The sequence below is a fragment of the Caballeronia telluris genome (assembly GCF_001544495.1).
Classification (GTDB): Bacteria; Pseudomonadota; Gammaproteobacteria; order Burkholderiales; family Burkholderiaceae; genus Caballeronia; species Caballeronia telluris.
Genome location: NZ_FCNZ02000011.1, coordinates 56,379 through 113,129, shown reverse-complemented (window position 1 = coordinate 113,129; position 56,751 = coordinate 56,379). Strand labels below are relative to the sequence as shown.

The 56,751-nt window shown below is 64.5% G+C and carries 51 protein-coding genes (2 of these 51 running past the window's edge); 17 read left to right on the top strand and 34 right to left on the bottom strand.

Annotation, left to right across the window (positions count from 1 at the left end; genetic code table 11):
- The 5 genes from AWB66_RS16070 to AWB66_RS16050 form a co-directional block, all read left to right on the top strand.
- Positions 1-1,573: the 3' portion of an FdhF/YdeP family oxidoreductase gene (locus tag AWB66_RS16070; protein WP_087631270.1), read on the top strand. It extends 740 nt beyond the left edge of the window; 1,573 of the gene's 2,313 nt are visible here — the last part of the coding sequence; its start codon lies beyond the left edge, outside the window; the stop codon is at positions 1,571-1,573.
- A 158-nt stretch (positions 1,574-1,731) separates the two neighbouring features.
- Entirely contained in the window at positions 1,732-2,100 is a 369-nt protein-coding gene (locus AWB66_RS16065; protein ID WP_235021133.1) for a hypothetical protein, read from the top strand.
- A gap of 190 nt (positions 2,101-2,290) precedes the next feature.
- On the top strand, positions 2,291-2,791 hold the full coding sequence (locus AWB66_RS16060) for a DUF421 domain-containing protein (RefSeq protein WP_087631269.1): 501 nt from the start codon (positions 2,291-2,293) through the stop codon (positions 2,789-2,791).
- 30 nt (positions 2,792-2,821) lie between these two features.
- Positions 2,822-3,424, top strand: coding sequence for a ParB-like protein (locus AWB66_RS16055; RefSeq protein WP_087631268.1), 603 nt, complete (start codon positions 2,822-2,824; stop codon positions 3,422-3,424).
- 49 nt (positions 3,425-3,473) lie between these two features.
- Complete coding sequence (locus tag AWB66_RS16050) at positions 3,474-3,677, top strand: hypothetical protein (RefSeq protein WP_087631267.1); 204 nt, start codon at positions 3,474-3,476, stop codon at positions 3,675-3,677.
- Here the strand turns inward: AWB66_RS16050 and AWB66_RS16045 are convergent.
- The 7 genes from AWB66_RS16045 to uvrA form a co-directional block, all read right to left on the bottom strand.
- Positions 3,674-3,928: a hypothetical protein gene (locus AWB66_RS16045; RefSeq protein ID WP_087631266.1), complete on the bottom strand. Its 255-nt coding sequence runs from the start codon at positions 3,926-3,928 to the stop codon at positions 3,674-3,676. The genes AWB66_RS16050 and AWB66_RS16045 overlap by 4 nt on opposite strands.
- A gap of 188 nt (positions 3,929-4,116) precedes the next feature.
- Positions 4,117-4,320: a cold-shock protein gene (locus AWB66_RS16040; protein WP_087631265.1), complete on the bottom strand. Its 204-nt coding sequence runs from the start codon at positions 4,318-4,320 to the stop codon at positions 4,117-4,119.
- A gap of 160 nt (positions 4,321-4,480) precedes the next feature.
- The gene (locus AWB66_RS16035) at positions 4,481-7,207 is read right to left on the bottom strand and encodes an MGH1-like glycoside hydrolase domain-containing protein (protein ID WP_087631264.1); all 2,727 of its coding nucleotides are present in this window, start codon (positions 7,205-7,207) and stop codon (positions 4,481-4,483) included.
- Positions 7,208-7,506: 299 nt separating this feature from the next.
- Positions 7,507-9,435 (bottom strand): amylo-alpha-1,6-glucosidase, encoded by a 1,929-nt coding sequence (locus tag AWB66_RS16030; RefSeq protein WP_087631263.1) that lies wholly within the window; start codon positions 9,433-9,435, stop codon positions 7,507-7,509.
- On the bottom strand, positions 9,432-9,908 hold the full coding sequence (locus AWB66_RS16025) for a nuclear transport factor 2 family protein (protein ID WP_087631262.1): 477 nt from the start codon (positions 9,906-9,908) through the stop codon (positions 9,432-9,434). Before AWB66_RS16025 ends, AWB66_RS16030 begins: the two co-directional genes overlap by 4 nt.
- Before the next feature lie 93 nt (positions 9,909-10,001).
- Entirely contained in the window at positions 10,002-11,246 is a 1,245-nt protein-coding gene (locus AWB66_RS16020) for a DUF445 domain-containing protein (protein WP_235021134.1), read from the bottom strand.
- Positions 11,247-11,345: 99 nt separating this feature from the next.
- The gene (gene uvrA, locus AWB66_RS16015; RefSeq protein WP_087631261.1) at positions 11,346-17,162 is read right to left on the bottom strand and encodes an excinuclease ABC subunit UvrA; all 5,817 of its coding nucleotides are present in this window, start codon (positions 17,160-17,162) and stop codon (positions 11,346-11,348) included.
- 236 nt (positions 17,163-17,398) lie between these two features.
- Between uvrA and AWB66_RS16010 the strand changes: the two genes are divergently transcribed.
- Together AWB66_RS16010 and AWB66_RS16005 are read left to right on the top strand one after the other, a co-directional pair.
- Positions 17,399-17,677 carry a type II toxin-antitoxin system RelE/ParE family toxin gene (locus AWB66_RS16010; RefSeq protein ID WP_200818996.1) on the top strand — a complete coding sequence of 93 codons (279 nt, stop codon included), beginning with the start codon at positions 17,399-17,401 and terminating at the stop codon, positions 17,675-17,677.
- A 12-nt stretch (positions 17,678-17,689) separates the two neighbouring features.
- On the top strand, positions 17,690-17,998 hold the full coding sequence (locus AWB66_RS16005; protein ID WP_087631259.1) for a HigA family addiction module antitoxin: 309 nt from the start codon (positions 17,690-17,692) through the stop codon (positions 17,996-17,998).
- Positions 17,999-18,040: 42 nt separating this feature from the next.
- On the opposite strand, the gene AWB66_RS16000 is transcribed toward AWB66_RS16005, so the two are convergent.
- The 5 genes from AWB66_RS16000 to AWB66_RS15980 all read right to left on the bottom strand — a co-directional run bounded on the left by AWB66_RS16000 (position 18,041) and on the right by AWB66_RS15980 (position 23,742).
- Positions 18,041-18,490, bottom strand: a complete 450-nt coding sequence (locus AWB66_RS16000; RefSeq protein WP_087631258.1) for a PaaI family thioesterase — start codon at positions 18,488-18,490, stop codon at positions 18,041-18,043.
- 14 nt (positions 18,491-18,504) lie between these two features.
- Complete coding sequence (locus AWB66_RS15995; RefSeq protein ID WP_087631257.1) at positions 18,505-19,974, bottom strand: efflux transporter outer membrane subunit; 1,470 nt, start codon at positions 19,972-19,974, stop codon at positions 18,505-18,507.
- Between the two features lie 23 nt (positions 19,975-19,997).
- Positions 19,998-21,572: a DHA2 family efflux MFS transporter permease subunit gene (locus AWB66_RS15990; protein ID WP_087631256.1), complete on the bottom strand. Its 1,575-nt coding sequence runs from the start codon at positions 21,570-21,572 to the stop codon at positions 19,998-20,000.
- 1 nt (position 21,573) lies between these two features.
- Complete coding sequence (locus AWB66_RS15985) at positions 21,574-22,659, bottom strand: HlyD family secretion protein (protein WP_087631255.1); 1,086 nt, start codon at positions 22,657-22,659, stop codon at positions 21,574-21,576.
- A gap of 177 nt (positions 22,660-22,836) precedes the next feature.
- On the bottom strand, positions 22,837-23,742 hold the full coding sequence (locus AWB66_RS15980) for a LysR family transcriptional regulator (protein WP_087631254.1): 906 nt from the start codon (positions 23,740-23,742) through the stop codon (positions 22,837-22,839).
- A 149-nt stretch (positions 23,743-23,891) separates the two neighbouring features.
- On the opposite strand from AWB66_RS15980, the gene AWB66_RS15975 reads away from it, so the two are divergent.
- The gene (locus AWB66_RS15975; RefSeq protein WP_087631253.1) at positions 23,892-24,428 is read left to right on the top strand and encodes a carboxymuconolactone decarboxylase family protein; all 537 of its coding nucleotides are present in this window, start codon (positions 23,892-23,894) and stop codon (positions 24,426-24,428) included.
- A gap of 1 nt (position 24,429) precedes the next feature.
- On the opposite strand, the gene AWB66_RS15970 is transcribed toward AWB66_RS15975, so the two are convergent.
- The 3 genes from AWB66_RS15970 to AWB66_RS15960 all read right to left on the bottom strand — a co-directional run bounded on the left by AWB66_RS15970 (position 24,430) and on the right by AWB66_RS15960 (position 27,357).
- Positions 24,430-25,194, bottom strand: coding sequence for a slipin family protein (locus tag AWB66_RS15970; RefSeq protein ID WP_087631252.1), 765 nt, complete (start codon positions 25,192-25,194; stop codon positions 24,430-24,432).
- Positions 25,195-25,340: 146 nt separating this feature from the next.
- Positions 25,341-26,759 carry an NfeD family protein gene (locus tag AWB66_RS15965; RefSeq protein WP_087631251.1) on the bottom strand — a complete coding sequence of 473 codons (1,419 nt, stop codon included), beginning with the start codon at positions 26,757-26,759 and terminating at the stop codon, positions 25,341-25,343.
- 127 nt (positions 26,760-26,886) lie between these two features.
- Positions 26,887-27,357: a hypothetical protein gene (locus AWB66_RS15960; protein ID WP_087631250.1), complete on the bottom strand. Its 471-nt coding sequence runs from the start codon at positions 27,355-27,357 to the stop codon at positions 26,887-26,889.
- Between the two features lie 126 nt (positions 27,358-27,483).
- Between AWB66_RS15960 and AWB66_RS15955 the strand changes: the two genes are divergently transcribed.
- Positions 27,484-27,903, top strand: a complete 420-nt coding sequence (locus AWB66_RS15955) for a secondary thiamine-phosphate synthase enzyme YjbQ (RefSeq protein ID WP_087631249.1) — start codon at positions 27,484-27,486, stop codon at positions 27,901-27,903.
- Positions 27,904-27,940: 37 nt separating this feature from the next.
- The gene (locus AWB66_RS15950) at positions 27,941-29,221 is read left to right on the top strand and encodes an aspartate carbamoyltransferase (protein WP_087631248.1); all 1,281 of its coding nucleotides are present in this window, start codon (positions 27,941-27,943) and stop codon (positions 29,219-29,221) included.
- Positions 29,222-29,291: 70 nt separating this feature from the next.
- Here AWB66_RS15950 and AWB66_RS15945 read toward each other — a convergent pair whose 3' ends face one another.
- The 4 genes from AWB66_RS15945 to AWB66_RS15930 form a co-directional block, all read right to left on the bottom strand.
- Positions 29,292-29,504, bottom strand: a complete 213-nt coding sequence (locus tag AWB66_RS15945; protein ID WP_327354658.1) for a BrnA antitoxin family protein — start codon at positions 29,502-29,504, stop codon at positions 29,292-29,294.
- The gene (locus AWB66_RS15940) at positions 29,425-29,826 is read right to left on the bottom strand and encodes a BrnT family toxin (protein WP_327354645.1); all 402 of its coding nucleotides are present in this window, start codon (positions 29,824-29,826) and stop codon (positions 29,425-29,427) included. The genes AWB66_RS15945 and AWB66_RS15940 overlap by 80 nt, the downstream gene beginning before the upstream one ends.
- Before the next feature lie 111 nt (positions 29,827-29,937).
- The gene (locus tag AWB66_RS15935; RefSeq protein ID WP_235021132.1) at positions 29,938-30,717 is read right to left on the bottom strand and encodes a CDP-diacylglycerol diphosphatase; all 780 of its coding nucleotides are present in this window, start codon (positions 30,715-30,717) and stop codon (positions 29,938-29,940) included.
- Positions 30,718-30,894: 177 nt separating this feature from the next.
- A complete protein-coding gene (locus tag AWB66_RS15930; protein ID WP_087631245.1) occupies positions 30,895-32,097 on the bottom strand; it encodes a Fic family protein in 1,203 nt (400 codons plus the stop codon).
- Positions 32,098-32,410: 313 nt separating this feature from the next.
- On the opposite strand from AWB66_RS15930, the gene AWB66_RS15920 reads away from it, so the two are divergent.
- The 4 genes from AWB66_RS15920 to AWB66_RS15905 all read left to right on the top strand — a co-directional run bounded on the left by AWB66_RS15920 (position 32,411) and on the right by AWB66_RS15905 (position 36,724).
- Entirely contained in the window at positions 32,411-33,247 is an 837-nt protein-coding gene (locus AWB66_RS15920; RefSeq protein ID WP_235021131.1) for a DUF3034 family protein, read from the top strand.
- Between the two features lie 2 nt (positions 33,248-33,249).
- A complete protein-coding gene (locus tag AWB66_RS15915) occupies positions 33,250-33,684 on the top strand; it encodes a group I truncated hemoglobin (RefSeq protein WP_087631242.1) in 435 nt (144 codons plus the stop codon).
- Between the two features lie 146 nt (positions 33,685-33,830).
- On the top strand, positions 33,831-34,397 hold the full coding sequence (locus tag AWB66_RS15910) for a methylamine utilization protein (protein ID WP_087631241.1): 567 nt from the start codon (positions 33,831-33,833) through the stop codon (positions 34,395-34,397).
- Between the two features lie 8 nt (positions 34,398-34,405).
- Positions 34,406-36,724, top strand: coding sequence for a putative bifunctional diguanylate cyclase/phosphodiesterase (locus AWB66_RS15905; protein WP_087631240.1), 2,319 nt, complete (start codon positions 34,406-34,408; stop codon positions 36,722-36,724).
- Between the two features lie 52 nt (positions 36,725-36,776).
- Here AWB66_RS15905 and hydA read toward each other — a convergent pair whose 3' ends face one another.
- From hydA to AWB66_RS15880, 5 genes are all read right to left on the bottom strand, one after another.
- Positions 36,777-38,252, bottom strand: coding sequence for a dihydropyrimidinase (hydA, locus tag AWB66_RS15900; RefSeq protein ID WP_087631239.1), 1,476 nt, complete (start codon positions 38,250-38,252; stop codon positions 36,777-36,779).
- 20 nt (positions 38,253-38,272) lie between these two features.
- Entirely contained in the window at positions 38,273-39,784 is a 1,512-nt protein-coding gene (locus AWB66_RS15895) for an NCS1 family nucleobase:cation symporter-1 (RefSeq protein ID WP_087631238.1), read from the bottom strand.
- A gap of 43 nt (positions 39,785-39,827) precedes the next feature.
- Complete coding sequence (preA, locus tag AWB66_RS15890; RefSeq protein WP_087631237.1) at positions 39,828-41,114, bottom strand: NAD-dependent dihydropyrimidine dehydrogenase subunit PreA; 1,287 nt, start codon at positions 41,112-41,114, stop codon at positions 39,828-39,830.
- 39 nt (positions 41,115-41,153) lie between these two features.
- Positions 41,154-42,488: an NAD(P)-dependent oxidoreductase gene (locus AWB66_RS15885; protein ID WP_087631236.1), complete on the bottom strand. Its 1,335-nt coding sequence runs from the start codon at positions 42,486-42,488 to the stop codon at positions 41,154-41,156.
- Positions 42,489-42,584: 96 nt separating this feature from the next.
- A complete protein-coding gene (locus AWB66_RS15880) occupies positions 42,585-43,877 on the bottom strand; it encodes a Zn-dependent hydrolase (protein ID WP_087631235.1) in 1,293 nt (430 codons plus the stop codon).
- A gap of 349 nt (positions 43,878-44,226) precedes the next feature.
- Between AWB66_RS15880 and AWB66_RS15875 the strand changes: the two genes are divergently transcribed.
- Positions 44,227-44,931 (top strand): TetR/AcrR family transcriptional regulator, encoded by a 705-nt coding sequence (locus tag AWB66_RS15875; RefSeq protein WP_087631280.1) that lies wholly within the window; start codon positions 44,227-44,229, stop codon positions 44,929-44,931.
- 84 nt (positions 44,932-45,015) lie between these two features.
- Here AWB66_RS15875 and AWB66_RS15870 read toward each other — a convergent pair whose 3' ends face one another.
- The 10 genes from AWB66_RS15870 to AWB66_RS15825 all read right to left on the bottom strand — a co-directional run bounded on the left by AWB66_RS15870 (position 45,016) and on the right by AWB66_RS15825 (position 55,847).
- Complete coding sequence (locus AWB66_RS15870) at positions 45,016-45,327, bottom strand: DUF4148 domain-containing protein (protein WP_087631279.1); 312 nt, start codon at positions 45,325-45,327, stop codon at positions 45,016-45,018.
- 189 nt (positions 45,328-45,516) lie between these two features.
- Entirely contained in the window at positions 45,517-46,320 is an 804-nt protein-coding gene (hutG, locus tag AWB66_RS15865) for an N-formylglutamate deformylase (protein ID WP_087631234.1), read from the bottom strand.
- Positions 46,321-46,348: 28 nt separating this feature from the next.
- Complete coding sequence (locus AWB66_RS15860) at positions 46,349-47,728, bottom strand: formimidoylglutamate deiminase (RefSeq protein WP_087631233.1); 1,380 nt, start codon at positions 47,726-47,728, stop codon at positions 46,349-46,351.
- Entirely contained in the window at positions 47,725-48,318 is a 594-nt protein-coding gene (locus AWB66_RS15855; RefSeq protein ID WP_087631232.1) for a HutD/Ves family protein, read from the bottom strand. The genes AWB66_RS15860 and AWB66_RS15855 overlap by 4 nt, the downstream gene beginning before the upstream one ends.
- Positions 48,318-49,013 carry a histidine utilization repressor gene (hutC, locus tag AWB66_RS15850; protein WP_087631231.1) on the bottom strand — a complete coding sequence of 232 codons (696 nt, stop codon included), beginning with the start codon at positions 49,011-49,013 and terminating at the stop codon, positions 48,318-48,320. The genes AWB66_RS15855 and hutC overlap by 1 nt, the downstream gene beginning before the upstream one ends.
- Positions 49,010-50,539 (bottom strand): histidine ammonia-lyase, encoded by a 1,530-nt coding sequence (hutH, locus tag AWB66_RS15845; protein WP_087631230.1) that lies wholly within the window; start codon positions 50,537-50,539, stop codon positions 49,010-49,012. The genes hutC and hutH overlap by 4 nt, the downstream gene beginning before the upstream one ends.
- Before the next feature lie 117 nt (positions 50,540-50,656).
- A complete protein-coding gene (locus AWB66_RS15840) occupies positions 50,657-51,733 on the bottom strand; it encodes a porin (RefSeq protein ID WP_087631278.1) in 1,077 nt (358 codons plus the stop codon).
- Positions 51,734-51,840: 107 nt separating this feature from the next.
- The gene (locus tag AWB66_RS15835; protein ID WP_087631229.1) at positions 51,841-52,908 is read right to left on the bottom strand and encodes an ABC transporter ATP-binding protein; all 1,068 of its coding nucleotides are present in this window, start codon (positions 52,906-52,908) and stop codon (positions 51,841-51,843) included.
- Positions 52,901-54,667 (bottom strand): ABC transporter permease, encoded by a 1,767-nt coding sequence (locus AWB66_RS15830; protein WP_087631228.1) that lies wholly within the window; start codon positions 54,665-54,667, stop codon positions 52,901-52,903. Before AWB66_RS15830 ends, AWB66_RS15835 begins: the two co-directional genes overlap by 8 nt.
- Before the next feature lie 79 nt (positions 54,668-54,746).
- A complete protein-coding gene (locus AWB66_RS15825; RefSeq protein WP_087631227.1) occupies positions 54,747-55,847 on the bottom strand; it encodes an ABC transporter substrate-binding protein in 1,101 nt (366 codons plus the stop codon).
- A gap of 146 nt (positions 55,848-55,993) precedes the next feature.
- Between AWB66_RS15825 and AWB66_RS15820 the strand changes: the two genes are divergently transcribed.
- Both AWB66_RS15820 and AWB66_RS15815 read left to right on the top strand, forming a co-directional pair.
- On the top strand, positions 55,994-56,671 hold the full coding sequence (locus tag AWB66_RS15820) for a response regulator (protein ID WP_087631226.1): 678 nt from the start codon (positions 55,994-55,996) through the stop codon (positions 56,669-56,671).
- On the top strand, positions 56,664-56,751 hold the 5' end (the start) of the coding sequence (locus AWB66_RS15815; RefSeq protein WP_087631225.1) for a sensor histidine kinase. The gene runs 1,301 nt beyond the window's last position; the window shows 88 of its 1,389 coding nt (coding positions 1-88); the start codon lies at positions 56,664-56,666; the stop codon falls past the right edge of the window. Before AWB66_RS15820 ends, AWB66_RS15815 begins: the two co-directional genes overlap by 8 nt.

The following is a 56,751-nucleotide window of genomic DNA, read 5'->3' as shown; positions in this document are numbered from 1 at the left end:
TCCGCTGAAGGAGCGCGGGCTGGAGCGCTTCGCGAGCCCGCAACATCCGGTCGAAATGCTCACGATGGGCAGCACCAAGATCAGTTCCGTCTTCATCCGGCCGAAGGTCGGCGGCGACTTCGCGCTCATCAAGGGCGTCGCGAAGCGCCTGATCGAACTGGACGACGCTGCGCTCGCGAACGGCGGCGAGCGTGTGCTGGATGTCGATTTCATCGCCGCGCATACGGTCGGTTTCGAGGACTTCGCCGCCGACCTGCGCGCCGAAAGCTGGGAGGCGATCGTCGCGGAATCGGGCGTGCCGATGAACGACGTGCTGCAACTCGCCGACATCTACGCGAAGGGACGCGCCGTCATCGCGACATGGGGCATGGGCCTCACGCAGCACAAGAACTCCGTGCCGACGGTGCAGATCCTGTCGAACCTGATGATGATGCGCGGCAATATCGGCCGGCGCGGCGCGGGACTGTGCCCGGTGCGCGGCCACTCGAACGTGCAGGGCGACCGCACCGTGGGCATCGAGGAGCAGCCGACGCAGGAATTCCTCGACCGCCTCGGCGCGGCTTACGATTTCGAACCGCCGCGCGAACACGGGCTCGACGTCGTGAACACGATCCAGGCGATGCTCGATGGGCGCGTGAAGGTGTTCATCGGGCTCGGCGGGAATTTCTCGATCGCGACGCCCGACACGCCGCGCACGTGGCAGGCGATGCGCGCGTGCGACCTGACCGTGCACATCACGACGAAGCTGAACCGCAGCCATCTCGTGCACGGCCGCGACGCGCTGATCCTGCCGACGCTCGGGCGCACCGAGATCGACATGCAGAACGGCGTCGCGCAGGGCGTGAGCGTCGAGGATTCGATGAGCATGGTGCACATCTCCTATGGCATGAACAAGCCGGCGTCGCCGAATCTGCTCTCGGAGATTGCGATCGTCGCGCGGATGGCCGCGGCGACGCTCGGCAGCGGCAAGGTCGACTGGCTCGCGCATGCGAACGATTACGCGCTGATCCGCGACGGCATCGCGAAGGTGATCGACGGCTTCGAGGACTACAACGCGCGGCTCGACCAGCCGGGCGGCTTTCATCTCGGCGTGGCGTCGCGCGAGCGCATCTGGAAGACGCCGAGCGGCAAGGCGCAGTTCCTCGTGCACGCGATCGCCTTCGACACGCCGATTCACCGCGCCCGCCAGCGACACGGCGAACGCCTGATGACCCTGATGACGACGCGCTCGCACGACCAGTACAACACGACCATCTATGGCCTCGACGACCGTTATCGCGGCGTGTACGGGCAGCGGCGCGTGCTGTTCGCGAATCGCGAGGATATCGACATGCTCGGGTTCGAGCCGGGCGAGCGGGTCGACATCACGAGCGTCTGGGACGACGGGGTCGAGCGGCGCGTGGACGGCTTCCTGCTCGTCGAGTATGACATTCCGCGCGGCTGTCTCGGCGCTTACTATCCCGAGACGAATCCGCTCGTGCCGCTCGAATCCGTCGCCGATGGCGCTGGAACGCCGACGTCCAAATCCATTCCTGTGCTGCTGACGGCTTCCGAGGAGGTCATGGCGGCTTGAGCGCGCGCGGCGGACACCAACCTGGCGCCGCGACGGATCGGTAAATCAAGGAAGTATTCTGCTCACCTAGGGATTTTCCTGAATGCTTCGGCTCGATTCAGGGCGTTACGAGGGTGCATCGACGTGCTATCGTCAGGCGGTCAAGGCGCGAGGGGACGATGATGGACCATGCTTATCAACACCTCGATCGGTACGATCGCACGCAACTGCTGTGCTGGCTCGCGTGCGGATCCCTTGCTGCGTACTATCTGGATGGCACGTGGCCCGAGAGTGACTTTCATGTCGAAGCTGCGCACAAATGGCTGCACCGCCATCGGCGCCACGGCGACTGGCTGGCGACGGCGCAGCTCACGTTCGCCGCACGGCGAATAGCGCAGGTGCATCAGGGGATCGTCGACCGCGAGTGGGTCGGCGACGCCGTCAACGACCTCTTCACCGAACACGATCTGAACTACGACTGCGAACTCGTCAAGGTGATCTACGACGATTGCCGGCGTGCGATTGCCATCGATCCGCATGCGGAGTGAGAGGCGCGCGGCGCACATGCGCTGCGCCGCCTGACTGACGCATCGCGGCCCGGCAATTCAGGCCCCGCTAAGCGCCCTCCGCTTTCCCAGATCGTTTCGCGCGATATTCCGTGCTCGAGTTCGCGCGGCGCGGATCGCTTCGTGCTTCGCTCCATGTTTCCCTTCCGGACATGACAAAAGGAGAGCGAGCATGAACCTCATCGACACGCTGTTCGGAAGCGGCCGGGACCTCGATGCCCTGCAAATGGGCTTGCGCGCTGCGGCCGCCTTCGTGGCGGCGCTCGTCTTCATGCGCATAGCCGGGCGGCGCTCGTTCGGGCAGCGCTCGGCTTTCGATTACGTCATCACGATTCTCCTCGGCGCGACGCTCTCGCGGGTGATCGTCGGGGCGTCTCCGGCGCTGCCGACGATCGCCGCCTCGCTAGTTCTCGTGCTGCTGCATCGGGTGCTGGCGTGGGCCTGCGTGCACTCGCGGTGGCTCGAAAAGCTGATCGGCGGCTCGCCGCGCGTGCTCTATCGCGACGGACGCTTCGATCATGAACAGATGTCCGCGGCACTGATCGCCGAAACCGACGTGTTCGAAAGCGCGCGGCGCCAGCTCGGCTCAGTCGATCTCTCGCGCGTCGAGATGGTGTTCCTCGAACGCAATGGCGAGATCAGCCTGATCCGACGCGAAGCCGGCAGTCATTGAAGCGCGTCAATCGACGGAGCGCACAAGCAAATGAAAGAGATCGCCATTGACAGGCTGCGGCCTACACAAGCGTCGCATGGACGCATCGAGGTCGAGAAGAAAACGCGGGATTTTGCCCGCCTGTCGGGCCGGGAACTCCAGATGGCGATTGCCGAGAAGCCGATCCCGGTCGTGCTCGGACCCGGCGGGGACGCGTTCGCCATCGACCATCATCACGTTGCGGCGGCGTTGTGGGCGGCGGGGATCAGGAAGGCGCCGGTGGTGCTCGTGGCGGACCTTTCCTCGCTCGATGAATCGCAGTTCTGGCTGACGCTGGAAAACCGGAGCTGGACCTGGCCTTATGACGCGCAGGGGCGGCGCATCGCGTTCGGAGCGATGCCGCGACACGTGTACGAACTGGAAGACGATCCCTACCGCAGTCTGGCGGGCCTTGTCCGCGAAGCCGGAGGCTGCGAGAAAACGACCGTGCCGCTGGAGGAGTTCCGCTGGGCGGACCTGTTTCGGGCCACGATGGCCGCGCCGCCGGCGATCGAAGCCGATTTCGATGCCGCCTTGCAGCGCGGCGTCGACATAGCGAGGAGCAAGCTGGCGATTGGCATGCCCGGTTTTCTCGGCGACAAACCGAGCGTGTAGTTGCCGGGTACGTTGCTTGCTTCCGGCTCACGGACCGATGGAGAAGCCAATGACCGACAAGCCCCAGACCTTGACGCTGCTGAGTACCGGCGAGTGCATCACCCGGGACGAGTTTCGAGCCTGCTTCATGAAGCGGTTCCACGACCCTGCATGTCGCGGTGAAAAACAGGTCCTCATGGAACTCGAGACCAAGGTGTGGCACGACTACACGCAGATCGCCCAACCGCTCACTACGGTGCTCGGCAGGGCTTAGTCGCTAAAGAGGTCGGCAGTCGCGGATTGCGTCGGCTCAACCGACGGCAGAACGCCTTCGCGGACCTGTGCCAGAACGGCTGGCGGCAACCAGATCTCTTCGATCGCGCCAATCCCGTTCTCGATCAACTGTTGCAGGAAAAACGACTGCTTGCGTCCGGTCGTCTCGGCCAAGAGCCTGAGCCTCTGCTCGATTTCCGGATCGACTCGCACGGCAACCACTTTCAGCTTGTTTGTGGCATTCCTTCTCACCCTTGCTCCTTTTACATTTTTCCGCTTCGGACACGGACGTCGGACGCGATACTAACAGCCCTTAGGCAGTCGTTCCGAAGAAGCAGTCGATCGGGGGCGTTTGACAGGCGAAAGTCCCGTACGAGTCCGCGACAAAACGAAAAAGCGGCCCCTGGGGGCCGCTCTTGTCGGTTGCCGACTTTAACCGCTTACAGCGGCTGAATGGTCGCTGCCTGCTTTCCCTTCGGTCCCTGCTTGATCTCGAAGCTTACTTTCTGGTTTTCCTGCAGCGATTTGAAGCCGCTGCCCTGGATTTCGGAAAAATGCGCAAACAGATCTTCTCCGCCGCCATCCGGCGTGATAAAGCCAAATCCCTTTGCGTCATTGAACCACTTCACCGTACCTGTTGCCATTCTCGCTATGCCTCATCAAATAACGAATTACGCCAAATAAGTTTTACGACTGCGCCCGCGTGGGAATCATCGTGCTTACGTTTTAGCACGCCGACGCCCGCTTTCTCAATGGGCAATTCCACTGAATCAGATGACTAATACGATTGTCGCGGTAATAAAATCACTTGACGGCGACGAGTTCTTCCTCCACCGCATCGCCCGCCACCGGCACGACGCCGGACGGTCCCATTGCCCGAGGCTGGAGCAGCAGCGCAACGAGTCCGGTCCATCCGGTCTGATGCGACGCTCCCACCCCGCGTCCGTTGTCGCCATGAAAATATTCGTGAAAGAGCACGAGATCGCGCGATTTCGGGTCGGCCTGAAGCAGCGGATACGCCGCCATCACGGGCCGTTCGCCGTTTTTGTCCAGGAGAAACAGCGTCGTCACGCGGCGTGCGAGTTCGTCGGCGATTTCGGAAAGCGACAAACAGTGTCCCGAACCCGTCGGATATTCGACGCGAAACTCGTCGCCGTAATACCGATGAAACTCGTACAGCGATTCGATCAGCAGATAATTGACCGGCATCCACACCGGCCCGCGCCAGTTCGAATTGCCGCCGAAGACCCGCGAATTCGACTCCGCCGGCAAATACCGCACGCAAAAGCTGTCGCCGTTGTGATGAAACACGAACGGCTCGTCGCGATGCACGCGCGACAGCGCCCGCACGCCATGATCGGAAAGAAACTCGGATTCGTCGAGCATGCGCTTGAGGAGCGCCTTCATCCGGTGGCCGCGCAATAGCGACAACAGCAGGCTATTGCCCTTGCCCGGTTCGTTCCAGCGCGACACGAGCCGCGCCAGATCCGGCCGATGTTCGAGGAACCACACGAGCCGGTCCCGCAGGCCGGGCAAATCGCCGTGCACGCTCTGCTCCAGCACGTGCACGGCAAAGAGCGGGATCAGCCCGACGATCGAGCGGATGCGCATCGGCACGTTGGTGCCGTCGGGCAGCCGCAGTTTGTCGTAGAAGAATTCGTCCGGGGTGTCCCAGAGGCCCGTGTCGCAGCCGTCCTCGCAACTGACGGCCTCCGCGATGTACAGAAAGTGCTCGAAGAACTTCACCGCGATGTCGACGAACACGTGATTCGCGTACGCCAGTTCCAGCGCGATGCGCATCAGGTCGAGTGCGTACGCGGCCATCCACGCGGTGCCGTCGGCCTGATCGATATGGCCGCCGGTGGGCAGCGCGGACGAGCGGTCGAAGATGCCCACGTTGTCCAGTCCAAGAAAGCCGCCCTGGAAAATATTGTGGCCGTCGGCGTCCTTGCGATTCACCCACCACGAAAAATTCAGCAGCAGCTTGTGAAACACGAGTTCGAGAAAGTCGCGATCGCCCTTGCCGGTGATCGCGCGGTCGATCTCGTAGACGCGCCACGTCGCCCACGCGTGCACCGGCGGATTGGCGTCGCCGAAAGCCCATTCGTAGGCCGGCAACTGGCCGTTCGGATGCTGGTAGCGGTCCTTGACGAGCAGCAGCAACTGACGCTTGGCGAACGCCGGATCGATCAGCGCGAAGGCCGCCGCATGAAACGCAAGATCCCACGACGCGTACCACGGGTATTCCCACTTGTCCGGCATCGAGACGATGTCCGCGTTGCACAGATGCCGCCAGTCGGCGTTCCGGCCGTGCCGGCGACCCTTCGGCGGCTTTGGCTGCGCGGGGTCGCCGTCCATCCAGCGCGTGACGTCGAACTGGTAATACTGCTTCGACCACAGCATGCCCGCGAGCGCCTGCCGCTGCACGAGGCGCGCATCGGCGCTCTCGATATCGCCTTGCAGCGCGGCGTAGAACGCGTCGGCCTCGGCGATGCGGCGCGAAAACAGCGCGTCGATGTCGAGCGGCACGACGTCCGGCGCCGACTCGGGCCGCCAGCGCATCGTCACGACCGCGCGGCCGTGGGCTTCCAGCTCCAGATGCACGTGGGGCGCCGCGCGCGTGCCCGACGCGCGGCTGACGGCCTGTTCATCGCGATGCACGATGTAGTCGTTGAAGCCGTCCTTGAACGGGCCGGGGCCGTCCATGTCGAACATGCGCCTGACGTTGGTCTCGTTCTCACAGAAGAGCCAGTCGAGCTTCCCGCCCTGCGCCGATGCGGTGACGACCATCGGCTCATGCCCGTCATGGCGCGCGACGACGTGCGGCTCGCCCGCGTTCGTCGCGAGCGTGAGCGACGGTTTCTTCTGCGCCGGCTTCCACGACCACGTGTTGCGCGCCCAGAACAACGGCAGGACGTCGAGCGCGGCGGCGTCCGATGCGCGATTCTCGACGGTCACGCGCATCACGATGTCATCTGCGGTGTGCTTCGCGTACTCCACTTGCACGTCGAAGTAGCGGTTGTCGTCGAACACGCCGGTATCGAGGATTTCGTACTCCGGCCGGTCCGGACCGCGCGCGGCGTTCTCGCGGACGAGGTCGTCGTACGGATACGCGGCCTGCGGGTACTTGTACAGCATGCGCATATAGGAATGCGTGGGCGTGCCGTCGAGGTAGAAGTACAGTTCCTTCACGTCCTCGCCGTGATTGCCCTGCTCGTTCGTGAGCCCGAAGAGGCGTTCCTTGAGGATCGGATCGCGGCCGTTCCAGAGCGCGAGCGAGGCGCACCAGCTGAGCTTGTCGTCGCCGAAGCCGGCGATGCCGTCCTCGCCCCAGCGGTATGCCCGGCTGCGCGCGTGATCGTGCGGGAAATAGTCCCAGGCGGTGCCGTTTTCGCTGTAATCCTCGCGCACGGTCCCCCACTGACGCTCGCTCAGATACGGGCCCCAGCGCTGCCAGCGGCCGCATTCGGAAGAATGGAGTCGGGCTCCCTCGATGGTCTCGAGCACATTGGTGGCGCGCAGGGGCGGCATGACTTTCTCCTCTTTTCTGAACGGTCGGCATTTCATTCGACACTTCACCGCCGGCGAAACGACCCACAATTTAGCGCGTTTGGCGGACGCTGTGTTCGGCCGGCAGTGAAGCAAAGCCTACCGATGCGGCTGCCGTGTCTGCAACTCGGCCGAACGGCCAACGATGAAAAAACCGCTGGACAGGCAAAAGCTCGGTATTGCTAACATCGATCCATCGATTGAGCGACAGGTGGATGGTGATGTTTGGAACGGGAAAGATCGCGGAGTGTGTTGAACGCAGTGTGCGCGTGGCAGGCACATCAGCCGCCATGCTCGCCGAGCAGCTTTTCGATGCGCAGCAATTCGCCGAGCGACCACGCCTGACAGGGCGTTCCGCCGGGCGCATGAGGTGCGTCGCCGTCCGCCACTTCGCAGATGTGGTCGAGCCCGCCATGATCCAGATGCGCGTAAAGCGGCGCGAGGAAGCGTTCGCGCACGCCTTGCGCGCCACGCAGGCGCACCCACGCCTGAATGAACGGCCCGATCAGCCACGGCCACACGGTGCCCTGGTGATACGCCGAGTCGCGTTCGAAAATAGCGCCTGCATAAGTCCCGCGATACGCCGGATCGGAAGGGGCGAGCGTGCGCAAGCCGAGCGGCGTCAGAAGATGCGCCTCGACCTGCGAGAGCACCGCGTCGGCCGTCGCGTCCTCCACAAGCGCAAACGGCAGCCCGCCGGCAGCGAATATCTGGTTCGGCCGGATGGAGCGGTCGATTGTGCCCGGCACGTGATCGACGTCGACGAGATCGAACAGCGCGCCCGTCGACGGATCGACGAAGCGTTGCAGGAACGCGTCGCGCGCACGCGCTTCGGCTTCGGCCCAGCGCGGGTTCCACTCGGCCGCGACGTGCAGCGCGTTGATCCACAACGCCTGCACTTCCACCGGCTTGCCGATGCGAGGCGTGACCACGAAGTCGCCGACCTTCGCGTCCATCCATGTCAACTGGACGCCCGGCACGCCGGCGCGAACGAGGCCGTCTTCGTCGACGACTATGCCAAACCGCGTGCCTTGCGAGTAGCCTTCGAGAATCGCATCGATGGCGCGCTGCAGCCGGCTTCTCGTCGCCACGAGCGCGTGGCCGGTCGCGAGATAGTCGTGCGCTGCAACAGCAAACCAGAGCGAGGCGTCGACGGCGTTGTATTCCGGTATGCCGCCGCGATCGGGAAAACGGTTCGGCAGCATGCCTTCGGACAGCATGTCTGCCCATTCCAGAAGGATCGACTCGGCGTATTGAAGCCGCCCTTGCGTGATCAGCAAGCCGCGCATTGCGATGAACGTGTCGCGGCCCCAGTCGGTGAACCACGGGAATCCCGCGAGGATAGTGTGTCCGTCACGACGCGCGATCACGTAGGCGTCGGCGGAACGCTGCAGGCGCGAGCCGAGCGCCGTGCGGCGCTGTTGTTCGATGACGGCAAGCGCGGCGGCGCGCTCGTGCGTGGGTATCCGCACCGCCGACGAATCCGCGCCCGCGCTGAGGATCATCACCGCTTCATGGTGCGCGAAATCGAAGGAAAACATGCCCGGCGTGGCGAGGTCTTCGGTGAAATCGAGACCGCGCTCGCGTTCGCGCGCGTAACAAAAATTGCGATACCAGTCGGGCGCGTGCACGTAGACGCCGTTCGTCGCGGCGACGATTGCCGGCAGGTCGCCATAGGGCTGCCAGCTCGCGCATTCGCCGTCGATATGCGCGGAAAAATCCAGCGCAGGGTTCTCGTGATGCAGCGCGTGATAGTCGCGGCCCGAGAGCAGCGGACGCACGCTCAGCGTCGCATTGCGGGGCACGTCGGCGCCTTCGAATCGCCAGCGCAGGACCGTCTCGCGGCTCTCCTTCGCGACGAACAGCTCGGCGATCAGCATCGCACGCGCACCGATGCGGTAGCGCCAGGTCGGCCACGGCGCGGTGTCGAAGGAAAGCAGGTTCGCCGTCGCGTCCGGATACAGCACATCGGGCGCGTAGTGCTGCATCGTCAGCGCAACGCGAGTGCCGTCCATGTCAAGCCATGCCTCGACGCCATTGACGAGCACGACGCGTCCCGCCGGCGGTTGCGTCGCCGTGAGCAAGAGCGCGTGATAACGGCGCGTGCGCATCGTGCCGACCGTCCCCGAAGCGAAGCCGCCGAAGCCATCCGCTTCGAGCCATTCGTCTTCAAGGCGCTGCCGCTCGAAAGGCGCGTCGAGGCGCGTCACGATTCCGACTTCCGGCGAAATTCCGCGAGTCCCTTGCGCGCGTCCCCGCGAATCCGGTTTTGCATGATCGAACTCCCGCCGAGCAGCCAGCCCTTCAGTCCGAGTGCCTGCCGGCTCCAGCGCCAAAGATCGAAGCTATCGGTTTGTTCCACGATCTCGCCGTCGCGGATCGCGAACCTGGAGCTAATCTCGTTCGCCACCGTGCGCCGTGTGCGCGAGAACCGATACGTCGCGACGCAGTTCGCAGTCACCGTCTGGCCGGTGGCCTTGATGTCGGTGTACGTCAGGGAAAAGTCTTCCGCGCGGGCCAGCAGCATGCGCCACATGTCGCCCGCTTCGCGCCCGCGCAGCACGCCGAACACCGGGTCTTCGAAGCGGATGTCACGCGCGTAGCACGCGGCCATCGCCTCGGCGTCGACATCCTGAAACGCGCGATAGAAGCGCTCGATCAGTTCGGCGTTCGGATTTGCCATGTTTCTTTAGCTCGTCAGGTGAGGCTTCTGAAAACAACTCCGAAAACATCGCGTGAACGGCGTCGATCGATGGCCCATGCCTCGACGCGCACCTCACACGGTCATGATCGTCACCGCATGAATCAGCAGACCGACCGCGCCGCCCACCAGCGTGCCGTTCACCCGGATGAACTGCAGGTCGCGTCCGATGTTCAGTTCGACGTCGCGCACGAGCGTTGCATCGTCCCACTGGCGCACGGTCGTCGCGATGTGCTTCGCGATGCCCTCGCGCAATTCCGGCGCCATTGCCTTCAGCGCGTCGCGCATGTGCTCGTTGATGGAGTCGCGCAACGCGGGATCGCCGCCGAGCGCCTGCGCGAACGTCGCCGCGACGCTCACCACCTTCGCGTGCAGCGTCGAATCCGGCTTGACGAGATCGGCGTGCAGCCAGGCGGTGAATTCATCCCACAGACCGTTGATGTAAGCACGCAGTTCCGGGCGCTCGAGCCACTGCCGCTTGTGTTCGTCGATGCGCGCCTTGAACGCCGGATCTGACTTAAGGCGCTCGACGAATCCTTCCACCGCGCGGTCGAACGCCTTGCGGCGCTCGTGTTCGGGATCGCTGCTGATGTCGTGCAGCCACGTGTTCGCGCCCCGCACGAGGCCGGCCGCGAACTTGTTGCCCAGTTCTTCGGCGTTCAGGCCGATGAAACCGAGCGCGCCGACGAGCTTCGGATACTCCTCTCCCGCCACCTGGACGATCTTGTCGGCGAGCATCTGCTGCACTTCGCCGCGATCGAGCCATTGCGCAAGTTCGCGCAGGCCTTCGTCGAGCAGCAACTGATGGCGCTGGTCGGCGGTGAGCGTCGACAGCAGTCCGCCCGCCGCGCCCGCAAGATCGAACTTGTCGGCGCGACGGCGCAGCGCGTCATGGAGCATCGTCTTGATGCGCTCGTCGTCGATGAAACTCAGCAACTGGCTCGCGGACGCCACCGCCTTCTTGCCGAGCAACTCGGCGTTTTTCGGCTCGGCGAGCCACATCGAGAGGCGGCTGGCCGGATCGAATGCACTCACGCGATCGACGAGCGCATCGGTGCTGAGAAAGCGGTCGCGCACGAACGCGGCGAGGTTGTCCGCGACGCGCGCCTTGTTGGCGGGCAGGATGGCCGTGTGCGGGATCGGCACGCCGAGCGGGTGCCGAAACAGCGCGACGACGGCGAACCAGTCGGCGAGCGCGCCGACCATGGCGGCCTCCGCGAACGCGGCGACCCATGCCCACAGACCCGCGTCGTGCTGGCTCTTCGCGAGCGCGAACAATGCCCCCGCCGCGACGAGCAGACCCGCCGCGAACCACTTCATCCTGTTCAATGCTGCCGATTTATCCTGCGTTTCCATCTTGGCTTTGTTCTGGTCCTGATTGATCGAGGAGGCAAGCATACCCCGGGTTGGGTTTCGCGGTCAGGCCGCGTCCACTTGCGCCGCCACCCGCGCCAGTACCGGCACCAGCGCCGCGCCCGTATGACTGCGCGTGTTCCGTGCAAGCGTCTCCGGGTCGGCGGCCGCGACGATCATCCCGCCGTTCACGCCGCCTTCGGGACCGAGATCGATCACCCAGTCGGCTTCCGCGATCACGTCGAGATCGTGCTCGATCACCACCACGCTATGGCCGCCGTCGACCAGCCGATGCAGCACGCGAATCAGCTTCGCGACGTCGGCCATGTGCAGCCCGACGGTCGGCTCGTCGAGCACGTAAAGCGTATGCGGCACCTTCTGCCCGCGCCGCGTCACGTCGTCGCGCACCTTCGACAGCTCCGTCACCAGCTTGATGCGCTGCGCCTCGCCGCCGGAAAGCGTCGGCGAAGGCTGCCCGAGCGTCAGATAACCCAGCCCGACGTCCTTCATCAACTGAAGCGGATGGGCGATGCTCGTCATCGAGCCGAAGAACTCGACCGCTTCGTCGATCTCCATCGTCAGCACTTCGCCGATGTTCTTGCCGCGCCACGTCACCGCGAGCGTTTCCGGATTGAAACGCTGGCCGTGACAGACGTCGCACGGCACCTTGACGTCCGGCAGGAAACTCATCGCGATGGTGCGAACGCCCTGCCCCTCGCACGCCGGGCAACGGCCGTCGCCGGTGTTGAACGAGAAGCGCGACGGCGTATAACCGCGCGCGCGGGCTTCGAGCGTGTCGGCGAAGAGCTTGCGGATCGTGTCCCACATGCCGATATACGTCGCCGGACACGAGCGCGGCGTTTTGCCGATCGGCGTCTGGTCGACTTCCAGCACGCGATCGATCGACTCCCAGCCCGTCACGCCCGCGCAGCCCTGCCAGGTGTGCGCGACTTCGAACTTCGGACGGGGCGCCTCGCGCGACAGCACGCTCGCGCGGTTGCGCGCGGGCGCGTCGGCTTGCGCCACCTTGCGGGCGCGTCGCGTCGCCGGCGACGACAGCACCGACCGGCCCACGGCGTCAAGCAGATTGGTCATCAGCACGTCGCGCGCGAGCGTCGACTTGCCGGAGCCGGAGACGCCCGTGATCGCGACGAGCCGTCCGAGCGGCAAGCTCGCCGTCACGTTGCGCAGGTTGTGTAGCGTCGCGCGTTCCACGGTCAGCCATTGTTCGGGCACCGCCGTGCGTTTCGCCGTGGCGGCGCGCACGTCGCGGCGCGGCTTCAGCGGATGCACGATCGGGTTCGCGAGAAACTGGCCCGTCAGCGAATCCTTGTGCGCCGCCAGATCGCCGACGCCGCCCTGCGCCACCACCGTTCCGCCGCGCTTGCCCGCGCCCGGCCCGATGTCGATGATGTGATCCGCGCGGCGGATCGTGTCTTCGTCGTGCTCGACGACCACGAGCGTATTGCCCTTGTCGCCGAGTTTCTTGAGCGCGTCGAGCAGGATCTGGTTGTCGCGCGGATGCAGGCCGATCGTCGGCTCGTCGAGCACATAGCAGACGCCCTGCAGATTGCTGCCGAGCTGCGCCGCGAGCCGGATGCGCTGCGCTTCGCCGCCGGAAAGCGTCGGCGCGGCGCGGTCGAGGCTGAGATAGCCGAGCCCCACTTCCTCCAGAAATTGCAGCCGCCCTTCGATTTCGCTGACGACATCGCGCGCGATGTCGGCTTCGCGGCCTTTCAGCGCGAGCTTCGACACCCATTCGCGCGTGTCGCTCACCGTCCAGCGGCCGACTTCCGTGATCGGGTAATTGCCGAACGTCACCGCGCGCGCCACGTCGTTCAGGCGTGTGCCCTCGCAGTCGGGACACGGCACGTCCACCACGTCGTCCGGTTCCTGCTCGACCGAACCGATGGTCTGTTCGCGGCCGCGATCGTCGCCGGCGAGGATCGTGTCGTCGTAGACGGCGCGTTGCTCGCGCGTGAGTTTCAGGCCCGTGCCGACGCAGGTGTTGCACCAGCCGTGCTTGCTGTTGTAGGAGACCATGCGCGGATCGAGTTCCGGATAGCTCGTGCCGCAGACCGGACACGCGCGCTTGGTCGAAAAGACGCGCGTTTCTTCCTTGCCGCGCCGATGTCCGTTGGAAAGCGCCCCGTGCAGTCCGTCGAGCGGCGCGAGCAGATGCATCACGCCCTTGCCGACTTCGAGCGTCTCGTCGAGCAGCCTGCGAAGTTCGCTTTCGCCGTCCGTCGACACGATCAGGTCGCCGACCGGCAGTTCGATCGTATGCTCGCGAAAGCGGTCGAGCTTCGGCCACGGACTCACCGGCAGAAATTCGCCATCGACGCGCAAATGCGTATTGCCGCGCGCCTTCGCCCACTTCGCGATGTCGGTATAGACGCCCTTCCGGTTCACGACGAGCGGCGCCAGCAGCCCGACATGCTGCCCCTTGTAGTCGCGCAGGATTTGCGCGGCGATCGATTCGGCGCTCTGCGCCTGAACCGGCGCGCCGTCGTGGACGCAATGCTGAATGCCGAGTTTCACGTACAGCAGGCGCAGGAAGTGCCAGACTTCGGAGGTCGTCGCGACCGTGCTCTTGCGGCCGCCGCGCGACAAACGCTGCTCGATGGCGACGGTCGGCGGAATGCCGTAGACCGCGTCCACTTCCGGGCGCCCGGCCGGCTGTACGATCGAGCGCGCATACGCGTTCAGCGACTCCAGATAGCGCCGCTGGCCTTCGTGGAACAGGATGTCGAACGCGAGCGTCGACTTGCCCGAGCCGGACACGCCCGTGATGACGTTGAACTTGCCGTGCGGAATGTCCACGTCGAGCGACTTCAGGTTGTGCTCGCGCGCGTTCACGATGCGCACGACGTCCTCGCCCTGCAACGCGCGGCGCGCGCTCGCCACTTCCGCCGCGAGTTGCAGCGGCACGCCCGCGCTGCGCTTCTCGGCGGCGCCCGGCGCCATCGCTTCCTCGTAGTCGAGGAGCGCGCGGCCGGTGTGCGACTGCTCGCACGCGCCGACGTCGTCCGGCGTGCCGACGCACACGACCTGCCCGCCGCCATCGCCGCCTTCAGGGCCGAGATCGACGATCCAGTCGGCGGCGCGGATCACGTCGAGGTTATGCTCGATCACGATCAGCGAATGACCGCGCTCCAGCAATCGACGCAGCGCTTGCATCAGCTTGGCGATATCGTCGAAATGAAGGCCGGTGGTCGGTTCGTCGAACATGAAGAGACGGCCCGCCTTCCCGCCCTTTGTCTGAGACGTTTCTGCAAGAAAGCCCGCCAGCTTTAGACGCTGCGCTTCGCCGCCCGAGAGCGTCGGCACCGGCTGGCCGAGCTTCACGTATTCCAGCCCGACATCGACGATCGGCTGAAGGACGCGCAGCACTTCGGCGTCGTCGGCGAACAGCGCGACGGCTTCGCTCACCGTCAGGTCGAGCACGTCCGCGACGCTCAGGCCGCGCGCGCCGCGCTCGATCTTCACTTCGAGAATTTCCGCGCGATAACGCCGGCCGTCGCAATCCGGGCAACGTAGATAGACGTCGCTCAGGAACTGCATTTCGACGTGCTCGAAGCCCGAGCCGCCGCAGGTCGGGCAGCGGCCGTCGCCCGAATTGAAGCTGAACATGCTCGCGCTGTAGCCGCGCTGCAGGGCGAGCGGCGCTTTCGCGAACAGCTTGCGGATTTCGTCGAACGCGCCGACATAGCTCGCCGGATTCGAGCGCGCCGTGCGCCCGATCGGCGACTGGTCGACGAAAATCACGTCGCTCAGTTGATCCGCGCCCGTCAGCGAACGGAACGCGCCGGGCGCGTCCGTCGCCTTGCCGAAATGGCGGGCGAGCGCGGGCGCGAGCACGTCCTGAATCAGCGTCGATTTGCCCGAGCCCGAAACGCCCGTCACGCAGACGAGCCGCTGCAACGGAATCTCGACCGTCACGTCGCGCAGGTTGTGTTCGCTCGCGCCTTCGAGCACGAGACGCGGCGTGCTTTGATCGACCGCGCGCCGCAGCCAGTTCGACGCATGCGCGACATGCTTGCGGCCGCCGAGATAGGCGCCCGTGAGCGTATCGCTATGCTGGATCTCGTTCGGGGTGCCGTCGTAGACGATGTCGCCGCCGCGCTCGCCGGGGCCCGGCCCCATGTCGATCAGACGATCGGCGGCGAGCATCACGGACGGATCGTGCTCCACCACGACGAGCGTGTTGCCCGCGTCGCGCAGCCGGTGCATCGCCTCGACGATGCGGTTCAGGTCGCGCGGATGCAGGCCGATGCTGGGTTCATCGAGCACAAAAAGCGTGTTGACGAGCGACGTGCCGAGCGCCGTCGTCAGGTTGATGCGCTGGACTTCGCCGCCCGATAGCGTGCGGCTCTGGCGATCGAGCGTCAGATAGCCGAGCCCGACATCGCAGAGATATTTCAGGCGGGTGCGCACTTCGGCGTGCAGCAGCTTCAGCGCTTCGTCGAGCAGCGTGCTCGGCAGCGTCAGCGAATCGAAGAAGCGGCGGATGCGCTCGATCGGCATCAGCATCAGGTCGTGCAGCGTGAGGCCGGGCAGCGATTCGAGTTGCGCGCGCGTCCAGTCGACGCCGGTCGGCAGGAAGCGGTCGGCGGGACTGAGCACCGCGTCGGCCTGCTCCTTCGTGCCGAGGCGCCACAGGAGCGCTTCGGTCTTGAGGCGAGCGCCGTCGCACGCCGGACATTTCGTGTAGCTGCGATATTTCGACAGCAGCACGCGAATGTGCATCTTGTACGCCTTCGATTCGAGGTAATCGAAAAAACGCTGCACGCCGTACCACTGATTGCCCCACTTGCCCGTCCAGTCCGGCGAGCCCTTGATGACCCAGTCGCGTTCCTTCTGCGTGAGTTCGCTCCATGGAATTCCGAGCCGAATGCCCGCTTTCGCGCCATAGCGGATCAGGTCGTCGTGATTCTCGCGCCAGGCGGGCGTTTGCAGCGTCTTGATCGCGCCTTCCTTGAGCGTCTTGCGCTCGTCGGGGATGACGAGGCCCAGGTCCACGCCGATCACCCGGCCGAAGCCCCGGCACGTCTCGCACGCGCCGTAGGCCGAATTGAACGAGAAGAGCGCAGGCTGCGGATCGGCGTAGCGGATGTCGCTTTCGGGGCTGTGCAGGCCGGTGGAGAAGCGCCAGATGTCCGGCTCGCCCTCGTCCGCCAGCACGTAGACGTTCACGCGGCCCGTGCCGCGCAAGAGCGCGCTTTCGATCGCTTCGAGCGCGCGCGAGCGCTCGGTGCTCTGCGGGCGGAAACGGTCCGCGACGACGTCGAGCAACTGGCGCGGCCCGCTCTCGGTCTCGACGTGGCGCTTCGCCTGCACGCGCGTGTAGCCGCTCGCCGAGAGCCATTGCGTGACTTCGTCGTCGCTCGCGGTGTCGGGCAGTTCGACCGGAAACGTGATCGCGATGCGCGGATCGGCCGTGCGCGTGCGTTCCAGCAGTTCGGCGTAGATCGTCTCGGGCGTGTCGTGGCGCACCTGATGCGACGTCTTCCGGTCGAACAACTCGGCCGCGCGCGCGTAGAAGAGCTTCAGGTGGTCGTTGAGCTCGGTCATCGTGCCGACCGTCGAGCGCGAACTGCGCACCGGGTTGGTCTGGTCGATGGCGATGGCGGGCGGCACGCCGTCCACGCGATCCACCTGCGGCCGGTCCATGCGGTCGAGAAACTGGCGCGCGTAGGCGCTGAACGTTTCGACGTAGCGGCGCTGGCCCTCGGCGTAGAGCGTGTCGAAGACGAGGCTCGACTTGCCTGAGCCGGACGGACCGGTCACGACCGTCATCTGGCCCGTATACAGGTCGAGGTCGAGATTCTTGAGGTTGTGCTGACGGGCGCCGCGAATGCGGATTGCGTTGTTCGATGCCACTTTTTTCTAACCGGTTCAATGGGTTGGAGAGTCTCTGAGCCACACGCGACACGCGCTGCCCTATGCCATCTGCATGACTCTTGCCGACAAGCACGCCACTGTACACTCATACAGTGGTTGTCGCAAAAAGCACGAGTGCCCGGGTGAGCAGCAGGTGCCGTTCCGCATCTTCCGGGGTTCCGCAAAAAAAAAAAAAAGTTTGCCGTTTATCGGCAAACGACATAGAATGAATTCCAATGATTGTGTCTTTCGCTTGCGCCGAAACGAAGGCGCTGTTTGAAACCGGCCGGTCCCGGCGTTTTGCGAATATCCTCGCCGCGGCCGAACGCAAGCTCACGCTGCTCGACGAAGCTGTCACGCTGAGCGCGTTGCGCACGCCTCCGGGCAACCGGCTGGAAATATTGCGCGGCGAGCTCTCGGATACTTACAGCGTCCGCGTGAACAATCAGTGGCGGCTGTGCTTTTCATGGACGCTGGACGGACCCGCCGACGTGCGGATCATCGACTATCACTGAACGAGACTACGAATGGGCAAATTTACGAACGGCATGCGTCCCGTGCACCCGGGCGAGATTTTGCGGGAGGACTACCTCGAACCGCTCGGCATGACCGCGAATGCGCTCGCCCGCGCGCTCGACGTCACCGCGAACCGCATCAACGACATCGTGCTCGAGCGTCGCGGCGTGACGCCCGAAACGGCGCTCAGGCTCGCCCGCTATTTCGGCGGGGACGCGCAAACCTGGCTCAACCTGCAGATGACCTACGACCTGAAGATCGCGGAACGGGAGCACGCGGAAGAAATCGCGCGGACCGTTTTGCCGCGCGAAGCGGCGTGAGCGGCGCGCGAGTGTGTGCAAGCCCGCCGCTCGACGCTCGACTCAGCGATCGATCACGAGCAACGTCGACGTCGCCGAGGCGTGCAGGCGGCCGCTCGCGTCCTTGAGCGTCGCTTCCGCGAACGCCGCGCGCCGGCCGATCGACAGCACGCGGCCTTCCGCGCGCAAGAGCCCGGAGTCGCGCGTGACGGCCTTGTGATACGCCACCTTCAGTTCGAGCGTCGTGTACGCCTGGCTGGCGGTGAGGCATGAGTGGACCGCGCAGCCGCACGCCGAATCGAGCAGCGTCGCCGCGTAGCCGCCGTGCACGGTGCCGATCGGGTTGTACGCGTGATCGCCGGCGATGCCCGCGAACACCGCCCTGCCCGCTTCCACTTCCACGAAGTCGAAATCCAGCGACACCAGAATCCCCGGCTTGCGCCCCGAGGCGATCAGCGTCCGCAATTGCGACAGGCCGTCCAGCCCCGCCGCCGTTTCGTCGATCAGGCTCATCTTTTCTTCCCTCCTCAGTTCGATGTCTTCACTGCTTGCGCGAGCGTAGGCGTGCTGTTCACGGCGACGTCGTCGCCTGCGGGCGTCTGGCTCCAGCCGCCGCCGAGCGACCGGTACAACGCGACTGCCGCCAGCGCATGCTCGCGTTTCGCGAGATTCAGCGAATCCGCGTCCTGCAGAAACGACTCCTGCGCCGCGAGCACATCCAGGAAGCTCGCCGCGCCGCCCTTGTATAACTGCGTCGAGAGCGTGAGCGACTTGTCTGAGGCGGCGAGCGCATCGGTCAGGCGCGCGGCCGATTCCGTCGTGCTGACGAGATCGCTGCGCGTGTCCTCCACTTCCTTCAGCGCCTGAAGCATGGTCTGCCGCAGATTCAGCTCCGATTCGCGCATCCGGCTCTCGCTCTGTTCGATGTCGGCGGTGATGCGGCCCGCGTTGAAAATCGGGCTGGTCGCGTTGAGTGCGGCGCTGAACAGGTTGTCGGTGAGCGTCGGCAGGCCGAGATACGACGATGCCAGCAAGCCGTCCGTCAGTCGCAGCGAAAATTTCGGATAGCGCTCCGCCCTCGATACGCCGACTTCCGCCGCGCGCTGCTGCACGCCCGCGTAGGCCGCGAGCACGTCGGGGCGGCGCAGCAGCGCGTCGGACGGCAGCATCTGCGGCACGGTGCTCGTCGGCGCGGGAATCACGGGCGAATCGCCGGCGTTCGCGAGCATCAGGCGGTCGACGGATTCCGGCGTGCGTCCCGAATACACCGCGATCAGGCTCAACTGATGCTGGATCGTCGACCGCGCGCGCGGAATGCGCGCCTGCAAGTCGCTCAACTGGTTCTGCGCGCGCGAAACGTCGAGTTGCGTCGACAGCCCGTATTGCAGGCGACGTTGCGTGAGCCGCAACGCGCGCTCGCGGATCGCGACGTTGTCCTGCAGGATCTTGAGTTCCGACTGCGCCCAGCGCAGATCGACGTAAGCGGAAGCCGTATCGGCCGCCAGCGCGAGCCGCAACTGGTCGGCGGCATGCTCCCGGCCGACGAGCTGCGCCTGCGACGCCAGCAGTTCGAGCCGCTCGCCGCCGAACACATCCGGCGTCCACGAGAGCGCCAGCCCGATGCCCGCCTGCCGCACGTAGCCGAGCGGCGGCGGCGTGTTCTGACGTGAATCGGAAGCACCGGCATTCACGTCGAGTTGCGGCAGAAGCGCCGCGCGACGCTGCGTCGTCAGCGACTGCGCCTGTTTCACGCGCTCGACGGCGGCCTGCACATCGAGGTTGTCGTTCAGCACCGAGGCCACCAGTTCGTGCAGGACCGGATCGCCGAACTGGTTCCACCACGCGGCCGGATCGGCGGGATCGCGCGGCACGTCGACGCTCCAGTCGGCGGGCGCGGTCGTCGCGACCGTGGCGGGAAGATCCGCGTGCGTGGCCGGCTGCACCGCGCACGCGGCGAGCGCCAGACACGCCAGGATTTCAACGAGAAGCTTTTTCATGATCGGTTCCAGGCTCGAATGACTCAGTGCGCGTCGGAAGAAGGCGGCGCGCTCGTAATCGGCCGCGAGAAAATCACGCTGACGATCCCGACGAGGAAACACAGCGCCAGCACGTAGAAACAATCGGCGAAGGTGAGCACCAGCGCCTCGCGCATCACGAGTGCATGCAGGTTCGCGAGACCCGCCTGCGACGCATCGAGCGCATCGCCCGCGACCGATGCCAGATGGCCCGAACTGCGCGCGAGAAAGCCCGCGACCTCGGGACGCCCGACCGTCACGTTCTCGTTCAGCCGCAGATAGTGGAGGTTCAGGCGGTCGTTGAGCATCGTCGCGCTGACGGCGATGCCGATCGCGCCGCCGAGATTGCGCATCAGGTTGAAGAGCCCGCTCGCGGACTTGAGGCGCGACTGCGGCAGCGAACCGAGCGCCATCGTGACGATCGGCGGCACGGCGAACTGCTGGCCGATGCCGCGCAGCGCCTGCGGCAGCAGCAGTTCGTGCCAGCCCCAGTCGTGCGTGAGCGGCGCGTAGAAATAGCAGCCGGCGCCGAAGCAGACGAGACCGAAGACGAGCAGGATGCGCATGTCGACGAACCGCGTCGCAAAGCCATACGCGACGAGCGCGAGCAACTGGAAACAGCCCACCGACAGCAGCGCGATGCCGATCTCCAGCGAATCGAAACCCCGCACGCGGCTCAGGAACACGGGCGTCAGAAACACCGACACGAAGATGCCGATCCCGGTCACGAACGACAACAGGCTACCGATCGCGAAGTTGCGCACGGCCAGCGCCTTCAGGTCGACGACCGGTTCCTTCGCCGTGAACGCGTGCACCAGGAAGAGGAAGCCGCAGATGCCGGAAATCCACGCGCACAGGACGATCACGTCGTCGCCGAACCAGTTCTTGCGCGGGCCCTCTTCGAGCACGTATTCCAGGCAGCCGAGAAAGCCCGACATCAGCAGGATGCCGAGGTAATCGCCCTTTTTGAGCAGCCTGAGATCGGGTTCGTCGATATGGACGTACTTCGGCACCAGCGCCGCGACCGCGATGCCCGGCACCACGTTCAGGTAGAACAGCCAGTGCCAGGACCATTGCGACGTGATCCAGCCGCCAATCACCGGCCCGATCGCGGGCGCGAGCGACGCGAGCGCGCCGATCGTCGTCGAGGCGATCAGGCGCTGCTTGCCGGGAAAGAGCACGAAGGCGGTCGTGAAGACGGTCGGGATCATCGCGGCGCCGAGCGCGCCCTGCAGGCCGCGAAAGAGGATCATCGAATTGATGTCCCACGCCATGCCGCACAGCATGCTCGTGACCGTGAAGCCGACCGCCGACGCGACGAAGAGCCAGCGCGTCGAGAACACCTTCGAGAGCCAGCCGGACATCGGAATCACGAGAATTTCCGCGATCAGATAGGACGTCTGGACCCACGACAGTTCGTCCTGGCTCGCCGACAATCCGCCGCCGATGTCCTTCAACGACGACGCGACGATCTGGATGTCGAGCGTCGCCATGAAGAAGCCGAGGCACATCAGCGCGAACGCCAGGACGCGCTGCTTCACCGGCTGGCTGGCGGGATCGAGTGGAATGGAGGCGGTCATGTCAGTTCGCGCCGCCGAGATGGACCTTGACCGTCGCCGAGAGGCCCGGGCGCAGCACCGCCTGCATCTCTTTCGGCACGTCGAGCCGCACGCGCACCGGCACGCGCTGCACGATCTTCGTGAAGTTGCCGGTCGCGTTTTCGGCGGGCAAGACGCTGAAGGTCGCGCCCGTCGCCGGCGCGAGGCTCTCGACGCGGCCGTGGATCGGCACGCTCGACGCGTCCAGATCGACATCGACTTCATCGCCGACGCGCATCTTCTTCAACTGGTCTTCCTTGAAGTTGGCGTCGATCCACAATCCCGTCGACGGCACGATCGTCAGGAGCGACACGCCCGTGTTCGCGAGCATCCCGACGCGCGCCGTCCGATTGCCGACGTAGCCGTCGACGGGCGAGCGGATGGTCGTGTATTCGACGTTCAGTTCAGCGACGCGCCGCGCGGCTTCGGCCGTCGCGACACGCGCGTTCGCATCGGCGATCTGCGCCTCGATCACGGCAAGTTCGCGCTTCGCCGCGACGAGCGACGCGCCGCTCTTGTCCACCGCCGCGTTCGCCTTGGTGTAGTCGGCGTCGGCGCGCTCGACGATCTGGCTCGACACCGCGTCGTCCTTCACCAGTTCGCGATAGCGCGAGCGATCCTGCGCGCTTCGCGTCATTTCCGCCGACGACGCGCGCACTTCCGCCTGCTGCTGGTTGATGACGGCGGCCTGCAATTCGCGCTTCGCCTGCCATTCGACGACAGCCGCGCGCGCGCTCGACACTTCAGCGCTCGCCTGCGCGAGACGGGCGTCGTAGTCGCGCGAATCGAGCTGCACGAGCACTTGTCCCGCCGAGACGCGCTGGTTGTCCTGCACGAGCAATTCGGTGACGAAGCCGTTCACCTTCGGCGCCATCACCGTGACGTTGCCGCCGACGTAGGCATCGTCGGTGGACTGCACGAAGCGCAGCACCAGCGCCCAGTAGGCGATGGCCGCGATCACGACCGCGCCGACGAGACCCAGCGCGAGCAGCATCCACGGAATGCGCCGCGCCGGCTTTTGCAGCGCGGGCACGACGGCAGGGGAAACATCGGTAGAAGGGCTGGACATTGTCGATTAAAGTGCATATGCACCGTAGAGGGTGGAGAAGCGCCTCGAAAGGCACTTGCGATTACGCGAAAGGCTAAATGTGCATATGCACCGAGTCAAGGCGCATTGCGCACACGAGTGAATGACGCGGGCAGCAACAATCGGCCGGAAGGCTTGCGGAGCGGGCGTTCGCGCGGATTACGCGGCCGCGCTGTCGCCGAAAAATTCCGTCGCGTGATCGACGAATGCACGCACTTTTGCCGGAAGCAGCGCGCGCGTGCTGTAGGCGAGCCGGATTTCGATCGCCCCGCTGACGAGTTCGAAGCGATCGAGCAGCGTCACGAGTTGCCCCGACTCGATCTCGCGCTGCACGAGTCCAACCGGCAAAACGCCTATGCCGCAGCCCTGCAACACCATCTGCCGGTTGAAATCGGCGCTGTTCGACGCGATGTCGAAGCGCATCGGCACCGTTGTCTCCTCGCCGCCGATGCGAAACGTCAGTTCGGGCTTGCGGATCGACGCCGACATCGGCACGAATTCGTGATCGACGAGTTCCGACGGATGGCGCGGCGCCGGGTGCGTCGCGAGATAGCCGGGCGTCGCGACGAGTGCGAGTGGGATGCGTTCGAGCAGGCGCGTGACGACCGTGTCGCTCGTCAGCATGAAGGGCAGGACGAGCGCGAGGTCGTAACCTTCGGCGACGAGATCGACCGGCCGCTCGGTCAGCGTCACGTCGAGCCGGACCTGGCGGTGCCGCTGCCTGAACGACGCGATCAGCGGCACCAGCCGGTGGACGGTCGCGGTTGTATGCGCGACGAGCCGCAGGACGCCGGTCGCCTCGCTGGCATTCGTCGACGCGCTTCGTTCGAGCGCTTCGAGTTCGTCGAGCAGCCGCGAGCAGCCCGCGAAAAACTGCTCGGCGGTCTCGGTCAGCGAAATCTGGCGCGTCGTGCGGTTGAAGAGCCGGCTGCCGAGCCGCTGCTCCAGCGTCGAAATCGCGCGCGAGACGACGGGCGGCGTCACGCCGAGAATATCGGCCGCGCGCGTGAAGCTTTTCGCCTCCACCACCGTGCAGAACACCTTCAGGGTCGTCAGATAGTCCATCGGCTTCCTTCGCCTTTCTTGGGGATGATCGGTATCGTGAGCCGATCGAGCATGTTTGAGAGATTTTTCGGCATTAACACGCTCATCGCGTTGCCATAAAGTTCACTCAAGCCACACGGATGGCTGTTCACACGACTCAGGAGCTCACCATGTCACGTCTTTCGCAAATCAACGTCAACGAAGCAACCGGCGCCGCCGCCGATCTGTTCGCCAACATCAAGCGCGCCGCGGGCCGCGTGCCGAACGCCTACGCGACCGTCGGCACGCACAACCCGGCCGTGCTCGCCGCCGCGCTCAACGGCGACGCCGTGCTCGCCAAAAGCAGCCTCGACAAGCGCGACCTGGAAGCGATCAAGCTCACCGTCAGCGAAATCGCCGGTTGTGATTATTGTGTCGCCGCGCATACCGCGATCGGCAAGATGGTGGGATTGTCGCTCGAAGAAACGAAGCAGGTTCGCGCCGGCGTCCCGACCGGCAACGCGCAGCGCGACGCGCTCGTGCGCTTCGTGCGCCGTGTCGTGTTGACCTCGGGCACGGTCGAGCGCTCGCATCTCGACGACGTGCGCGCGGCGGGCTACAGCGAGGCCCAAGTGGTCGACGCCCTCTTCGCCATCAGCGTGATCGGGTTCACGAATCTGTTGAACCGCGTGAACGATACCGAGCTCGACTTCCCCGCCGTCCAGTGAGCTAGTCTTTCTTCAGCCGGTCGAGCAGCGACGTGATCAGGTCGATCGGCATCGGGAAGACGATGGTCGAGTTCTTGTCGCCGGCGATGGTGGTCAGCGTCTGCAGGTAGCGCAACTGCATCGCCTGCGGCGCCTGCGCGAGCATCTGCGCGGCCTGCAGCAGTTTTTCGGACGCCTGCAGTTCGCCTTCGGCATGAATGATCTTCGCGCGGCGCTCGCGTTCGGCTTCGGCCTGGCGGGCGATCGCGCGGATCATCGTCTCGTTGATGTCGACATCCTTGATTTCCACGTTCGACACCTTGATGCCCCAGGCGTCGGTCTGCGAGTCGAGCACGCGCTGGATGTCGGCATTCAGGCGCTCGCGCTCGGCGAGCAGTTCGTCGAGTTCGTGCTTGCCGAGGATCGCGCGCAGGGTCGTCTGCGAAAGCTGGCTCGTGGCGTCGAGAAAGCGCGCGACCTGGATCACGGCCTTCTCCGGATCGACGACCCGGAAGTACACGACCGCATTCACCTTCACCGACACGTTGTCGCGCGTGATGACGTCCTGCGGCGGCACGTCGAAGACGACGGTGCGCAGGTCCATGCGCACGACCTGCTGCACGGCCGGAATGATCAGCACGAGGCCCGGCCCCTTCACCTTCCAGAAGCGCCCGAGCATGAACACGACGCCGCGCTCGTATTCGCGAAAGATGCGGATCGCCGAAAAGAGCACGAGGACGATCAGCGCGACCAGCACGCCGGTGAAGCCGAATGTGATGCCCATCATTGTTCTCTCCTGTCGGTCAGAGTTGGCGCTTTAGCGCTTACTCTGACCCCATGCAACTCTGTTGCGTCGGTCAGAGTTAGCGCTTTAGCGCTTTACTCCGACCCCATGCAACTCTGTTGTGTCGGTCAGAGTTAGCGCTTTAGCGCTTACTCTGACCCCATGCAACTTGTTGCATGGGTAGCTTCGTTCACGACTTCGACGGTCAGCGTCAGGCCGTGGCGCGCGGTCACGCGCACCTTGCCGCCGCGCGCCGGCAACGCATGCGCGCCCGCGCTCTGCACGCGCCAGCGCTCGCCGCGAACCGTGGCCCAGCCGCTCTCGCCCGCCGCGTGGATTTCGTCGCCGAGCATCACGCCGACGCTTCCCAGCATCGCCTCAGACCCGCTGACGACCGGCCGCCGGCTCGCCTTCAACGCCACCGCCGATACCGAAAAGATGAATAGCGCGGTCACGATGGCGAGCCCCGCCACGACGCCCACGGGAATGCCGAAGCCCGGCACGTCGGTGTCGATCAGCATCAGCGCGCCGATCGAAAACGCGACCACTCCGCCGATGCCGAGCGTCCCGAAGGTCGGCAGGAACATTTCCGCGACGAGAAAGCCGATGCCGAGCACGATCAGCCCAAGGCCGACGAAGCTGATCGGCAGCAACTGGAGCGCGAACAGCCCGACGAGCAGGCAAATCGCGCCCGCGACGCCCGGCAGCATGAAGCCGGGATTCGAGAATTCGAAGAAGAGCCCGTACATGCCGATCATCACGAGAATCAGCGCCACGCTCGGGTCGGTGATCGTCGCGAGGAAGCGGCTGCGCCAGTCGGGCAGCAAGGTGATGACGGGCGCGCCTTTCGTCGCGAGGACGTGCTCGCCTGTCAGCGTGCGCACGCGGCGGCCGTCGAGTTTCGCGAGGAGATCGGGAATGTCGGCAGCGGTGAGATCGATCACGCGCTGCGCGAGCGCCTCGCTCGCCGACAGGCTGACCGCTTCGCGCACCGCGCGCTCGGCCCATCCGGCGTTGCGGCCGCGCAGTTGCGCCAGTCCGCGGATATAGGCGGCGGCGTCGTGGACCTGCTTGCGGGTTTCGGTCGATTCGCCGGCTTGCGTCCCCGACGCCGCCGAGGCGCTCGCCTCCGGCTTCGGCGCGCCGCTCGTGCCGATCTGGATCGGCGTCGCGGCGCCGAGATTGGTGCCCGGCGCCATCGCGGCGACGTGGCTCGCGTAGACGATGTAGGTGCCCGCGCTCGCCGCCCGCGCGCCGCCCGGCGCGATGAACGACACGACCGGCACCGGCGAGGCGAGGATCGCCTTGATGATCGAACGCATCGAGAGATCGAGGCCGCCAGGCGTATCGAGTTCGAGGATGGCGGCCTGCGCGTGGTCGTCGGCGGCGCGCGCGAGCGACCGGACGATGAAGTCGGCGCTCGCCGGCCCGATCGCGCCCGACACCGCGATCACGACGACAGGCGCATTCGCGGCGCCGGCCGCCCCGGCAATGGACGCCACGCCGAACAGGAGCGTCGCGAACAGCGCGGCGCAACGGCAAAGCAGGCCAAACGGATTCGTTCTCATCGATGAAAACCGGCGGCGCGCGAGCGTCGTGAGCCCGTTGCCCCGGTCCCTCGCTTGTGCTGTCCAACGATGCGGGTCTCACCTCAAGCTTAGGCCAAATTCGCCCGCTTGCCCGAAACCGTCACGCTCACGGACGCACGACGCTCCGGTCGATCACCTTGTCGACGTCGGCGGTTTCGCCGAGTCCGGATATGAAGCGCGCGCGGTCGAAGTCGCGCGCGACGCAGCCGTCCACGTAGATGAACCGGCGTTGCAGCGTGAGCCACAGGCTGGTTTTCTCGCGCCATTGGGTCGATGCGTTCAGCGAGGCGAGGCGCCGCGTCACGCTTTCGGCGATTTCCTTGTCGTAGAGATAGCTGTTCGACAGCCGGCAACGCCCGGCGATCCAGCAACTGTTGCCGCGCTCGATGCGGTAGTGCGCTTCGTCGTTCCATTCCTGCGGCGTTTCGAAGGGGCCGGACGGCGCCGGGCACCCGGCGATCGCCGACGAAATGGGCATGAAAGGATCGTCGCCACGGTTGGCGCGCGGTTCGTCGGCGAGGGCGAGCGCGGCGGGCAGCCATAGGAGCGACAGCAACACGCGGCTTGCAAAGGACATGGCGGCAGACCGGAAAACGCGAATGACAGCCCAAGCATAGTCGCGACGCGCGCCCTGTCCAAACGCCTTGCAGCCGATACACTTGAAACACCGGCCCGAAGACCGCGCCCGAGCGGAGACACCGACATGAAACAGGCACTGCATCATCTGACGGTCGCGACGCGCACGCGCGGCCTGCACGAATTCACCGCCGAAATCGACACGTGGATCGACCGCCAGGACATCCGCACCGGGCTTCTGACGGTGTTCTGCCGGCATACGTCGGCGTCGCTGCTGATCCAGGAAAACGCCGATCCCGACGTGCGCACCGACCTCGAACGGTTTTTCGAGACGATCGCGCCCGAGTCGCCGGATCGCTACGTGCACGACGCCGAAGGCCCCGACGACATGCCTGCGCACCTGCGCACCGCGCTGACGACGGTGCAACTGTCGGTGCCGGTCGAAGCCGGACGGATGCTGCTCGGCACGTGGCAAGGCATTTATCTGTTCGAACACCGGCGCGCGGCGCATCGGCGGGAAGTCGTCTTGCATCTGATCGGCGAGTAACCTACTATACGCTCCGCGTACATCACCCGGAGCGAACATGGCAGCCGTTCAGCAGCAAACCGTCCTGCGCGACGCAATGCGCCGTCTCAACATGACCCGCGACGCGTTCGCGAGCCGCATCGGCGTGACCCGGCGGGCGCTCGACACCTGGCTTCTGCCCGACGGATCGCCGGAATCGCGTGCGATGCCGGAAATCGCCGGCCGTTATGTCAGCGAGATTCTCGAACGCGCGCCGACCGAGCGCGAATATACGCAGAGCGCATATTCGGCGATTGCATTCGAAGGCCGCGCGCATCTGCTGTCCGTCGATCAGTTTTCGCGCGATGCAGTAGAGGCGCTCTTTCGCGTCGCCGATACGATGCAGCCCATCGCGCGCCGCCAGAAGATCACGCGCGTGCTCGAAGGCGCGGTGCTCGCGAACCTGTTTTTCGAAGCGAGCACGCGCACGCGCGTGAGTTTCGGCGCGGCGTTCTGCCGGCTCGGCGGCTCGGTCTGCGACACGACCGGCTTCACCTTTTCGTCGATGGCGAAGGGCGAATCGATCTACGACACGAGCCGCGTCATCAGCGGCTACGCCGATGCGCTCGTCGTGCGGCATCCCGAGCAAGGTTCGGTGGCGGAATTCGCGCGGGCGACCAACATTCCGGTCATCAATGCCGGCGACGGCCCCGGCGAGCATCCGAGCCAGGCGCTGCTCGACCTGTACACGATCCAGCGCGAATTTTCGCGTATCGGGAAGATCGTCGATGGCGCGCATATCGCGATGGTCGGCGATCTCAAGTACGGCCGCACCGTGCATTCGCTCGCGAAACTGCTCGCGCTCCATCGCGGACTGAAGTTCACGCTGGTGTCGCCCCGTTCGCTGGAAATGCCCGACCACATCGTCGAGCAGATCGCGCGCGGCGATCACGTGATCGAGCAGACGGCCGACCTGCGCGCCGGACTGAAAGGCGCCGACGTCGTGTACGCGACGCGCATTCAGAAGGAGCGTTTCGCGGACGAGTCGATCGAAGGCTATACGCCGGACTTCCAGATCAACCAGGCGCTCGTGGACGCGGTGTGCGGTCCCGACACGCTCATCATGCATCCGCTGCCGCGCGACGGCCGCCCGGGCGCCAACGACCTGAGCACGGACCTGAACCACGATGCGCGGCTCGCGATCTTTCGCCAGACCGACAACGGCATTCCGGTGCGCATGGCGATCTTCGCGATGCTGCTGGGCGTCGAGCATCAGGTGCAGCATTCGATGCGCGATGCCGCCTGGCGCTCGCCCGCGTATGTCGGTCCGGACGATGCGGTGTTTCACGGGATCGACTAGCGTCGCGAGAGGACAAAAGCCGCTGGCGTTTCGTTCAGCGGCTTTCGTGGATGGATCAGCGGCAGGGGTATTACGCAGCCCGGTGCGTCTTCAGCCACTCGCGCAACGCGTCGTTCATGCGCGTCTGCCAGCCGTCGCCCGTCGCCTTGAACGCCTCGACGATGTCGGCGTCGTAGCGCACCGTCAGTTGCACTTTCGGCGACTCAAGACGTGGCCGGCCCAGCGGTCTCATCCTTGCGAACTGTTCGTCGGAAGGGACGAACGTGTCCGGGTCCGCGTCGATCCCCCGCTGGATCTCGGCTTCCTCTTCGGGTGTGTTCCTGTAGAGCTTCGATTTGCTGTTCATAACGTTCGACTTCCCGGTTGTTTGCCTTTCGCAGACTAATGATGCGCATTGCCGCGTTTCGCTGCGTGAAGACCACGCAATAGAGCCGCCCGGTTATCGGCACGTAGCCGATCTCGCGCACCTCGCCGTAATCGTGACGATCGTCGGCATATGACATGACGCGCGGCCAATCGATTTCCCGCGCGAGCGCGAGCGAAACACCGCGATCCCGTTGGTTCGCTTCGTCCTTCGCAGGATCGAAGATGATTTCGATGTGCATTATTGTAGTTACAGAAAAGTGGTTTTGCAAGCGGTCCTGGCGAACGTCAAGGCGCCGCATGCCGGCCGCAGACCGAATACTCATCTTGCCGATAACCCTCACCGCCCGTCGTCACTTTTTGTCGCTGCGACCCCGCTCTTTTGCCACCGCGCAACTGTGATCCTGCAACTCCTCCGACGAAGCCCAGTCGCCCGGCTTGACGTGATCGTTGAGCAGATAAAACGCAGGCGTGCCGTCGCGCAGCGTGGCGCCCGCGAGCAGCAGCGTCTGCTCGGCCATCACCTGCCCTTCTCGCGCGACGTCGGGTGCCAGCAGCTTGAACGGATCGGTGCGCGCGAGATCGGCGTCGTCGATGCGGCGGATGCGATACGCATGGCCGCGCAGCAGAACCGGAAACGGCGACCAGTCGGTGCCCGCGCGCGGCCCGTATTCGCGCAGCGCCGCGACGACGTCCGGCGCGAGGCAGTCGATATGGATATGCAGTTGGTTCTGCGTGCGCCCGTACGCCGAGTTGATCGCAAGCGAGAGCGTGTCGCGCGGCATGTCGCGATCGAGCGCCTCGTCGACGAAGCGTCGCGCCTGCCACGCCGCGCGAAAGTAGTTGGGCGTTCCGGGCACGAGCAGATCGGCGCTTTCGATGCCGCCAATGCGCGTCGTCGGAATCAGCAGATATTGCGCGACGCCGACAATATCCTTCAGCACCGCATAGCCGCCCGCGAGATTCACGTCGATGCATTTCTGCGCGATGTCGGCGCCTTCGGCCGCGGGAACACACGAATCGTGGACGATCTCCCAGAGCGCGTTCGGATTGTGGGCACGCGCGCAGGGCGCGGCGCAGGCGAGCGCGATGGAGACGAAGAGCGCGGCGAGGGAAGTCGATCGTTTGATCATGGCGACTTGCATCGTAGCCGCGTTTTGTGACGGCCTGCGCATCACATCGCCGGGGAATGCAAGTAGTCGCGATCATGCGCCGCGCGTCCTCGCATTCATCGTGGCTTTTTCGGGCCGCCCAGATATATGCGCACCGCTTCCGGCGGTCGTCATCGGTCGCGCCGATGACGCCGCATGTCAGTCGGCATCGACTTCCGGCCAGAGTCGCGGAAACACGAAGCGCAGGCTCTTCAACGGCAGCGCAAATGACAACGGGTCCCGGTGCGTTGCTGACTGCAAGATGCCGAAATCCAGCAGGCTGCGCGTGATACGGCGCGACGTCGCATCGCTCTCCCCCAGTATCCGGCTGAACTCCGCGCGTGAAAGCGGTCTGAGGAGCGCCACGGCTTCGAGAGCAAGCAATGCCTTGTCCGGCTTCACGACAGATCGTTCCGATCCGACTTGCCACGGATTGGCGTCGAGATAAACGAGCAGGTCGCGCAGTCGCGAGCGGATGCCGTCGAAAGCCAACATACCGAGCATGAAATCGACCTGATCGAGACAACAATCCAGAAAGTAGTGGACGAACCTGACAAGTTCCTCCTGCGAGAGATTGCCCCGGCCATCCAGATCGTTTCTTCGCCGCTGATCTGCCGCTGCCAGTCGGGCGTAATACTCGTCGTGGGTGCGAGCAAAACCGCGCAACGGCGACCATAGTCCATCCGTCAGCCCGAGCGCATGGAGCGTGAGATGCGAATGCAAACGGCAGACGCGTCCGTTGCCATCGATAAAGGGATGCACCCATGCGAGACGCTGATGTGAACACGCTGTCGCAATGAGCTGTAGTTCCGAGCCCTTGATCCGCGTGTATCGGGTGCTCCATTCCCTCAACAGGTCGGGGATCAACTCCGCTGGCGGTGCAAGGTGATTGCCCACCTTCACCATTCGATCTCTGAGCGCGCCGGGCACGATCTGCTGATGCTCCGACGTAGCGCGAGACTCGGCTGGCAGGCTTTCGAAGAAGAGTCGATGGATCAGCGTGACTTTGTCGGTGTCGAACAGCGCCTCAGCGCGAAGATCCCGCCATTTCGCTTTGAGCGCCTCCTCCGCCCGGATATGCGCTATCGCTGCGAACTGTCGCCCGCGTTCATCGGAGTCGTGCGAATAATGCGTTTCCAACGCCCGCTCGATGCTTGCGGGCGTGGTGTGCTGGCCCTCGATCTTGTTCGAGTAGTACGAGTTCATGCTTCGGAGAAGCGGAGCCAACGCGGCCGCAACCGGGCCACGATCCTTGGCAAGCAGCGCGCGAGATTTGGTTGCAAGTACGGACGCCTTGTCGATGAGCGCGTGGAGCACGCGCTCTTCAGGAAAAAGCGGCTGAAATGAACTGACGTCAGTCATGCGAGCGTTGTCATGTAGGGTTGGCTGTAGGGTTTATTGTAGACAACAGTGACGTACTGTATATTTAAAATCAATACATTAAACAATTTTATGTAGAGTTGATTGTAGAGTTTAAAGTAGGGTTCATCGCCCGGCATCGTCTTGGCGACAAACCCGTCGTCCCACCTCAAGTGCCGCCCCCGCCTGCCGTATACGAAAGGAAAGGGCACGTCCGTCCACACGGACCGCAGCCCATCCTTCAGCCTCGCCAGCCCCCATCGAAATGCATGCAAGAACAAAAACCCGACAGCTGGGCATCGCCATCGCAGCGTTGATGTCCATCTCGACCGCCACCCACGCCGACGTCCCCGCGACCGGCGGGAAGCTTCTCCTGACCGGCGGCGTCTCCGAAGTCGAAGGCGCCGCGGGCGGCGGCCTGACACCCTGGGCCGTGATCGGCGGCTATGGCACGGCCGGCCAGTTGGGCGGCAACGGGCACGGCACCTACGTCAGAACCCAGGACTACGCGCTGTCGACTTATGGCGGGATGGTCGGCGTTGCGAACCGCGTCGAGTTTTCACTGGCGCGGCAGACCTTCGATACACGCGATGTCGGCGCGCAACTCGGCCTCGGTTCGAACTACAAGTTCAATCAGAACATCTTCGGCGTGAAGGTACGGCTCTTCGGCGATGCGGTGCTCGATCAGGACACGTGGCTCCCGCAAGTCGCCGCCGGTATCCAGTTCAAGCACAACGAGCAAGGCGACGTCGTCAGGGCGGTGGGCGCGGCCAGCAATTCCGGCACCGATTTCTACGTCTCCGCGACGAAGCTGCTGCTCGCGAAAAGCCTGCTTCTGAACGGCACGGTGCGCTTCACCAAGGCAAACCAGTTCGGCCTGCTCGGATTCGGCGGCGACAAATCCAACGACTACCACGCCGAGTTCGAGTCGTCCGTGGCTTATATGCTGTCGAGAAGCATCGTGATCGGCGCCGAGTACCGCACCAAGCCGGACAACCTGAGCTTCGCCCGCGAACAGAACGCCTACGACGCGTTCGTCGCGTGGGCGCCGACCAAGCATGTCGCGCTGACCGCCGCCTATGTCGCACTCGGCGACATCGCGACGATCAAGAATCAGCGCGGCGTCTATCTCTCCTTGCAAGCAGGGTTCTGATCATGATGCGCGTCTTCCATTTCGCCGCCTCGGCGATCATCGCGGTCGCGGCGCTCGCGAGCGTCAATGCTCACGCCGACGATTCGCTCTATCGCGAGTTCGGAGAGAAACCGGGGCTCGTCAAGATCACCGACGATCTCTACGACAAACTTCTCGCCGATCCGCGCACGCAACCCTTTTTCGAGGACGCGCCGATCAAGCGCATCAAGCAGAAGCTCGTCGAGCAGTTCTGCGTGCTGCTCGGCGGCCCTTGCGAATACACGGGCCGCACGATGAAGCGCACGCACGAAGGGCAGAACATCGACCGTGCCGCGTTCAATGCGCTGGTCGAGGACCTGCAGGACGCGATGGACAAGAACGGCGTGCCCTTTCATGCGCAGAACAAGTTGCTTGCGAAGCTCGCGCCGATGTATCGCGACGTCCAGGATCGCGAATAAGCCGCGGCTCAAGTACGCAGGCGGCGTGCCGTTATCCCGCTAAGCGCGCGTCATTTTCGCGCATGGCAATCAACGAAGACATTCAGATGCGACTCAGCACACGATTATCGGCGGCACTCGCGTGCTGCGCAGCAGGACTCGTTACGATGAGCGCGCAGGCCGCGAGCGTTCGCGTACAGATCGTCGACCAGGCGGGCGCCGTCGTGCCCGACGCCATCGTCTATGCGATGCCCGTCAACGGCAAGATACCGGCGACGAAGCCGGCAGGCGCGGTGATCGACCAGGTGAAGCGCCGCTTCGTGCCGCTCGTGTCCGTCGCGCAGACCGGCGCCGCGATCACGTTTCCCAACAAGGACAACATCGAGCACGACGTCTACTCGTTCTCGCCCGCGAAGCGCTTCGAGCTGAACCTGTATCACGGCATTCCCGCGACGCCGGTCGTCTTCGACAAACCCGGTCTCGTGGTGATGGGCTGCAACATCCACGACTCGATGATCGCGTATCTGCTGATCGTGGATACGCCCTGGTTCGCGAAGACCGATGCAAGCGGCCAGGCCACCATCGACAATCTGCCCGCCGACGCCTATCGCGTCACCGCGTGGCACCCTCGCATGAGCGATCCGAACGCGCAGCCCACGCAGAAGGTCGGCGCAGGCACCGGCGACGCGGCGAAATTCACCTTGCAGTTGAAGCCCGAACAGAAGGTCGAATAGGCGCGCCGATGCGACTCCACAGCCTGCGTGCGCGGATTGCGCTGGTTTTCGTCCTGCTGATGCTGGCCGTGCAGGCGGCCGCGTTCGTCGTCATCAATTCGGTGATCACGTCGAACGCGCACCGCAACGCGAACGAGCAGTTGGCGGTCGCCGAGCGCGTGTTCAAGCAAGTGCTTCGAAGCAACGGCGAAAAGCTCACGCAGGCGGCGAGCGTCGTCGCGGCGGACTTCGGCTTCCGGCAGGCCATCGCGTCGCATGACGAGAAAACCGTGGCCTCGGCGCTCCGGAATCACGGCGACCGCATCCACGCGGATATCGTGATGCTCGCGGACCTCGACGGCAAGCTGATCGCCGACAGCAGCGGCCCCGCGCACGAAGGCATGCCCTTCCCGTTCCCGAAACTGCTGCGCGCCGTGGAGCGCAATGGCGACGCCTCGGCGATCGGCATGATCGACGGACGGCCGTACCAGCTGGTCGCGGTGCCGATCAAGGCGCCGTTGCCGATCGCGTGGGTCGCGATGGGTTTCGTCATCGACGACGACATGGCGCGCGAGATGAGCAGCCTGACCTCGCTCGACGTGTCGTTCATCGACCAGCGCGCCGACGGCCACTGGACCGCGCTCGCGAGTTCGTTGCCCGCAGCCGAGCGCCGTGCGTTGCAGGACCCGTCCAATCTGTCCGAAGAAAACTACGCGACGCGGCTCGTGCTCCTGAAGTCCGAAGGCGAGCCCGTTGCCGTCATGCTGCAACGTTCGCTCGCCGAGGCGCTCGCGCCGTTCCGGCGCCTGCAAACGACGCTCTTGCTCATCACACTCGCGGGCGTGCTCGTGTCGATCGTCGGCAGCATGTTCACGGCGCGCAGCGTCACGCGGCCGATCGCGGCACTCACGCAGTTTTCGCGGCGCATCGGCCAGGGCAATTACGCCGAGCCGATCGACGTGAAGCACCATGACGAAATGGGCGAACTCGCGAACGCGTTCAATCAGATGCAGCACGGCATCGCGGAACGCGAGCGGCGCATTACCGAACTCGCGTACATGGATCGCCTGACGGGTCTGCCGAACCGCGCGCTCTTTAACGACCGCCTCCAGCAGGCGATCGGCGTGGCGCTGCGCGCCGAGCATCCGCTCTCCGTGATGATGATGGACCTCGACCGCTTCAAGTATGTCAACGACACGCTCGGGCATCCCATCGGCGACCTGCTGCTGTGTGAAGTCGCGAAGCGCCTGCGCTCCGCCCTTCAGCGCGATACCGATACGGTCGCGCGTCTGGGCGGCGACGAGTTCGCCGTGCTGCTGCCCACCGACGACATCGACGCCGCGAAGCTGATCGCCAACCGGATGCTGAAGGCGCTGGAAGAACCGATCACGATCGAAGGGCAACTCGTCGATGTGGGCGCGAGCATCGGCATTGTCACCTGCCCGCTTAACGGCGCCGACATGAACGTGCTGCTGCGCCGCGCCGACATCGCGATGTACGTGGCGAAGCGCGCGAATGCCGGTTATGCGCTCTACGACGAACGCCACGACCAGAACAGCGCAGAGCGGCTTTCGCTGATGAGCGAGTTGCGGCAGGCAGTCGAGCACGATCAGTTGACGCTCTACTATCAGCCGAAGGTGGACCTGAGCACGCACAAGGTGAAGTACGTCGAGGCGCTGGTTCGCTGGGACCATCCGACGCGCGGCTTCATCTCCCCGGACCAGTTCATTCCGTTTGCCGAGCAGACCGGCTATATCAAGAGCATCTCGCGCTGGGTGGCCGACAAGGCCATCCAGCAGTGCTCGCTGTGGCACGCGCAAGGCATCGAACTGGCGGTCTCTGTGAACGTGTCGGCGCGCGAGTTGATCCAGTCGTCGCTGCCCGACACGTTCAGTGCGCTACTGCGCAAGTACCGCGTGGCTCCCGAGTGGATCTGGATTGAGATCACGGAGAGCGCGATCATGGACGATCCGAATCACGCCATCGAAACGCTGGACCGCCTGCATGCGCTCGGCATTCGCCTGTCGATCGACGACTTCGGCACCGGCTATTCGTCGCTGTCGTATCTGAAGCGCATGCCCGTCGACGAGTTGAAGATCGACAAGTCCTTCGTGATGGGCATGTTCGATCACAAGGACGACGAGACCATCGTGCGTTCGACCATCGACCTCGGTCACAACATGGGACTGAAGGTGGTGGCGGAGGGTGTAGAAAGCGAAGCGATGCTGCTGCGCCTGAAGGACCTGCGCTGCGACCTCGCGCAGGGCTTTCATCTGAGCCGGCCGCTGCCGCCCGCGAAGCTGGAGGCGTGGCTGCAAGAGTGGCAGGAATCCGCCGAGACCGCATGAAAAAGCCCGCGTTCGTGAGAACGCGGGCTTGCCTTCAGATGAGACGCGAGGCTCAGGCGGTTCTCGCCTTGTCGCCTTCACGCTCGACCGGATGCGGTTCCTTCAGCTTGTTGGCGACGCGGGTCGCTTCGAAGTAGCCGGGGTTCGGCGGGCGCTTCAGGTACTGGCCCGCACCGCGGACCGCGCGCAGGTCGCCATCGGCCCACGCAAGCGCGCCGCGCGTGAGCGTGTGCGTCGCGACGCCTTGCACCGTCATCCCTTCGAACACGTTGAAATCGACCTTCTGATGATGCGTGTTCACCGAGATCGTCTTGCTCGCAGCCGGGTCCCAGACGACCAGGTCCGCGTCCGCGCCCACCTGCACCGCGCCCTTGCGCGGAAAGAGATTGAAGATCTGCGCGGCGTTGGTCGAGGTGACGCACACGAACTCGTTCGGCGTCAGGCGCCCCTTGTTCACGCCGTGATGCCAGAGCACCGACATGCGATCCTCCACGCCGCCGCAGCCGTTCGGAATCTTCGTGAAGTCTTCGCGGCCCATCGCCTTTTGCGACGCGCAGAAGACGCAATGATCGGTGGCCGTGGTGTGAAGCTGGCCCGACTGCAGGCCCCGCCATAACGCCTCGCGATGCTCGGCCGCGCGAAACGGCGGGCTCATCACGTGGGCGGCGGCACGCGTCCAGTCCGGATCGCGATACACCGATTCGTCGATCACCAGATGCCCCGGCAGCACTTCGCCGAACACGCGCTGTCCTTCATTGCGCGCCCGCGCGATCACGTCGACGGCATCCTTCGCCGAGACGTGCACGATATAGATCGGCACGCCGAGCACCTGCGCGATGCGAATCGCGCGATTCGCGGCTTCGCCCTCGACTTCCGGCGGACGCGACAGCGGGTGCGCTTCGGGTCCCGTAAAGCCGCGCGCAAGTAGTTGCTTCTGCAACTGAAAAACGAGCTCGCCGTTTTCGGCATGCACGGTAGGCAGCGCGCCGAGTTCGAGCGAGCGTGTGAAGCTGTTCACGAGCACTTCGTCGTCGGCCATGATCGCGTTCTTGTAGGCCATGAAGTGCTTGAAGCTCGACACGCCGTGATCGTGCACGAGCGTGCCCATGTCGCGATGCACCGATTCGTCCCACCACGTCACCGCGACGTGAAAGCCGTAGTCCGCCGATGCCTTCTCCGCCCAGCCGCGCCACTCCCTGAACGCGTCCATCAGCGGTTGCTTCGGGCTCGGGATCACGAAGTCGATGATGCTCGTCGTGCCACCCGACAGTCCCGCCGCCGTGCCGGTGTAGAAGTCGTCGCTCGCGGTCGTGCCCATGAAGGGCAGTTCCATGTGCGTGTGCGGATCGATGCCGCCCGGCATCACATATTGCCCGCCCGCATCGACGATCTGCGTGCCCGCGGGCATGTCGAGATCGAGGCCGATCGCGAGGATCGTGCCGCCGTCTGTGGCATCGGCACAGAGCACGTCGGCGCGGTAGGTGCGATCGGCGTCGATCACCGTGCCGCCGCGTATCAGGATCGTCATGTTGCTGTCTCCTCGGAAAGTCATGCGCTCGCGACGCGCGTGCTGGGGCTCTTGCGCAGCTTCATCCATGTGCCATAGACGATCGACGCAAGCGCGAGCCCCACGAACCACGCATAGGTGTAGAGCGTGTTGAAGAACGCCGGCACGCTCGGAAACGATGCCGGAAAGGCGGTATGCAGAAAGCCGGGCAGGTTCGGCAGCACGCCGATCACGAGCGCCACGACCGCCGCGATGTTCCAGCCGCCGGTATAGCTGTATTCGCCGTTCTCGTCGAAGAGTTCGCGCGGATCGAGCCGGGTCCCGCGAATCAGGAAGTAATCGACCATCAGGATGCCCGCGACCGGGCCGAGCAGCGCCGAGTAGCCGACGAGCCACGTAAAGATATAACCCTGCGTCGTCGCGAGAATCTTCCACGGCATCATCACGATGGCAATGGTCGCGGTAATCATGCCGCCCGCGCGATACGAAATGCCCTTCGGCCAGAGGCTCGAAAAATCGTAGGCGGGACCGACGAGGTTCGCCGCCAGGTTGCAGCACATCGTATCGAGCGTCAGGATGACGAGCGCAATCCCCACGCCGATGCCCGTCATGCGACTCGTCAGGTCGATCGGGTCCCAGATGGCCTTGCCATAGATGACGACCGTAGCCGACGTGACCACGACCGAGATCACCGAGAGGAGCGCCATCGGTCCGGGCAAGCCGATCGACTGTCCGATCACCTGATCGCGCTGAGAGCGGGCGAAGCGCGTGAAGTCGGGAATATTGAGCGCAAGCGTGGCCCAGAAGCCGACCATCGCGGTGAGACCGGGCCAGAAGGTGGCCCAGAAGAGCCCCTCCTTCTTGCCGCCCGCGACGAACTGCGAAGGCGCCGAGAGCATCGAGCCGATGCCGCCTGCCTTCGACGTGGCCCACCACACGAGCGCGATGCACATCACGACCTTGATCGGCGCGGACCAGCTTTCGAGCCAGCGGATCGAATCGGTGCCATGCACGATGAAGTAGATCTGCAACGCCCAGAATACGAGAAAGCACGCGAACTGGCCGATGGAGATGTCGATGAACGGCAGCGCCGCGCCGTGCAATGCGTTGCCCGTGAGAATGTTCGCGAGCGTGTAGATGGCGCTGCCGCCGAGCCAGGTCTGGATGCCGTACCATCCGCACGCGACGATCGCACGCAACATCGCGGGCAGCTTCGCGCCCTGCGTGCCGAACGAGGAGCGCACGAGCACCGCATACGGAATGCCGTGCTTGGCGCCCGCATGGCCGATCAACAGCATCGGCACGAGCACGATCAGGTTGCCGAGCAGCACGGTCGCGACCGCCTGCCACGGCGACATGCCCTCTTCCGTGAGACCCGCTGCAAGCATGTACGACGCGATGTTCATCACCATCCCGACCCATAGCGCGGCGAAGTGATACCACTTCCACGTGCGTTGCGCGGGACCGGTCGGCGCGAGATCGTCGTTATAGAGGCTGCTGCCTTGCGCGCTGGCCGCGAAGCCCGGATCGACGTCATGCGCAGTCTGGTTCATCGATGCATCTCCACTCGAATCGTTGTGATGGCGACTTTCAATGTCAAGCCGCCTTGGCGGGCTCTTCGGCATCGACGCGCGCCGGGTTGTTCGGATGCGTGGTCCAGTTCGCGTATTCGCCCGCGTCCACGCGCTCCATCGTGATGCATTGCTCGACCGGGCAAACATGCATGCACAAATTGCACCCGACGCATTCGGCATCCACCACGTCGAAATGACGCACGCCGTCCTTCTCGCGCGTGATCGCCTGGTGCGACGTGTCTTCGCATGCGATGTGGCACAGGCCGCACTTGATGCACTTGTCCTGGTCGATGCGCGCCTTGATGTCGTACTTGAGGTTCAGGTACTTCCAGTCCGTGACGTTGGACACCGCGCGGCCGCGGATGTCGTCGAGCGTGGCGTAGCCCTTCTCGTCCATCCAGTTCGAGAGGCCGTCGGCGAGATCGGAGACGATCCGAAATCCATAGTGCATCGCCGCCGTGCACACCTGTACGCTGCCCGCACCCAGCACGATGAACTCGGCGGCATCGCGCCAGTTAGTGATGCCGCCGATGCCGGAGATCGGCAGGTTCGGCGTTTCGATGTCGCGTGCGATTTCCGCAACCATGTTGAGCGCGATCGGCTTGACCGCCGGTCCGCAATAGCCGCCGTGCGTGCCCTTGCCGTCGACGGTCGGCATCGGCGCCATCTCGTCGAGATCGACCGCGACGATCGAGTTGATCGTGTTGATGAGCGATACGCCGTCCGCGCCGCCCTTGTACGCGGCGCGCGAACCGACGCGAATGTCGGTGATGTTCGGCGTGAGCTTCACGAGACACGGCAGCTTCGTGCCTTCCTTGACCCAGCGCGTGACCATCTCGACATACTCCGGCACCTGGCCGACCGCCGCGCCCATGCCGCGCTCGCTCATGCCATGCGGACAGCCGAAGTTGAGTTCGACGGCGTCAGCGCCCGTGTCCTCGACGAGCGGCAGGATCCATTTCCAGTCGCGCTCGTTGCAGGGCACCATCAGCGAGACGATCAGCGCGCGGTCCGGCCAGTCGCGCTTCACTTGCGCGATCTCACGCAGGTTCACGTCGAGTGGACGGTCGGTGATCAGTTCGATGTTGTTCAGTCCCGCCATGCGCTGGCCGTTCCACTGCACCGCGCCATAGCGCGAGCTGACGTTCACCACATGCGGATCGAGTCCGAGCGTCTTCCACACGACGCCGCCCCAACCCGCCTCGAAGGCGCGGTTGACGTTGTAGGCCTTGTCGGTGGGCGGCGCGGACGCAAGCCAGAAAGGATTCGGCGAAGTGATGCCGGCAATCGTGCAACGCAGGTCGGCCATGTCGATGGGCTCCGTATCGTGTTCGTGGGGTCTTGCCGGTCAGGCGGCCTTGATGGCGGTCAGCGCGAACGAAGCATCGATCGACGCCGCCGCGAGCTTGCCGTCCTGCACCGCCTGCACCGTGAGGTCGAGTCCTTCGTGCCTCGCGCAGTCGCCGCCGGCCCATACTTTGGCGAGCGTCGTCTGACGGTTTTCATCGGTGGCGATGCGGTTGCCGTCGAGCGTCAGCAGTTCGTTCTCCAGTCCGACAGCGACGAGCGTCTGGCCGATCGCCTTCAGCACCATGTCGGCTTCGATCATGAAGCGCTCGCCTTCGCGCTCGAACTCGACGGCGCTCACGCGACCATCGGCACCGATCATGCGTATCGGCCGCGCATGCGTGACGAGCGTGACGCCGTTCATCTGCGCGAACTCGCGCTCGGCCCAGGTTGCGCTCATCTGTTCGACGCCGCGTCGATACACCATCGTTACCGAATCCGCCCCGAGCTTGCGGCTTTGCACCGCCGCGTCGACCGCCGTGTTGCCGCCGCCGATCACCACCACGCGCCGGCCGACGGGCACGGTCGCGAGATCGTCGGCCTGCCGCACTTGCTCGATGAAATCGACCGCGTTCATCACGCCCTCGAGCGCTTCGCCATCGAGCGCAAGCGCACGTACACCGCCAAGTCCGATCGCGAGGAACACTGCGTCGTATTGCTTGCGAAGATCGTCGAGCGTCACATCGCGGCCTAGCATCACGCCCTGTTTCAGTTCGATGCCGCCAATCGAGTAAAGCCATTCGACTTCGCGCTGCGCGAAGTCCTCGACGGTCTTGTACGCCGCGATGCCGTATTCGTTCAGACCGCCGGGCTTCGCGCGCGGATCGAAGATCGTCGCGCGATGGCCGGCAAGCGCAAGGCGATGTGCGCATGCGAGCCCCGCGGGTCCCGCGCCGACGACCGCGATATGCCGGCCCGTATCGGCGGCGCGTTTGAACAGATGTTCGCCGCGCGCCATCGCCCAGTCGGTGGCGTGCCGCTGAAGTGCGCCGATCGCGACCGGCTTGTCGCCCGGATGATTGCGTACGCATGCGCCTTCGCAAAGAATCTCTGTCGGGCAGACCCGCGCACACATGCCGCCAAGCGGATTTGCCGAGAGAATGTCGGTCGCCGCGCCCTTCAAATTGCCGTTGCCGATCTTGCGGATGAAGCTCGGGATGTCGATGGACGTCGGGCACGCCTGAATGCACGGCGCGTCGTAGCAATAGTGACAGCGGCTCGATGCCGCCGCGGCGGCGGTCGCGTCGAGCAAGGGCGCGACGTCGGAGAACTCGCACGCGAGCTGTTCCTGCGAGAGGCGATGCGCCGCAATGTCGCCGGTTTGCTTCATGGTCATACGCGTTCCTTCGTCAAGATGAAGACGTAGCCGTGCCCGCCGGCTTCGCGCAACGCGAAGCCGGGACGGCGCTGCAACAGCGAAGTTGATCAGGCGTTACGAGGCTGGTTCGGATGCGCGTCCGAGCATCGCGTGAAGCAGGACGTTGGCGCCCGCCTCGATCCATTCCTGCGATGCGTCTTCGATCTCGTTGTGACTGATGCCATCGACGCAAGGCACGAAGACCATCGACGTGGGCGCAACTTGCGACAGATAGCACGCGTCGTGTCCCGCGCCCGACACCATGTCGCGATGCGAATAGCCGAAGCGTTCCGCAGCCGCGCGCACGGACTTCACGCAGGCTGCGTCGAACGCGACGGGCGCGTAATAGAAGATCTGTTCGAGTTCGGTCTGAAGGCCGATGCCGTCCGCGATGCGCGCAACGCCTTCGCGCAGTTCGGCATCCATCTGCGCGAGCACGGCATCGTCGGGATGACGAAAGTCGACGGTGAAGAACACGCGGCCTGGAATCACGTTGCGTGAGTTCGGGTGGACCTGCATCATGCCGACCGTCGCGCAGGCGAGCGGCGCATGATCGAGGCCGATGCGGTTGACGAGATCGACCACGCGCGACGCGCCGAGCAATGCGTCCTTGCGGCGCGGCATCGGCGTCGGACCTGCATGGGCTTCCTGGCCCGTCAGCGTGATCTCGTACCAGCGCTGGCCCTGCGCATCCGTGACGACGCCGATCGTCTTTTTCTCCGCTTCGAGAATCGGCCCCTGTTCGATGTGAAGTTCGAAAGCCGCATGCAGTCGACGTCCGCCGCACGGCACATCGCCTGCATAGCCGATGCGCCTGAGTTCCTCGCCAATCGTCTTGCCGTCCACGTCCTTGCGCGAAAGACCGTAGTCCAGCGTGAAGACCCCGGCGAACACGCCCGATGCGACCATCGCCGGTGCGAAGCGCGAGCCTTCCTCATTGGTCCAGATCACGACTTCGATCGGATGCTCGGTCTCGATCGCGTGATCGTTGAGCGTGCGGATCACTTCGAGGCCACCGAGCACGCCATAGATGCCGTCGAAGCGGCCGCCCGTCGGCTGCGAATCCGCGTGCGAACCCGTGATGACCGGCAGCGCATCGAGGTTGCGTCCGGCGCGGCGCATGAAGACGTTCCCCATCTGATCGACGCTGATCGTGCAGCCCGCCTCCTTCGCCCAGCTCACGATGAGATCGCGGCCCTCGCGGTCGAGATCGGTCAGCGCGAGACGACAGACACCGCCTTTAGGCGTCGCGCCGATTTTTGCCATCGTCATCAGGCTGTCCCACAGGCGCTGACCGTTCACTTGGAGCGATGTATCGAGACCAGCCGCTTCGTTTGCATTCGTAGTTGCATCCGTTACCGCGTTCATTCGATTCGCTCCTTCAATCGTGGCTGAGGGGACATGAAACTGGTGCATCCGCGTAGCATCGTGGCGCGCTGCCGCACGTAGCCGGTGCACTTTTTTTCTTTCTAAGGGATGATCCTGATGCTGCGTTCCGCTGCTTAGCGAATCCTGTCCGGTTGGACAGGTTGTAGCCGATTAAAATAAGCAAATCAATGTGTTTCGTGTGCTGCAATACAGAGCGAGAAGCGTGCCATTGCGACGCAACATGGCGCTTTTTAACAAGCCTGTTCGCTGGATGGAGCCGCGTTAAGCGAACGGACCGATATGAGTGGAACAGGCGCGACAGGGCTTGCAAGCCGCGCGAGGCGAAACGATGAGACACGACGATGCAGCAGCCGACGCACTAGAAAGCGACACCGCCGCTGCGCCTTTGCGGCGCCGCAAGGCGCACATTCGCGAATCGAACGAAGCCCACTTGCTGGCGTGTGCGGAAGCGGTGTTCGCCGAACGCGGACTGGAGGGCGCGAGCACCGCGATGATCGCGGAGCGCGCGGGTTTGCCCAAAGCCAACTTGCATTACTACTTTCCGACCAAGCTCGCACTCTATCGGCGTGTGCTCGAAGACGTCTTCGAAGACTGGCATCGCGCGGCCGATACGTTCGAATGCAGCGACGACCCGGTCGAAGCAATCGGCGGTTATGTGCGCGCGAAGATGGAATTGTCGAGGCGCCGGCCGCTCGGCTCGAAGGTGTGGGCGAGCGAGATCATTCACGGCGCGCAGCACATGCAGGACATCCTGGGGGAACGCGTAAAGCCCTGGCTCGATTCGCGCGTGAGCGTGATCGAACATTGGGTCGCGCGCGGACTGCTCGCGCCGGTCGACGCGCAGACGCTCATGTTTCTGATCTGGGCAACGACGCAGCACTACGCCGACTTCGACGCGCAGATCCGCGCGCTAAAGGGCAAGCGCGCGCTGACGCAAAAGGCCTTCGATACCGCGACGGAAGAAGTCGTACGGCTCGTGATTCGCGCATGCGGAGCGGTGTCGCCAGCGGACAGCCAGGCGACGCGCACATAGAAAATCGCCTGACGCTTGGAAGCGTCAGGCGATTTTCTTTAAGCATCACGAAGCCGCGAAGGCTTCGCGTCGAACCACTTTGGCTTAGTGACCGAAGTAGATCGAGTCGGGACCGGACGTCGGTGCAACGCGCAGGCCCGAAGCCGAGCTACCGGCGGTCGAAGGACCGTAGCCAGTCGCCGCATTGCCTTGTTCGGCGTTCACGCGAGCTTGCGCTGCCTGAATGTTCTGCGGGTAATTCACGCGATCCGTCGACGGGTTGTAGCCAGCGCGTTCGAGTTGAACCAGTTCGGCGCGAACTTCGGCGCGCGTGACGGGTGCGTTGTTTTGAGCGAACGCGAACGTCGGAGCAGCCAGAGCCGAAGCGATGACGAGTGCGGGAACGAATGCCTTGATCATGATGAACCTCCAATATCTTGTTTTGAGAAATGCAAGGAACCGGAAGCCTTTTATTAAGTTTCTGATTCGCTTTGCTTGAAAACAAGTTTAGGCGTGGGCTCATCTAGGGGAAACCCCTATTTGCGCGAAACATTATTGTCTGTTTCACAATAGTGTTACTGCGTCTATCGGCGCGATTGACGCGCTTTATGAGGCGGCGACGCGCTCCAGTGCGGCGCTCACAAGCCGTTCCAGCAGAGGCTGGACTTGCGACGCACGCGCTTCATCGTAGGCGAAGGGCAGCGTCTCTTCCATGTACGTCGCCTGTGTCAATTCGAGTTGCACCGAATGCACGCCCTCGGCCGGCTGACCATAACGTCGCGTAATGTAGCCGCCTTTGAAACGACCGTTCGCTATCGCCGTGTAGCGTCCGTCCTGCTTCACGATCTCGGCCAGCATGTCCGCCAGGCCCGCGACGGCGGTCGTGCCATCGGCGGTCCCGAAGTTGAAGTCCGGCAAACGTCCGTCGAAAAAGCGCGGCACGACCGATCGGATCGAATGCGCTTCCCACAGCAGCACGCGGTCGTGTTTCGCTCGCAAGCTAGCGAGTTCCTGCGTCAACGCATCGTGATAAGGCTGCCAGTAAGTCGCGCGCCGCGCGTCGATCTGGGCGCGATCCGGCGCGCGTCCGGGCCGGTAAAGCGGCGCCTTGTCGAACGTATCGACGGGGCACAGGCCGGTCGTGTCGCGGCCGGGATAGAGATTCGCGTCGTCGGGCGGCCGGTTCAGGTCGATCACATAGCGCGCGTATTCAGGCAGCAGGACCGATGCGCCCAGGCCCTTTGCGAACGCATAGAGACGTTCGAGATGCCAGTCGCAATCGTCGACGCGCAGCGCTTCTGGCGTCATGTCGGCGGCGAGCGCTTCGGGAATGCGCGTGCCCCGATGCGGAATCGAGATCAGGAGCGGCGCCGTGCCGCGTTCCAGCGTGTAGATAGTCGAGTCGTTCATGTTCGTGGTCTCTAGGTTCGTGGCGCGCTCATAGCAAGAGCGACGCCAGCGCCGCGCGGTAGCGCGCAAACGCGTCTTCCTCATCCGCATGACGGCGGTCATCGACCACTTTACGCCCGCCCACATAGACATCGCGAACCGGCGTGTTCCCATGCTCGCCGAACACGATGCTCGACAGCCACGTCTCGCGATCGTGCCCCGCGATGCCCGGATGATCCGCATCGAGCACGATCCAGTCCGCGCGCTTGCCCGCCATCAACGCGCCCGTCGCGCGGCCGCTCGCACGCGCGCCGCCTTCGAGCGACGCGTCGAAGAGACGATCTGCGGGACGGCTTTGCGTCGCCGATGCGAGCACGTTACGCTCGCGCCGCAAGAGACGCTGGCCGTATTCCAAAAGCCGCAATTCCGCGCGCCAGTCGACGCCGATATGGCTGTCCGAGCCCACGCCGATACGGCCGCCCGCCGCGAGATAATCGCGAGCCGGAAAGAGCCCGTCGCCGAGATTCGCCTCGGTGGTGAGGCACAGGCCCGCGACGGCGCCGCTCGCGGCCAGTCGCGCGGTCTCGTCGGCGTCCATGTGGGTCGCGTGGACGAGGCACCAGCGATCGTCGAGATCGAAGCGATCCAGCAGCCATTGCACCGGGCGCTGTCCGCTCGCCGCGATGCATGCGTCGACTTCGGCCGTCTGCTCCGCAATGTGGATGTGCACGGGCGCGCGGTCGAACCGCGCGTCGAGTCCTTCGATCAACGTGCGAAGCGAATCGTCCGATACCGCCCGCAACGAATGAGGCGCGACGCCATAACGTCGCGAGCCGTTCTCCGGCCGCGCGCGCCGCAACGCATCGAGCAGGTCGAGCAACTGTTCCGGCGTGTTGAGAAAGCGCCGCTGATCGTCGCGTGGCGCGCTCTTGCTAAAGCCGCTGTATTGATAGAGCACCGGCAACATCGTCATGCCGATGCCCGCGTGCCCCGCCGCATCCACGACACACTGCGCGAGTTCGGCGCGATTCGCGTAGGGCGTGCCGTCGCTCGCGTGATGCACGTAGTGGAACTCGCACACCGACGTATAGCCCGCCTTGAGCATTTCGATGTAGAGCCAGCGGGCGATCGGTGCAAGCGTCTCGGGACCGACCTTCGCGGCAAAGCGGTACATCAGGTCGCGCCAGCTCCAGAACGTATCGGTCGCGCTCGCGCGATACTCGGTGAGCCCCGCCATCGCGCGCTGGAACGCGTGCGAATGAAGGTTCGGCATGCCGGCGATGACCGGGCCTGCGGCGCGCGGCGTAGCGGGCGGCATCGGACTGTCCGGCGTGACCGCGACGAGCGTGCCTTCGTCGTTCCATTCGAGCAGCACGTCGCGCTGCCAGCCATCGGGAAGACGCGCGTGATCCGCGAAGAGTGAAGTCATCGTGAAGGGTCCGTTATGACGATACCGATCTGCAGCCACGACGCTTCATGCTGCATGCAAGTCACGACGCACTCGCGCGCAGTCGATGCATCGAGGCGAAGCGTGTCGTCGGGCTGGAGCGTAAAGCGCGTTTCGCCGTCCAGCGCGACCGCTATTTCGCCTTGCACGCAGAAGATGATCGTGACGTCATCGGCAGGCACGATGCGCGATTCGCGACGATGCGCCCGCACCGTCGCTCGCGCGCGATCGCGCCGCACCATCACGTTGAAGTCGCGTGTCGGGCCGTCGACGAGTGTCGCGTCGATCGGCGTTTCGCCCGCGAACGAGGCCATCGCGAGCGGCGTGTCCAGCGCATGCGTGCGGCCGTTCGCTTCATGCAGCCGCATGCCCGCGCCTTCGAGCAGCACCAGCGTGCGGTCGATGCCCGCAAACGTCGAGAAGGCGCCGGGCATATCGACGTTAGCGATGCTCAGGCGCCACGCGAACGCATCGAGCGCCGCGCCTTTCGGCTCGGCGTCGATTTCGCGCGTCACGCCGCCGCCGTTTTTCCAGGGCGCCGGCACGAGCGATTCGCCACGGATCAGGTTCATCAGAAGTGTCCGGTGAACTGATAGCGGTCGCCGGGATGCCACAGGTTCGCGACCGATGCCACCGCGTCGCGCGACCACGTGCGCCGATGCAGCAAGAGACACGGCTCATGCTCTTTCATCGCGAGCGAGCGGCGCGTGTCGTCGGAAGGAATCGCGGCCTCGATACGATACTCGACGCGCTGCAACGGCGCCGCCGCCATCAGGTACTGGTTCGGCGTGATCGTCGTGAAGTCCTGCCGCGCGTATTCGGGCGCGAGCACGGGGTTCACGTGCCGCTCCTCGATCTGCACCGGCTCGCCGTTTTCGAAGTGCAGCACGCGCGAATGAAACACGGGGCTGCCTACCGCAAGCTGCATTTCATCGGCGAGCAGTTCGTCGACGATCGATGCGCCCAGATGCAGCACGTCCGCGCGATACGTATGTCCGCGCGCGGCGATCTCGTCGGAGATGCTGCGGATTTCGACCAGCGTCGACGCATATTTCGGTGTTGCCACGAAAGTGCCCGCGCCCTGCACGCGCGTGAGCACTTGTTCGGCGGTCAGTTCGCGCACCGCGCGATTGACCGTCATGCGCGCGACCTTGAACTCGCGCGCCAGTTCGTTTTCGGAGGGCACCTGATCGCCCTCCCGCCACTCGCCGATATGAATGCGCGTCAGGATGTAGTCCTTGATCTCCTGATAGGCAGGCGTATTCATGCAGTCTGTTCCGACGCGAACTCGAACGGGCTGTGCTTCGCGATCTCGCCGCCTTCGACGAGCTTCGCGATCGCCGCGATGTCCGGCGCGAAGTAGTGGTCAATATCGTAGTGCGCGACCTTCGCGCGCAGCGTCTTCATCACGTCGATGAGGCGCGGGCTGGTCTCGTGCGGCGCGCGCAAGTCGACGCCCTGCGCCGCCGCGAGCAGTTCGATCGCGAGAATGTTGGCCGTGTTGCTCGCGATGTCGCCGAGCTTGCGCGCCGCGAACGTCGCCATCGACACATGATCTTCCTGGTTCGCCGAGGTCGGCAGCGAATCGACGGACGCCGGATGCGCGAGCGTCTTGTTCTCCGACGCGAGCGCGGCCGCCGTGACGTGCGCGATCATGAAGCCGGAATTGACGCCGCCATCGCGCACGAGGAACGGAGGCAAACCGGACAGCGTGGCGTCGATCAGCAAGGCAATGCGGCGTTCCGCCAGCGCGCCGATTTCGGCGGCCGCGAGCGCGAGGTTGTCGGCGGCGAACGCGACGGGTTCCGCATGGAAGTTGCCGCCCGAAAGCACTTCGCCAGTATCGGGGAAGATGAGCGGGTTGTCGGAGACCGCGTTCGATTCGATCAGCAGCACGTCGGCCGCGTGGCGCATCTGGTCCAGACACGCGCCCATCACCTGCGGCTGGCAACGCAGGCTGTACGGGTCCTGCACCTTGTCGCAATCCGCGTGCGAGAGATTGATGCCCGAACCTTCGAGCAGCGTGCGATAGGCGGAGGCTGCATCCATCTGTCCGCGATGGCCGCGCAAGTCGTGGATGCGCGCATCGAAGGGCACGACCGAACCGGCCGCCGCATCGACGGACAGCGCGCCCGCGACGAGCCCGGTGCGGAACAGGTCTTCGATCGCGAACATGTTGTAGAGCGCGAGCGCCGTCGACGCCTGCGTGCCGTTCAGCAGCGCGAGGCCTTCCTTGGCCTGCAGGTTCAGCGGCTTGAGACCGGCGACGCTCAGACCGTCGAGCGCGCTCGCGCGTTCGCCGCGAATCATCACTTCGCCGATGCCGAGCAACACCGTCGACATGTGCGCGAGCGGCGCGAGATCGCCCGACGCGCCGACCGAGCCCTTGACCGGGATCACCGGTAGAACGTCGGCGTTGAAAAGCGTGATGAGCGCGTCGATGACTTCGCGACGGATGCCCGAATGACCGCGCCCGAGGCTCGACAGCTTGAGCGCGATCAGAAGGCGAACGACCGGTCGCGACATGGGCTCGCCGACGCCCACCGCGTGCGACAACACCAGATTGCGTTGCAGCAATTCGAGCTGGTCGGCGGGAATGTGCGTGCTCGCGAGCCGCCCGAAGCCCGTGTTGATGCCGTAGGCCGGCTCGCCTTTCGCGGCGATGTCGGCGACGGCCTTCGCGCTCGCGTCGATGGCGGCGAAGCTCGCCGGATCGAGTTCCAGCGAGTCGGAACCGCGTGCGATGCGGCGCAATTGCGGCAGCGTCAGAAAACCGGGCGTCAGCTTGATCATGGCTCATCCTGTCTATACAAGTTAGAGCCAAGTCTAAACGGCCCTTATCCTATAAACAAGAGGTCATTAGGGAATTCACTGACGCCTCGCGGCGCGTTGTCTATACAGATTTGACGCCTAGAACCGATGCTGGATGCCCGCCGTCACCCCGGCCTGCGTGTCCGCCGCTCCGGTCAGGTCGCGCGAGAGGCTCACGTTCTGGTCGTTCGCAGCGAAGGCGTAGCCGCCCGAGAGATAGAGCGTCGTGCGCTTCGAGAGCGAATAGTTCGCACGCACGGAGAGCAGGGTCGGGTCGCCGTCGGTCGCGCCCTTGATGTCCTGATGATAGACGGCCGCATACACCGTGAAGTCCGGCGCGAAGTCGTAGGAGCCGCCGAACCAGTACATGTCGCTGCGCAGCGTCTCGGCGAGTGTGTTGAACGTGCGCCGATAGTTGCGATAGCCCGCCATCACCTTGGCCGCGCCGAAGTCGTAGCTCGCGCCCGCGTGGATGCCCTGGATATAGCGGGTGGTGTCGGCGGGCGTGACGCTCTCGCTTGCGCCGTTCTGGCGGTCGAAGGTCGCGACGACCGCGAATGCGCCGCGCTCGTAACCGAGGCCGAAGTCGTACTTCGAACTTGTCTTCATGCTGCCCGGCACGTTGCCGAAGCCGTACATCGCGCCGACCTTGAAGCCGCTGAACTCGCCGTCGTAGCGCACTGCGTTCGCGGAGCGCGAAAAGAGTCCGTCCTTGCGGCCGCCGGTCGCCGTCGAACTGGTCGCCCACGAATAGTTCGGCGCGTAGGCCATCGGATCGAACGGCAGCATGTAGTCGTAGGTCGTCGTGAAGGTGCGGCCGAGAATTACCTGACCATAGGTATTGTGCTTCAATCCGACGGTCGCGCGACGGTCGAAGAGCGCGTTCGGACCGTCATCCAGTTGCCCGTTCGCGATGTTGATGCCGCTTTCCAACTGGAACACGGCCTTCAGGCCGCCGCCCAGATCCTCGGCGCCCCGCATGCCGAAGCGCGACGTGTTCTTGCCGCCCGACACGAGGCGCGCGGCGCCGCCGTCCGGGCTTGCGTGGTTCACATACTCGACACCGGCATCGACGATGCCGTACAGCGTGACGCTCGACTGCGCATGCGCCGTGCCGCTGCCTGCGATGCCCGCGAACGATGCGATCGCGGCGAGATGGATGCTGCTGCGTTTCATGCGTCTTCCTCCGTTGTGATTTTTGTTTTCGATGCGCGCGCGCATGCCCGCGCGACACGCATACGCGCGCGCGGGACTTCGCTTCGGATCAGAGAATCGGTCTGGATCTAGCTGGCTTGAGCAAACGCCCAGCAGTCGTTGGCAGGAAACTCGACCCAGTGATTGCCCGGGTCGCGCGGCGTGTGACCGAATGCGCGAAAGCGCAGGTCGCCGCAATGGAACAGGTATTCCCAGCGGTCGCCGAGATACATCGAGGTCACGAGGTTCGCCTGCACGCGGTTCGCGCCGGGGCCGTCCGCGACCTGCACGCGCTCCAGGCGGATCACGGCCTGCGCGTCCTGTCCCGGCTGCAAGGCTTCGCGTGCGCGTGCTTCGAGCTGGAACCCGTCGCCCGCGAGCATCACGCGTTCGCCGTCGATCGACTTCACTTTCGCGTCGATGCGGTTGTTGCTGCCCATGAATTCTGCGGTGTAGAGCGAACGCGGTGAGCCGTAAAGCTCCGCTGGCGTGCCTTCCTGTTCGATGCGGCCATTGCGTAACAGCAGGATTCGGTCCGACATCGCCATCGCTTCGGTCTGGTCGTGCGTGACGCACAGCGCCGACAATCCCAGCGACACGATCAGTTCACGCAGCCACGCACGCGCTTCCTCGCGCAGCTTGGCATCGAGGTTCGAGAGCGGCTCGTCGAGCAGAATGACGGGCGGGTTGTAGACGAGCGCGCGCGCAATCGCCACGCGCTGCTGCTGCCCGCCCGACAGTTGATACGGGAAGCGCGCGGCAAGATGGCCGAGGCCGAGTTGATCGAGCGCGCTCTGCACGCGGCGCTTCTGCTCCGCGCCCGACACCTTGCGCAGCTTGAGTCCATAGCCGACATTGTCCGCGACCGTCTTGTGCGGCCACAGCGCATACGACTGGAACACGAGCCCGAGCGAGCGCTGCTCGACGGGACAATCGATGTGCTTCGCGCCGTCGAAGAAGACCTGCTTATCGAGGCTGATGCGGCCCTCCGACGGCTGTTCGAGACCCGCCACCGCGCGCAACAGCGTGGTCTTGCCGCTGCCCGACGCGCCGAGCAGGCACACCACCTCGCCTGCCTTCAGTTCGAACGACACGCCCTTCAGAATCGGATTGGTGCCGTAGCTCAGGAACAGATTGTCGACGATGAGCTTATCCATGAAGTTTCACTCCGAAGCGCAATGCCACGGCAAGACCGGCGCCGACCATCGCGATGTTGATGACTGAAAGGGCCGCGACCTGATCGACTGCGCCCGTCGCCCACAGCGAGACGAGCAGCGCGCCGATCACTTCGGTGCCGGGAGACAGCAGGTAGACCGCCGTCGAATATTCACGCTCGAAGATCATGAAGATCAGAAGCCACGCGGCAAGCAGGCCGAAGCGCACGAGCGGCAGCGTCACATCGAGGCTCACGCGGGCGCGCGTGCCGCCGACGCTGCGTCCCGCTTCTTCCAGCTCGGGCCCGACCTGAAGCAAGGCGCTTTGAATCAGGCGCATGCCGTAGGCGAGCCACACGACCGTGTACGCGATCCAGATGCTCCACATCGAGTTCTTCAGTTCCTTGATGCCCGGCACGAAGAGGAAGATCCAGAGGAACGCGAGACCGGCGAGCAAGCCGGGCACGGCGCGCGGCAGCAGCACGAGATAGTCGAGGAGCTTCGTGCCCCAGTCGTTGCGGCGATGTCCTGCGAACGCCACGAGCGAATAGAAGCCGACTGCGAGCGCCCCGCCGATCACGCCGATGCCGAGCGTGTTGAGGATCGCGCGCACGAGGTTGTCCTGCTCGAAGAGATCGACGAAGTTGGCGACCGTGAGCACTTCGCGCAACGCGACGCCCTCGCCCCAGTTCGTCACGAACGCACGCAGCACGATGCCCGAGAGCGGCACGAACACGGTAAGAAAGAGCCACAGCGTGACGATCGCGAGTGCGACCCAGCGCCATGTTCCGAGCGGCAGCACGGTCTGGCGCCCCGCCTTGCCCTTGACCGTCACGAACTTGCTCGCGCTCTTGAGCAGGCGCCGTTGCAGCAGCACGAGCGGGAACGTGATCGCGATGATGCACACCGCGACCGCCGCCATCAGGTGATACGAAGGCACGCCGAGTTTGTTGGTGAGCTTGTACAGGTAAGTCGCGAGCACGAGGTGCCCTTCGGGATCGCCAAGCACGAGCGGCAGGCCGAACACTTCGAAGCCGAGGAAGAATACGAGCACGCCTGCGAAGAGCAGCGCGGGCATCGTCATCGGCAGGCTGACGTCGAGCGCGACGCGAAACGGCCGTGCGCCCGCGACGCGCGCCGCTTCCTCGACATCCGAGCCGAGATTGCGCAACGCCGCCGACGAATACAGGTACACGTGCGGCACATGCGTCAAGCCGACGATGATCGTGATCGCGAAAATCGAATAGATGGACCAGGGCGCATTTTCAGCGCCGAACAGTTCCTTGAACCAGACCGAATAGAAGCCGACCGGACCGGCCGCGACGACATAGCCGAACGCGAGCACCATCGGCGAGACGAACACCGGCGTGAGCAGAAGCGGTTCGAGCCAGCGGCGGCCCGGCAAATCGGTGCGCACCATCAGGAACGCGAGAATGCCGCCGAGCGGGATCGAGATGAACAGCATGCCGCCCGCGATGATGAACGAGTTCTTCACCGCCGACCAGAAGTCGGGATCTTCGAAAATGAACTTGAAGCCCGCGATGCCGAGCGTCTTGTTGACATCGAAGAACGGCGCGTTCAAGAGGCTCTGGAACACGATGAACGAAAGCGGCAGCAGCACCGCGACCGTCAGCACCGCGATCACGATCCAGCGGGACGTCGCGGCGAGGCCGCGTAAGCCACCCTCGGGCAGCTTCGGCACCTTGCCCTCGCCGTTGGTCGACAGGACCGCGCCCGGGTCGTTTGTGCTGGATGTAAGCATGAGTGTCCCCCTGCGCCTTGCAAGCGCATCGAAGAGAATACGGGAGTGGCCCGCGCTCGCGCGCGGGCTCGGAAAGACTTTAGCGCTTGATCGCCTGCTGCCACTTCTTCAGGAATTCAAGCCGCTTGCTCTGGTCGAGATAGACGAGCAGACCCGTGCCGATCGGGATCGGCTTGAGCGAATCGCCGAGTTGCTTCGTGAGACCGGCCATGGACGTTTCGCCCTCGACGTCCGCGCGGATCGAGAACAGGTCGGCCTGATTGGCAAGCAGCGTCTGACCGCGCTTGGACAGCAGATAGTCGACCCACAGCTTCGCCGCGTTCGGGTTCTTCGCCTTCTTCGAGATCGTCACGAGGCGGCTCACCACCAGCGTGTAATCCTTCGGATAGACATAACCGATCGACGGGTCCTTCTTCGCTTTCGCGAACGCGTACGAGCCGAGGATGTTGTAGCCGATCAGGTTCTCGCCCGACGAAATGCGCTCCATCATCGCGCCCGTGCTCGACTGGAGCTTCGGGTTCAACGCGCCAATCACATCGACGAGCTGCCACGTCACCTGCGGGTTCACGCGTGCATCCTGCGTGAGGTAGTTGAAGCCGACGCCCGACTTCTCGATGTCGTAGGTCGTGACCTTGCCCTTGTACTTCGCGGCCTGCGTCTGCAAGAGCTTGATGAGGTCGGCACGCGTCTGCGGCACTTCGTTCGCGGGCACGAGGCGCTTGTTGTAGACGATCGCGAGCGGCTCGTAGGTCGTGCCATACGCCTGCTTCTGGTACTGCGCCCATTGCGGCAACTGGGCCGTCTCGGGCGAATCGTAGCTCGCCATCAGGCCGTCGTTGACGAGCTTGACCTGCAGGTCCATGGCCGAGCTCCACAACACGTCCGCGCTCGTGCTGCTCGCCGCGTTCTCGCTGATATAGCGGTTATAAAGCTCCGTGCTGTTCATGTCGTTGTATTCGACCTTCACGCCGTAGAGCGACTCGAAGTCCTTGATGAGCGGGCGCACGAGCGCCGTGTCGGTGACCGAATAGACGAGCACCTTGCCCTCTTTCTTCGCCGCATCGATGACCGACTGATACGATCCGGGGTAACCCGCAGGGACTTGCGCATGCGCCGCGTGAGCGACGAACAGGGCGACGGACAGCGCGGCCGCGCGCAACACGGGATTCAATTTTTTCATGTCTTCCTCCAGAATTCGCTTTGTAATGGTTATGTGTTCGAGTGGTCGCATGTTAAGTTGCGAGCGCTTTCTGACCGCTTTCATTCGTTGTGGGTTTTCGCTCATCCAAGCCGTTTTAGTCTCATGGATTTCCCTAGGTCACCGTCATGCGCGTTCTGTTAGTCGAAGACAATCCCATCCTCTCGAAGTCGTTGACGGACGCGCTGACGCAAGCCCGCTTCGCTGTCGATTGCATGCATGACGGCGAGGCCGCCGATCACGTGTTGCGCACGCAGGACTATGCGCTCGTGATCCTCGACCTCGGTCTGCCCCGGCTCGATGGCCTCGAAGTGCTGCGGCGTCTGCGTCAACGGCGCAACCCGGTGCCGGTGCTGATCCTGACCGCGCACGGCTCGGTCGAGGACCGCGTGAAGGGCCTCGACCTCGGCGCCGACGACTATCTCGCCAAGCCGTTCGAACTCACCGAACTGGAAGCGCGTGCCCGCGCGCTGATCCGCCGCAGCCACGGCCACGAGCACACGCGCGTGGAATGCGGGCCGCTCGCGTATGACAGCGTCGATCGCAGCTTCCGGCTCGATGGCGAGCCGCTCGCGCTGACGCCGCGCGAACGTGCCGTGCTCGAAGTGTTGATCCTGCGCAACGGCCGCGCGATCAACAAGGACACGCTCTCGGAGAAGATCTTCGGCATCGACGAATCCGTGAATCCCGATGCCATCGAAATCTATGTGTACCGGCTGCGCAAGAAGCTGGAGAAGAGCAGCGTCGCGATCGTGACGCTGCGCGGCCTCGGCTATCTGCTCGAAGTGAAGCGCGAGGATGCCTAAACCCAATTTGCGGCGGCAGGTGTCGCTGTGGCTCTTGCTGCCGCTCGTCGCGCTGCTCGCGCTCGATTCGTGGCTCACCT

Excerpts from the sequence above, each read along its gene's own strand:
- AWB66_RS16065 (WP_235021133.1), top strand. The coding sequence starts at position 1,732 with ATGATGGACCATGCTTATCAACACCTCGATCGGTACGATCGCACGCAA.
- AWB66_RS16060 (WP_087631269.1), top strand. The coding sequence starts at position 2,291 with ATGAACCTCATCGACACGCTGTTCGGAAGCGGCCGGGACCTCGATGCC.
- AWB66_RS16055 (WP_087631268.1), top strand. The coding sequence starts at position 2,822 with ATGAAAGAGATCGCCATTGACAGGCTGCGGCCTACACAAGCGTCGCAT.
- AWB66_RS16050 (WP_087631267.1), top strand. The coding sequence starts at position 3,474 with ATGACCGACAAGCCCCAGACCTTGACGCTGCTGAGTACCGGCGAGTGC.
- AWB66_RS16040 (WP_087631265.1), bottom strand. The coding sequence starts at position 4,320 with ATGGCAACAGGTACGGTGAAGTGGTTCAATGACGCAAAGGGATTTGGC.
- AWB66_RS16035 (WP_087631264.1), bottom strand. The coding sequence starts at position 7,207 with ATGCCGCCCCTGCGCGCCACCAATGTGCTCGAGACCATCGAGGGAGCC.
- AWB66_RS16025 (WP_087631262.1), bottom strand. The coding sequence starts at position 9,908 with ATGGCAAATCCGAACGCCGAACTGATCGAGCGCTTCTATCGCGCGTTT.
- AWB66_RS16020 (WP_235021134.1), bottom strand. The coding sequence starts at position 11,246 with ATGAAGTGGTTCGCGGCGGGTCTGCTCGTCGCGGCGGGGGCATTGTTC.
- AWB66_RS16010 (WP_200818996.1), top strand. The coding sequence starts at position 17,399 with ATGATTGTGTCTTTCGCTTGCGCCGAAACGAAGGCGCTGTTTGAAACC.
- AWB66_RS16005 (WP_087631259.1), top strand. The coding sequence starts at position 17,690 with ATGGGCAAATTTACGAACGGCATGCGTCCCGTGCACCCGGGCGAGATT.
- AWB66_RS16000 (WP_087631258.1), bottom strand. The coding sequence starts at position 18,490 with ATGAGCCTGATCGACGAAACGGCGGCGGGGCTGGACGGCCTGTCGCAA.
- AWB66_RS15995 (WP_087631257.1), bottom strand. The coding sequence starts at position 19,974 with ATGAAAAAGCTTCTCGTTGAAATCCTGGCGTGTCTGGCGCTCGCCGCG.
- AWB66_RS15990 (WP_087631256.1), bottom strand. The coding sequence starts at position 21,572 with ATGACCGCCTCCATTCCACTCGATCCCGCCAGCCAGCCGGTGAAGCAG.
- AWB66_RS15985 (WP_087631255.1), bottom strand. The coding sequence starts at position 22,659 with ATGTCCAGCCCTTCTACCGATGTTTCCCCTGCCGTCGTGCCCGCGCTG.
- AWB66_RS15980 (WP_087631254.1), bottom strand. The coding sequence starts at position 23,742 with ATGGACTATCTGACGACCCTGAAGGTGTTCTGCACGGTGGTGGAGGCG.
- AWB66_RS15975 (WP_087631253.1), top strand. The coding sequence starts at position 23,892 with ATGTCACGTCTTTCGCAAATCAACGTCAACGAAGCAACCGGCGCCGCC.
- AWB66_RS15970 (WP_087631252.1), bottom strand. The coding sequence starts at position 25,194 with ATGATGGGCATCACATTCGGCTTCACCGGCGTGCTGGTCGCGCTGATC.
- AWB66_RS15965 (WP_087631251.1), bottom strand. The coding sequence starts at position 26,759 with ATGAGAACGAATCCGTTTGGCCTGCTTTGCCGTTGCGCCGCGCTGTTC.
- AWB66_RS15960 (WP_087631250.1), bottom strand. The coding sequence starts at position 27,357 with ATGTCCTTTGCAAGCCGCGTGTTGCTGTCGCTCCTATGGCTGCCCGCC.
- AWB66_RS15955 (WP_087631249.1), top strand. The coding sequence starts at position 27,484 with ATGAAACAGGCACTGCATCATCTGACGGTCGCGACGCGCACGCGCGGC.
- AWB66_RS15950 (WP_087631248.1), top strand. The coding sequence starts at position 27,941 with ATGGCAGCCGTTCAGCAGCAAACCGTCCTGCGCGACGCAATGCGCCGT.
- AWB66_RS15940 (WP_327354645.1), bottom strand. The coding sequence starts at position 29,826 with ATGCACATCGAAATCATCTTCGATCCTGCGAAGGACGAAGCGAACCAA.
- AWB66_RS15935 (WP_235021132.1), bottom strand. The coding sequence starts at position 30,717 with ATGATCAAACGATCGACTTCCCTCGCCGCGCTCTTCGTCTCCATCGCG.
- AWB66_RS15930 (WP_087631245.1), bottom strand. The coding sequence starts at position 32,097 with ATGACTGACGTCAGTTCATTTCAGCCGCTTTTTCCTGAAGAGCGCGTG.
- AWB66_RS15920 (WP_235021131.1), top strand. The coding sequence starts at position 32,411 with ATGTCCATCTCGACCGCCACCCACGCCGACGTCCCCGCGACCGGCGGG.
- AWB66_RS15915 (WP_087631242.1), top strand. The coding sequence starts at position 33,250 with ATGATGCGCGTCTTCCATTTCGCCGCCTCGGCGATCATCGCGGTCGCG.
- AWB66_RS15910 (WP_087631241.1), top strand. The coding sequence starts at position 33,831 with ATGAGCGCGCAGGCCGCGAGCGTTCGCGTACAGATCGTCGACCAGGCG.
- AWB66_RS15905 (WP_087631240.1), top strand. The coding sequence starts at position 34,406 with ATGCGACTCCACAGCCTGCGTGCGCGGATTGCGCTGGTTTTCGTCCTG.
- hydA (WP_087631239.1), bottom strand. The coding sequence starts at position 38,252 with ATGACGATCCTGATACGCGGCGGCACGGTGATCGACGCCGATCGCACC.
- AWB66_RS15895 (WP_087631238.1), bottom strand. The coding sequence starts at position 39,784 with ATGAACCAGACTGCGCATGACGTCGATCCGGGCTTCGCGGCCAGCGCG.
- preA (WP_087631237.1), bottom strand. The coding sequence starts at position 41,114 with ATGGCCGACCTGCGTTGCACGATTGCCGGCATCACTTCGCCGAATCCT.
- AWB66_RS15885 (WP_087631236.1), bottom strand. The coding sequence starts at position 42,488 with ATGACCATGAAGCAAACCGGCGACATTGCGGCGCATCGCCTCTCGCAG.
- AWB66_RS15880 (WP_087631235.1), bottom strand. The coding sequence starts at position 43,877 with ATGAACGCGGTAACGGATGCAACTACGAATGCAAACGAAGCGGCTGGT.
- AWB66_RS15875 (WP_087631280.1), top strand. The coding sequence starts at position 44,227 with ATGAGACACGACGATGCAGCAGCCGACGCACTAGAAAGCGACACCGCC.
- hutG (WP_087631234.1), bottom strand. The coding sequence starts at position 46,320 with ATGAACGACTCGACTATCTACACGCTGGAACGCGGCACGGCGCCGCTC.
- AWB66_RS15860 (WP_087631233.1), bottom strand. The coding sequence starts at position 47,728 with ATGACTTCACTCTTCGCGGATCACGCGCGTCTTCCCGATGGCTGGCAG.
- AWB66_RS15855 (WP_087631232.1), bottom strand. The coding sequence starts at position 48,318 with ATGAACCTGATCCGTGGCGAATCGCTCGTGCCGGCGCCCTGGAAAAAC.
- hutC (WP_087631231.1), bottom strand. The coding sequence starts at position 49,013 with ATGAATACGCCTGCCTATCAGGAGATCAAGGACTACATCCTGACGCGC.
- hutH (WP_087631230.1), bottom strand. The coding sequence starts at position 50,539 with ATGATCAAGCTGACGCCCGGTTTTCTGACGCTGCCGCAATTGCGCCGC.
- AWB66_RS15840 (WP_087631278.1), bottom strand. The coding sequence starts at position 51,733 with ATGAAACGCAGCAGCATCCATCTCGCCGCGATCGCATCGTTCGCGGGC.
- AWB66_RS15835 (WP_087631229.1), bottom strand. The coding sequence starts at position 52,908 with ATGGATAAGCTCATCGTCGACAATCTGTTCCTGAGCTACGGCACCAAT.
- AWB66_RS15830 (WP_087631228.1), bottom strand. The coding sequence starts at position 54,667 with ATGCTTACATCCAGCACAAACGACCCGGGCGCGGTCCTGTCGACCAAC.
- AWB66_RS15825 (WP_087631227.1), bottom strand. The coding sequence starts at position 55,847 with ATGAAAAAATTGAATCCCGTGTTGCGCGCGGCCGCGCTGTCCGTCGCC.
- AWB66_RS15820 (WP_087631226.1), top strand. The coding sequence starts at position 55,994 with ATGCGCGTTCTGTTAGTCGAAGACAATCCCATCCTCTCGAAGTCGTTG.